The organism is Thalassotalea profundi (assembly GCF_014653195.1).
GTDB classification, from domain to species: domain Bacteria; phylum Pseudomonadota; class Gammaproteobacteria; order Enterobacterales; family Alteromonadaceae; genus Thalassotalea_B; species Thalassotalea_B profundi.
The window spans coordinates 1-57,671 of record NZ_BNAH01000004.1; the positions used below are offsets into that span (position 1 = coordinate 1).

The 57,671-nt window shown below is 35.6% G+C and carries 51 protein-coding genes (1 of these 51 running past the window's edge); 22 read left to right on the forward strand and 29 right to left on the reverse strand.

Annotated features, from left to right (window positions below; translation table 11 throughout):
• Positions 1-698: 698 nt before the first annotated feature.
• Positions 699-1,433 carry a PEP-CTERM sorting domain-containing protein gene (locus IE155_RS17925; protein WP_229817069.1) on the reverse strand — a complete coding sequence of 245 codons (735 nt, stop codon included), beginning with the start codon at positions 1,431-1,433 and terminating at the stop codon, positions 699-701.
• Between the two features lie 489 nt (positions 1,434-1,922).
• Here IE155_RS17925 and fahA point away from each other — a divergent pair, with 489 nt between their 5' ends.
• On the forward strand, positions 1,923-3,236 hold the full coding sequence (fahA, locus tag IE155_RS05520) for a fumarylacetoacetase (protein ID WP_189377526.1): 1,314 nt from the start codon (positions 1,923-1,925) through the stop codon (positions 3,234-3,236).
• Positions 3,237-4,008: 772 nt separating this feature from the next.
• Complete coding sequence (locus IE155_RS05525) at positions 4,009-6,582, forward strand: TonB-dependent receptor plug domain-containing protein (RefSeq protein ID WP_189377527.1); 2,574 nt, start codon at positions 4,009-4,011, stop codon at positions 6,580-6,582.
• An 82-nt stretch (positions 6,583-6,664) separates the two neighbouring features.
• Here IE155_RS05525 and IE155_RS05530 read toward each other — a convergent pair whose 3' ends face one another.
• Positions 6,665-7,912 carry a multifunctional CCA addition/repair protein gene (locus IE155_RS05530; RefSeq protein WP_189377154.1) on the reverse strand — a complete coding sequence of 416 codons (1,248 nt, stop codon included), beginning with the start codon at positions 7,910-7,912 and terminating at the stop codon, positions 6,665-6,667.
• Positions 7,913-8,054: 142 nt separating this feature from the next.
• On the opposite strand from IE155_RS05530, the gene IE155_RS05535 reads away from it, so the two are divergent.
• The gene (locus IE155_RS05535) at positions 8,055-9,629 is read left to right on the forward strand and encodes an AAA family ATPase (RefSeq protein ID WP_189377156.1); all 1,575 of its coding nucleotides are present in this window, start codon (positions 8,055-8,057) and stop codon (positions 9,627-9,629) included.
• A gap of 17 nt (positions 9,630-9,646) precedes the next feature.
• On the opposite strand, the gene IE155_RS05540 is transcribed toward IE155_RS05535, so the two are convergent.
• The 9 genes from IE155_RS05540 to IE155_RS05580 form a co-directional block, all read right to left on the reverse strand.
• Positions 9,647-10,879: a cyclic di-GMP phosphodiesterase gene (locus IE155_RS05540; RefSeq protein WP_189377157.1), complete on the reverse strand. Its 1,233-nt coding sequence runs from the start codon at positions 10,877-10,879 to the stop codon at positions 9,647-9,649.
• A gap of 125 nt (positions 10,880-11,004) precedes the next feature.
• The gene (leuD, locus tag IE155_RS05545; RefSeq protein WP_189377159.1) at positions 11,005-11,601 is read right to left on the reverse strand and encodes a 3-isopropylmalate dehydratase small subunit; all 597 of its coding nucleotides are present in this window, start codon (positions 11,599-11,601) and stop codon (positions 11,005-11,007) included.
• Between the two features lie 22 nt (positions 11,602-11,623).
• Positions 11,624-13,030 (reverse strand): 3-isopropylmalate dehydratase large subunit, encoded by a 1,407-nt coding sequence (gene leuC / locus IE155_RS05550; RefSeq protein WP_268245239.1) that lies wholly within the window; start codon positions 13,028-13,030, stop codon positions 11,624-11,626.
• 2 nt (positions 13,031-13,032) lie between these two features.
• Entirely contained in the window at positions 13,033-14,151 is a 1,119-nt protein-coding gene (gene leuB, locus IE155_RS05555; RefSeq protein ID WP_189377163.1) for a 3-isopropylmalate dehydrogenase, read from the reverse strand.
• A gap of 26 nt (positions 14,152-14,177) precedes the next feature.
• The gene (gene leuA, locus IE155_RS05560; protein WP_189377164.1) at positions 14,178-15,725 is read right to left on the reverse strand and encodes a 2-isopropylmalate synthase; all 1,548 of its coding nucleotides are present in this window, start codon (positions 15,723-15,725) and stop codon (positions 14,178-14,180) included.
• Positions 15,726-16,056: 331 nt separating this feature from the next.
• Complete coding sequence (locus tag IE155_RS05565) at positions 16,057-17,094, reverse strand: CDP-glycerol glycerophosphotransferase family protein (RefSeq protein WP_189377166.1); 1,038 nt, start codon at positions 17,092-17,094, stop codon at positions 16,057-16,059.
• 5 nt (positions 17,095-17,099) lie between these two features.
• Positions 17,100-17,492 carry an FAD synthase family protein gene (locus IE155_RS05570; protein ID WP_189377168.1) on the reverse strand — a complete coding sequence of 131 codons (393 nt, stop codon included), beginning with the start codon at positions 17,490-17,492 and terminating at the stop codon, positions 17,100-17,102.
• A gap of 31 nt (positions 17,493-17,523) precedes the next feature.
• Positions 17,524-18,963: a capsule assembly Wzi family protein gene (locus tag IE155_RS05575; RefSeq protein WP_189377170.1), complete on the reverse strand. Its 1,440-nt coding sequence runs from the start codon at positions 18,961-18,963 to the stop codon at positions 17,524-17,526.
• Between the two features lie 60 nt (positions 18,964-19,023).
• A complete protein-coding gene (locus IE155_RS05580) occupies positions 19,024-19,623 on the reverse strand; it encodes a TIGR04211 family SH3 domain-containing protein (RefSeq protein WP_189377172.1) in 600 nt (199 codons plus the stop codon).
• 175 nt (positions 19,624-19,798) lie between these two features.
• On the opposite strand from IE155_RS05580, the gene IE155_RS05585 reads away from it, so the two are divergent.
• Positions 19,799-21,295 (forward strand): CYTH and CHAD domain-containing protein, encoded by a 1,497-nt coding sequence (locus IE155_RS05585; protein ID WP_189377174.1) that lies wholly within the window; start codon positions 19,799-19,801, stop codon positions 21,293-21,295.
• Between the two features lie 92 nt (positions 21,296-21,387).
• Here the strand turns inward: IE155_RS05585 and IE155_RS05590 are convergent, their stop codons facing one another.
• The 8 genes from IE155_RS05590 to IE155_RS05625 all read right to left on the reverse strand — a co-directional run bounded on the left by IE155_RS05590 (position 21,388) and on the right by IE155_RS05625 (position 28,366).
• Entirely contained in the window at positions 21,388-22,224 is an 837-nt protein-coding gene (locus tag IE155_RS05590) for an alpha/beta hydrolase (protein WP_189377175.1), read from the reverse strand.
• An 81-nt stretch (positions 22,225-22,305) separates the two neighbouring features.
• Positions 22,306-22,629, reverse strand: a complete 324-nt coding sequence (locus tag IE155_RS05595) for a hypothetical protein (RefSeq protein WP_229817071.1) — start codon at positions 22,627-22,629, stop codon at positions 22,306-22,308.
• Between the two features lie 2 nt (positions 22,630-22,631).
• A complete protein-coding gene (locus IE155_RS05600; protein ID WP_189377177.1) occupies positions 22,632-23,270 on the reverse strand; it encodes a hypothetical protein in 639 nt (212 codons plus the stop codon).
• A 90-nt stretch (positions 23,271-23,360) separates the two neighbouring features.
• A complete protein-coding gene (locus IE155_RS05605) occupies positions 23,361-24,050 on the reverse strand; it encodes a PspA/IM30 family protein (RefSeq protein WP_189377179.1) in 690 nt (229 codons plus the stop codon).
• Positions 24,051-24,070: 20 nt separating this feature from the next.
• On the reverse strand, positions 24,071-24,484 hold the full coding sequence (locus IE155_RS05610) for a YjfI family protein (RefSeq protein WP_189377181.1): 414 nt from the start codon (positions 24,482-24,484) through the stop codon (positions 24,071-24,073).
• Between the two features lie 155 nt (positions 24,485-24,639).
• Positions 24,640-26,355 carry a polyamine aminopropyltransferase gene (locus IE155_RS05615; protein ID WP_268245240.1) on the reverse strand — a complete coding sequence of 572 codons (1,716 nt, stop codon included), beginning with the start codon at positions 26,353-26,355 and terminating at the stop codon, positions 24,640-24,642.
• A gap of 35 nt (positions 26,356-26,390) precedes the next feature.
• Positions 26,391-27,293 (reverse strand): DUF350 domain-containing protein, encoded by a 903-nt coding sequence (locus tag IE155_RS05620; protein WP_189377184.1) that lies wholly within the window; start codon positions 27,291-27,293, stop codon positions 26,391-26,393.
• A 23-nt stretch (positions 27,294-27,316) separates the two neighbouring features.
• Entirely contained in the window at positions 27,317-28,366 is a 1,050-nt protein-coding gene (locus IE155_RS05625; protein ID WP_229817073.1) for an HAD family hydrolase, read from the reverse strand.
• Between the two features lie 132 nt (positions 28,367-28,498).
• Between IE155_RS05625 and glnE the strand changes: the two genes are divergently transcribed.
• Entirely contained in the window at positions 28,499-31,372 is a 2,874-nt protein-coding gene (glnE, locus tag IE155_RS05630) for a bifunctional [glutamate--ammonia ligase]-adenylyl-L-tyrosine phosphorylase/[glutamate--ammonia-ligase] adenylyltransferase (protein ID WP_189377186.1), read from the forward strand.
• 67 nt (positions 31,373-31,439) lie between these two features.
• Here the strand turns inward: glnE and IE155_RS05635 are convergent, their stop codons facing one another.
• Together IE155_RS05635 and lpxL are read right to left on the reverse strand one after the other, a co-directional pair.
• A complete protein-coding gene (locus IE155_RS05635; RefSeq protein WP_189377188.1) occupies positions 31,440-32,120 on the reverse strand; it encodes a TcpQ domain-containing protein in 681 nt (226 codons plus the stop codon).
• Positions 32,121-32,183: 63 nt separating this feature from the next.
• Positions 32,184-33,122, reverse strand: coding sequence for an LpxL/LpxP family Kdo(2)-lipid IV(A) lauroyl/palmitoleoyl acyltransferase (lpxL, locus tag IE155_RS05640; protein WP_189377190.1), 939 nt, complete (start codon positions 33,120-33,122; stop codon positions 32,184-32,186).
• A gap of 69 nt (positions 33,123-33,191) precedes the next feature.
• Here lpxL and hldE point away from each other — a divergent pair, with 69 nt between their 5' ends.
• Positions 33,192-34,619 carry a bifunctional D-glycero-beta-D-manno-heptose-7-phosphate kinase/D-glycero-beta-D-manno-heptose 1-phosphate adenylyltransferase HldE gene (hldE, locus tag IE155_RS05645; protein ID WP_189377192.1) on the forward strand — a complete coding sequence of 476 codons (1,428 nt, stop codon included), beginning with the start codon at positions 33,192-33,194 and terminating at the stop codon, positions 34,617-34,619.
• 34 nt (positions 34,620-34,653) lie between these two features.
• Here the strand turns inward: hldE and tolC are convergent, their stop codons facing one another.
• A complete protein-coding gene (gene tolC / locus IE155_RS05650; protein ID WP_189377194.1) occupies positions 34,654-36,009 on the reverse strand; it encodes an outer membrane channel protein TolC in 1,356 nt (451 codons plus the stop codon).
• A gap of 337 nt (positions 36,010-36,346) precedes the next feature.
• Between tolC and IE155_RS05655 the strand changes: the two genes are divergently transcribed.
• The 6 genes from IE155_RS05655 (at position 36,347) to IE155_RS05680 (ending at position 41,745) form a co-directional block, all read left to right on the forward strand.
• Positions 36,347-36,967 carry an NUDIX domain-containing protein gene (locus tag IE155_RS05655; protein WP_189377195.1) on the forward strand — a complete coding sequence of 207 codons (621 nt, stop codon included), beginning with the start codon at positions 36,347-36,349 and terminating at the stop codon, positions 36,965-36,967.
• A 166-nt stretch (positions 36,968-37,133) separates the two neighbouring features.
• A complete protein-coding gene (locus IE155_RS05660) occupies positions 37,134-37,523 on the forward strand; it encodes a DUF1249 domain-containing protein (protein ID WP_229817074.1) in 390 nt (129 codons plus the stop codon).
• Positions 37,524-37,555: 32 nt separating this feature from the next.
• Entirely contained in the window at positions 37,556-38,317 is a 762-nt protein-coding gene (locus tag IE155_RS05665; protein ID WP_189377197.1) for a metallophosphoesterase, read from the forward strand.
• Positions 38,318-38,324: 7 nt separating this feature from the next.
• Positions 38,325-38,918 carry a YqiA/YcfP family alpha/beta fold hydrolase gene (locus IE155_RS05670; RefSeq protein ID WP_189377198.1) on the forward strand — a complete coding sequence of 198 codons (594 nt, stop codon included), beginning with the start codon at positions 38,325-38,327 and terminating at the stop codon, positions 38,916-38,918.
• A gap of 47 nt (positions 38,919-38,965) precedes the next feature.
• Complete coding sequence (parE, locus tag IE155_RS05675; protein ID WP_189377200.1) at positions 38,966-40,855, forward strand: DNA topoisomerase IV subunit B; 1,890 nt, start codon at positions 38,966-38,968, stop codon at positions 40,853-40,855.
• A 140-nt stretch (positions 40,856-40,995) separates the two neighbouring features.
• Entirely contained in the window at positions 40,996-41,745 is a 750-nt protein-coding gene (locus tag IE155_RS05680; protein WP_189377202.1) for a transporter substrate-binding domain-containing protein, read from the forward strand.
• 21 nt (positions 41,746-41,766) lie between these two features.
• Here IE155_RS05680 and IE155_RS18135 read toward each other — a convergent pair whose 3' ends face one another.
• From IE155_RS18135 to IE155_RS05700, 4 genes are all read right to left on the reverse strand, one after another.
• The gene (locus IE155_RS18135) at positions 41,767-42,066 is read right to left on the reverse strand and encodes an alpha-L-rhamnosidase C-terminal domain-containing protein (RefSeq protein WP_189377531.1); all 300 of its coding nucleotides are present in this window, start codon (positions 42,064-42,066) and stop codon (positions 41,767-41,769) included.
• Positions 42,048-42,380: an IS3 family transposase gene (locus tag IE155_RS05690; RefSeq protein WP_373295356.1), complete on the reverse strand. Its 333-nt coding sequence runs from the start codon at positions 42,378-42,380 to the stop codon at positions 42,048-42,050. Before IE155_RS05690 ends, IE155_RS18135 begins: the two co-directional genes overlap by 19 nt.
• Positions 42,376-42,696, reverse strand: coding sequence for a DDE-type integrase/transposase/recombinase (locus tag IE155_RS05695; protein ID WP_189377204.1), 321 nt, complete (start codon positions 42,694-42,696; stop codon positions 42,376-42,378). The genes IE155_RS05690 and IE155_RS05695 overlap by 5 nt, the downstream gene beginning before the upstream one ends.
• A gap of 294 nt (positions 42,697-42,990) precedes the next feature.
• A complete protein-coding gene (locus IE155_RS05700; RefSeq protein WP_189377207.1) occupies positions 42,991-43,194 on the reverse strand; it encodes a transposase in 204 nt (67 codons plus the stop codon).
• Between the two features lie 222 nt (positions 43,195-43,416).
• On the opposite strand from IE155_RS05700, the gene IE155_RS05705 reads away from it, so the two are divergent.
• The 7 genes from IE155_RS05705 to parC all read left to right on the forward strand — a co-directional run bounded on the left by IE155_RS05705 (position 43,417) and on the right by parC (position 53,245).
• Positions 43,417-43,608 (forward strand): YgaP family membrane protein, encoded by a 192-nt coding sequence (locus tag IE155_RS05705; RefSeq protein ID WP_189377209.1) that lies wholly within the window; start codon positions 43,417-43,419, stop codon positions 43,606-43,608.
• A gap of 252 nt (positions 43,609-43,860) precedes the next feature.
• Positions 43,861-46,293, forward strand: coding sequence for a collagenase (locus tag IE155_RS05710; protein ID WP_189377211.1), 2,433 nt, complete (start codon positions 43,861-43,863; stop codon positions 46,291-46,293).
• A gap of 10 nt (positions 46,294-46,303) precedes the next feature.
• Positions 46,304-46,885, forward strand: coding sequence for a PEP-CTERM sorting domain-containing protein (locus tag IE155_RS05715; RefSeq protein WP_189377532.1), 582 nt, complete (start codon positions 46,304-46,306; stop codon positions 46,883-46,885).
• A gap of 116 nt (positions 46,886-47,001) precedes the next feature.
• Positions 47,002-47,406 (forward strand): VOC family protein, encoded by a 405-nt coding sequence (locus IE155_RS05720; protein ID WP_189377212.1) that lies wholly within the window; start codon positions 47,002-47,004, stop codon positions 47,404-47,406.
• A 141-nt stretch (positions 47,407-47,547) separates the two neighbouring features.
• Positions 47,548-49,458: a tetratricopeptide repeat-containing diguanylate cyclase gene (locus IE155_RS05725; RefSeq protein ID WP_189377214.1), complete on the forward strand. Its 1,911-nt coding sequence runs from the start codon at positions 47,548-47,550 to the stop codon at positions 49,456-49,458.
• Positions 49,449-50,741: a diguanylate cyclase gene (locus IE155_RS05730; RefSeq protein WP_189377216.1), complete on the forward strand. Its 1,293-nt coding sequence runs from the start codon at positions 49,449-49,451 to the stop codon at positions 50,739-50,741. The genes IE155_RS05725 and IE155_RS05730 overlap by 10 nt, the downstream gene beginning before the upstream one ends.
• Before the next feature lie 206 nt (positions 50,742-50,947).
• Complete coding sequence (gene parC, locus IE155_RS05735; protein ID WP_189377217.1) at positions 50,948-53,245, forward strand: DNA topoisomerase IV subunit A; 2,298 nt, start codon at positions 50,948-50,950, stop codon at positions 53,243-53,245.
• Between the two features lie 107 nt (positions 53,246-53,352).
• On the opposite strand, the gene IE155_RS05740 is transcribed toward parC, so the two are convergent.
• The 3 genes from IE155_RS05740 to tal form a co-directional block, all read right to left on the reverse strand.
• Complete coding sequence (locus tag IE155_RS05740) at positions 53,353-53,841, reverse strand: DUF6942 family protein (RefSeq protein WP_189377218.1); 489 nt, start codon at positions 53,839-53,841, stop codon at positions 53,353-53,355.
• A gap of 94 nt (positions 53,842-53,935) precedes the next feature.
• Positions 53,936-54,109, reverse strand: coding sequence for a DUF3545 family protein (locus IE155_RS05745; protein WP_189377220.1), 174 nt, complete (start codon positions 54,107-54,109; stop codon positions 53,936-53,938).
• Between the two features lie 137 nt (positions 54,110-54,246).
• Positions 54,247-55,200: a transaldolase gene (gene tal, locus IE155_RS05750; protein ID WP_189377222.1), complete on the reverse strand. Its 954-nt coding sequence runs from the start codon at positions 55,198-55,200 to the stop codon at positions 54,247-54,249.
• A 270-nt stretch (positions 55,201-55,470) separates the two neighbouring features.
• On the opposite strand from tal, the gene yaaA reads away from it, so the two are divergent.
• From yaaA to hsdR, 3 genes are all read left to right on the forward strand, one after another.
• The gene (yaaA, locus tag IE155_RS05755) at positions 55,471-56,247 is read left to right on the forward strand and encodes a peroxide stress protein YaaA (RefSeq protein ID WP_189377223.1); all 777 of its coding nucleotides are present in this window, start codon (positions 55,471-55,473) and stop codon (positions 56,245-56,247) included.
• 115 nt (positions 56,248-56,362) lie between these two features.
• Entirely contained in the window at positions 56,363-56,665 is a 303-nt protein-coding gene (locus IE155_RS05760; protein ID WP_189377225.1) for a hypothetical protein, read from the forward strand.
• A gap of 969 nt (positions 56,666-57,634) precedes the next feature.
• On the forward strand, positions 57,635-57,671 hold the beginning of the coding sequence (gene hsdR / locus IE155_RS05765; protein WP_189377227.1) for an EcoAI/FtnUII family type I restriction enzme subunit R. It continues 2,405 nt past the right edge of the window; the window shows 37 of its 2,442 coding nt (coding positions 1-37); its start codon is at positions 57,635-57,637; its stop codon lies beyond the right edge, outside the window.

Consider the following 57,671-nt stretch of genomic DNA (forward strand, 5'->3'; position numbering starts at 1 on the left):
ATGGTAGTGTGGGAGTTCCCATGTGAGAGTAGGACATTGCTAGACTTCTAATTAAAGAAACCCGTAGCTAAGGCTACGGGTTTCTTGCTATATGTAAGAAAAAAATAATAGCTGGCCGTTCATAGGCATCCATGCCTTCACGACATTAGCGCATCCTTGTACGTCATGGTAGTGTGACTTATGTTGCAGAAAAGCCCATGTGAGAGCGTAGCGAGACATTGCTAGATTTCTATTATAAAAGCCCGTAGCTATGCTTCTGGTTTTTTGCCATAGACGATTGAATAATCGTGTATGGCCATTTTAAGAGAGCTAGCTGTTTACGCTTATGTTAAATCGTTTGAGCACATTTATGTGTCTATGGTATTTGTATATCCAATTCATTAGTATAAAATTACATGACTTCAATTTAGCTTGCTCAATACCAATGATGACAGGCCTATGTAAGTTTTTAATATAAAATTTAAGTTTTGTTGCTGTAGTTCATCTTGTATTTAGAGAAAGGTGATTTTAGTAATCTAAGGCTTAGAGTGCCTCTATATGCTAATCTTTTAAATGGAAGTTTATCTGTAATTAACTTTAGAAGGCATTCATAGTGATCATAATCAAAAAGTTAAGAAAACTCTAATTGTTAACACTAAATAAAAAAGCCTAGTACAAAAGTAATAGGCTTTTACTACTATTTTAAATCGGTGATGCTATTATTTGCTGAAACGACGAGCACCCAGTCCAGCAAGCGCTAAAGCAAATATTGCTAATGTTGATGGTTCTGGCACATTAACCGTACCATATGTAACGTTGTCATAGCGTACTTGATAACCACCATCTGCAGACATCGTATTATAGCCGTTAAGAATAATACTGCCTAAGTAAGTACTTGTTGATGCAGCAGTATGTACTAAATTACCATTAACGAGATATTGATAGGTGTTATTAACAAGCATAATTTCAAGTTTATTAAATGCATCCATTGTAAATTGTGAGCTTGGTGGTACTACCCAACCTATACCTGATTCCCATTTGGCAACACCTGTTGCGCCGTTAGGATCATTTTGAAATTCTAAAATAGGATATTCATCAGCACGGGTAGTATCTGCGTTATAAGCCACAGCCCAAAGTCCACCGAATCTACCTGTAGCTGTCCAGCTTGAGTCAATCCACATGTCAACTGACATATAATTTGACTCGCCAATATCTAGTTGCATACCTTGGGTATTATAGAAGTTATCATCATCAAGCTCCCCTGCAACTGTCATTACTAATTCGTCATTTATAATTTCAAAACCAGAAGGTGTTGTTCTATCTTTTGTCCAATCTGAAAGTGAACTGGTATTATCAAAAGTAAGGGTCATTAAGCCTGCATTTGCAACATTTGATAAGCTAGTAGCTGCGAATAATAGCGCGCATGCCGTTGATGCTAAATATTTAGATTTCATTAAAATTCCTTAATTAATGTAAGCGTAGTGTTTTTGTACATATATACTAAGCAAAGGTTGTACCAGATAAAAAAAGAGCATATTTTCAATGAGTTGGTTATTGTTGAAAACCTTTAAAAGTGAAAATTGTAAAAAATCATGACATTTTTATCTATGCTAATTGATTGATTTGTTTGTGTTTTTGTTTCCTTTTTGTGAGTTTTTTGTTAACTGTGGTGGTTTGATTAACTATGATTGGTGGGGAGTATTGTAAACAAGTAAGTGCAACAGATAGTTGACAAGGTTATCGCTATGTAAAAATTTACAAACGTAGCGTTTAGTATTGGCATTGATATAATGCCCTCAATGGATAACGCATATATAAATTACTGCATATCAATAGCAAAACCAAATAAGTACGTTTAACTAGTCATATTAACTAGTAAACGATTAGGAGATATTTTTTTAATGACATCTACGCAAACAACAACGCAAACATCACATTCGACAATGCATTTATTAAACGAGACGCATGAACCATCTCTTAAAAGCTGGGTTGTATCTGCCAATTCAGTAACGACAGATTTTCCTATACAAAATTTACCTTTTGCTATTTTTAAACAAAAAGAAGTTAACCAAGCTTTTCGTGGTGGTGTTGCTATAGGAGATCAAGTAATTGATCTAGAGGCATTGTACGAAAAAAATATATTTACTGATAGAGTACAGGAAGCACTTAAAGCATGTGCTAAAGATCAGCTTAATGATTTTATGGCAATGGGGAAAGTAGCGTGGTCATCATTAAGGTTAGCCTTATCAAAGGCCTTAAGAGAGGGGGCTAGTGAACAAAAAGTTATTTCTGAATGTCTCGTCCCACAAACTGATATTGATTATGCTTTACCTTGTAGAATAGGTGATTACACGGATTTTTATACTTCAATTCACCATGCCACTTCTGTTGGAAAGAAATTTCGTCCAGACAATCCATTATTGCCAAATTATAAATGGGTGCCAATAGGTTATCATGGTCGTTCCTCTTCAATTGAAGTATCGGGTCAAACCTTTAAACGCCCTAAGGGTCAAACTAAAGCTCCAACTGCAACAGAGCCATCATTTGGTCCTTGTAAACGTCTAGATTATGAATTAGAAGTGGGTATTTTTATTGGCAAGGGGAATACGTTAGGTGAACCTATTTCAATAGAAAATGCTGAAGATCATGTATTTGGCTTATGTATATTTAATGATTGGTCAGCACGTGATATTCAAGGATGGGAATATCAACCATTAGGTCCATTTTTATCAAAGAATTTTGCATCTACTGTATCTCCATGGATTGTTACTATGGAAGCTTTAGCACCTTATAGACAACCTTGGACTCGAGATGAACAAGATCCTCAACCTATGCCTTATTTAGAGTCAACGCAAAATAGAAATATTGGTGCGTTTAATATTCAATTACAAGCCTTGCTTGAAACAGCGCAAATGCGTAGCCAGGTTGAACCTGCTGTGCAACTTTCTCAGTCAAACTTTAATGATTCATATTGGACAGTGGCTCAAATGGTTGCACACCACACAGTTAATGGTTGTAATTTACAATCAGGCGATATGTTTGGTAGTGGAACTCAATCAGGGCCTACACCTGATCAAGCTGGCTCTATGCTTGAATTATCTAACGCAGGAAGTGAGCCTATCTCATTACCTAATGGTGAAACGCGCACGTTTTTAGAAGATGGAGATAATGTGATTATGAAAGGATGGTGCCAAAAAGAAGGAGCGGCTAGAATTGGTTTTGGTGAAGTTTCAGCAATAATACTGCCAGCTGAATAACATTATCTACAATCATATACGAAACAGCCTAGTAGCTACTGGGCTGTTTATTTTATCTTCGCAAATAATTGTGATATGGCACTTCTTTACATTGAATTACTTCAAGCTCATTTTTGACATATTCTAACTACTACAGATAAACAGGCAGAGGCAGCATTTTATTCATATAATTAACAGCCGCGTAGTTATATTTTAAATTTTGCTATTTATGGGATTACGCTATTAGCTAGTTATATTTAAGCTTAGTTGTCTGGGTGAATAAATATGTTATTTTTTTTACTTTTTATGCATGTGGCTGTTGTCACTTTTATTAATATTAATTTTCAACTCTTAATTGTATAAAGTATCCATTTGTAAGGTAGAATTAAACCTATTCTTTTCGTTTAAAAATTGTTCATATTACAAAATTTTTTTTCCATTATTTATTTACTAAATATCATATTATTTTAGTGAACACATGTTACTTATTCAGACAAAAATCACTTTATACTCAAACACAATACTCCTATAGAGGTATTGCTTTTTCTAATCTTTATTGAATTTAAAGTTTATTTTCAGTCGTAAATTTAAAAATTGATAATTATATTTATGAAGCTAAGCCGTTAAATAAGTGATTATTTAACGCTTGTAATGCTTAGTATGCTGTTCTATAACAATAGAAGCTTAAGTAACATTTACTGCATATTTTCATTTATGCATAAATAGTTAAGCATAATAAAAATTAACATAATAAAAATTACATAAATAAAATAAATTTAGATCTAGGAAGGAAATAAAATATCGTACTGGAACGCTAGCTTTATCTATCGGTTTAGCGTTAGGTACCATCGCACCCTCGTACGCAGCAGAAAATAATGCTGTGAAGAAAGAAAAAGATGTTGAACGTATTGCTGTTGTTGGCTCTCGTGCAGCTCCACGTTCAGTGGCAGAATCACCAGTGCCTATTGATATTGTTGGTGGTGATGAATTAGGGAAAAATGCATCAAGTGATATGCTTGATATGCTTCAAGGAGCTATTCCATCTTTTAATGTTCGTCAGCAACCTATTAGTGATGCGGCATCATTTATCCGACCCGTTAATTTACGTGGACTATCTTCAGATAGTACATTAATACTGCTTAATGGAAAGCGTCGTCATCGAGCATCGGTTATTGCGTTCCAAGGTGGAGGTGTTAATGATGGTGCACAAGGACCTGATATCTCTGTTATACCAAGTGTAGCGCTTAAACAAGTTGAAGTGTTACGTGATGGTGCAGCGGCGCAGTATGGGTCAGATGCTATTGCAAGGGTTATGAACTTTGTATTAAAAGATGATGCCGATGGTGGGTCATTATCAGTACGAAAAGGTCAATATTATGAAGGTGATGGAGATCAGACAATTGTAGACGGTAATATTGGTTTACCATTTACCAAAGATGGCTCTGTAAACTTAAGCTTTCAATTAAAAGAAGCTGATGCAACCAGTCGGAGTGTTCAGCGTCCGGACGCTCAAGCACTTATTGATGCAGGTAATACCTCAGTAGCAAGCCCAGCTATGACGTGGGGTAATCCAGAAATTAAAGACGATGTTACATTATTTGGTAATGTAAAATTAGATCTAGGTAATGATAAAGAATTTTATATGTTCGGTAATTATTCTGATCGCACTGGTATTGGTGGTTATTATTACCGAAACCCTCAAGACCGTGGTGGTGTGTATACTGATCCTAGCAATGGAGAATTACTTGTAGGTGCATTGGATGGTAATGCGGCAGCATGCCCTAATATCCCGATTACTTCGGCTAATGTCTTAACACAGGCTGATTATATAGCAAATGTTGCTAATAATGATAATTGTTTTGCATTCAATGAAATACTTCCAGGCGGCTATACGCCAGAGTTTACTGGAGTAATTAATGATACGTCGTTAGTGATGGGGACGAAAGGTGAGATAAAAGATGGCTTTTTAGAAGGTGCATTCTTTGATATTAGCGGCTCTGTTGGCCGTAATAAATCTACTTATAACTTGGTTAATACAGTAAACCCATCAATGGGCCCTAACCAACCTGCGGGATACGAATTTGAAGCGGGTAGTTATATTCAACTTGAAAAAGCCTTTAATTTAGATTTAACTAAAAGTGTTGAAGTTGGTTTAGACGATCCGATGAATGTTGCCGCTGGTCTCGAATGGCGTCAAGAAAGTTTTGAAATTATCTCTGGTGAAGAAGTGTCATGGAAAACAGGACCTTTACGTTCACAAGGATTTTCAGCAGGCTCTCATGGCTTTGCTGGCTTTTCACCAGAAGCACAAGGTGAGAATAAACGCCAAAGTGTTGCCGCTTATGTTGATGTTGAAGCCTATTTAACTGAAGATCTTTTACTAGGTGCTGCATTGCGTTATGAAGACTTTTCATCATTTGGTAATACAACTAACTATAAATTAACGGCTCAGTATAGCATTAATGATAATCTTTCGTTGCGGGGGTCGCATTCTACTGGCTTCCGAGCACCAACAGTAGGCCAAGCTAATGTTGTTAATACACAAACGTCATTGGTAAGCGGTGAATTAGTACAATCAGCAACATTTCCTCCTACCCACCCTGTTTCTATACAAAAAGGTGGTTCAGAACTTAATCCTGAAGAATCAGAAAGCTTCGCGGTAGGACTTGTTTACCAAGAAGGCGACTTCTTTATGACAGTTGATGCTTATACGATTGAAGTTACTGATCGTTTGGCGCAAACAGATAAAATAGATATTATTCAAGCCGATGTTGACGCATTACAAGGCAAATATCCCAACCCTGAGCTATTATTAGGTAATAAGATTACTTTCTTTGCTAATGACTTTGATACTACAACCCAAGGTGTTGATGTAGTTGCAAACTATTCAATGGCATTATTTGATGGGGATACTAAGTTTAGCTTAGCGTATAACTATAATTCAACTGAAGTTGATGATCCGGGTAGCTTTACAACAGGATATAAAGTAAGACGTTTAGAAGAAGGTATTCCTGAGCACCGTGCAACATTTACCATGGCACAAAGCTGGGATTCAATGAGTATGTTTCTACGCGCCAATTACTTTGGTGAATGGTTTGCAACACATGCGGATGAGCCAGATGAATTTAGTAGTTACGGTTGGTCTGAAACGGCTGGTTCTTCATTTACAATAGATGCAGAAGTTAGTTACTTCGTTAACGAGAGTTTGACTTTATCGGTTGGCGCTAACAATATCTTTGATACTGAAGCGCAAAAACTTCAAGGGAATGGTGGTGCTTATGGAGTAGTGAGTGGTGTTTACTACGAGAGTGGGCCATTTGATTACAATGGTGGTTACTACTACGTGAAAGCAACTTATAACTTTTAGTTATCTAAATTAACAAATTTAAGTTAAATAAAAAACCACGTCAATTGACGTGGTTTTTTATTTAGATTATTTATTTGTATCGCTATGCTTTTCTAAGTGATGAAATCAAGGTTAAGCGCGCTTGGTAAATAGCCTCTTTAATCTCAATCCCTTTCAACCCTTGCTCTAGATACGGTTTTGCAGTTATTTTGGTGCAAGCATTGTAAAGTTCAGTTAAATATTCTGCTTGTGGATAAGCTGTATCCTCGTTACCTAATCGACCGTTAAAGTCAGCCTGACAGCTTAATAGCACTTGTGGCAAAATGGTTGGGTCTCGCCAAACGTTTATTTTATCAAACACGCGCAAAATGGTTTTTGGGTTTAGTTCAAACGCCTTATGGCAATGTAAATGAAATTCACTCACCAATAAGGCTAATTTTTTATACTGATTAGGCACGCGGTATTTTTTACAAAACTGTTCTATTAATGGTAAGCCTGCTTTTTCGTGTCCGTGGTGGCTTGGCCATAAATGCCCTGGTGTTACCGACTTGCCTAAGTCATGACACAGTGCGGCAAAGCGTATAACGGGGTTTTCTGTTAGTAAAGTAGCTTGTTGTAGTACCATCATTGTATGAATACCGCTACAAATTTCTGGATGCCATTTAGCGGGATTTGGAATGCCCCATAAGGCATTTAGTTCAGGCCATAGCTTTTCAAGCGCGTTACACTTTCGTAATACTTCGATGAAAACTTCAGGATTTTTTTCGGTTAAACTGCGTTCTATTTCTTTCCAAACACGCTCGGCTGATAAAACTGTTAATTCTCCGCTTTGGCTAATTTTTGTCATTAATGCCATTGTTTCTTCAGCGACAGTAAAGCCTAAATAATGATAACGGCTAGCAAAACGTGCAACGCGTAAAACTCGAAGTGGATCTTCGGTAAATGCGGGTGAAACATGTCGAAGCACGCGATCATCAAGATCATTCAGGCCATTATATGGATCGGTAATATTTCCTTGACCATCCATTGCCATGGCATTAATCGTTAAATCACGTCTTGCTAAGTCTTGTTCGAGGGTGACCTCAGGTGATGCATTACACACAAAGCCAGTATAGCCTTGGCCTTGTTTTTTTTCAGTGCGGGCTAAGGCATATTCTTCCTTGGTTTGTGGGTGTAAAAATACGGGGAAGTCTTTACCTACTTGTGTAAAACCAAGTGATAACATTTGCCCTGGCGTGGAACCAACAACAACAAAATCTTTTTCTAAAATAGGGCGCTTCAATAATTGGTCACGCACTGCGCCACCAACTAAATAGAAATTGAGCGTTTCGTTTATGAGTTGATTGTTCATTAAGGCTTACATCAGTTATTATTTTTTATTATGCTAGTTTATCATAACCACATAAACCTGCTATACGGGCTTTGACTTCTCTGGCATTACAAGGTACTTTCAATGCGTTATTTATGTCATCAAGAGCCTGTTCTATAACATTATGTACACTCAATATTTTGATTTAAAAGAAGCGCCTTTTACCATTGCGCCTAATCCTGCTTATTTATTTATGAGTGATCGTCATCGCGAGGCGTTAGCGCATTTAACTTATGGTTTAGGTGATACTGGCGGTTTTGTTTTATTAACGGGTGAAGTTGGCACTGGAAAAACAACTATTTGTCGCAGTGTCATGGAGCAACTTCCTGAAAATACACAAGCTGTTTTTATCTTAAATCCCACGTTATCTTGCTTGGAGTTATTAGCCAATATTTGTGACGGCTTAAAGATTAGATATAAAAAAGCGGGAGCAACACTTAATTATTTTACTGACAAGATACAGACTAAATTAAGTAAGAATCATCAAGATAATATTAATACTTTGCTTGTGATAGATGAAGCACAGCACTTGCAAGCAGAAGTGCTTGAACAGCTTAGATTATTGACCAATTTAGAAACTAATACAAAAAAGTTGTTGCAAGTCATTTTAATTGGTCAACCTGAATTGCAGCAGCTTTTGCAACGCAGAGATCTTAGGCAGTTAGCTCAACGGATCACGGCTCGCTATCATTTGTTGCCGTTAACCAAAGTAGAATTAAAGCAGTACATTCAACATCGCTTATCCGTAGCACAATGCACGAGAGCTTTATTTAGCGATGCGGCTATCTCTTGTATACATCAAATTTCTAAAGGGATCCCTCGGGTCGTTAATTTACTTTGTGAACGTTCGCTAATTATTGCTTATGGAAGTAATAATACGAAAGTAAGTAGAAAAATTGTCAAAAAAGCAGCTATAGAAGCATTAGGAGAAGAAGCTAAGCTTACTAGTTTTTGGTGGAGAACTCCGATGAAAATGGCCTACTTAAGCTGCATAATTGCAAGCACATTGATCGCGGGTTATTGGTTAGGTAATTCTTCCACTTCTCTCATCAGTAATAACAACTTATTAGGTGAGAAAATCTCACATGACCAGGCTATTCAATTACCACAGACTATCGCTGATACGTTGACAACGGCTGAAGGGTATAAACTTTCTGATAATAAAGCAGCAAACGTATTGGAAAATGGTGATGATTCGATAGAAGAAAAACCAGCTAATACATTTAACGAAAAAAAATTAATTCAGCCTAGTACGCTAGTCAAAAATGAGGATAAAAAGTTATCAGACGATAACATTGCTCCCTCAGGAGACTCTATTGATGTGCAAATAACTGACAATGAGCCTTTTAAATTAAAGCCAGATCCAAATGTTTCTGATGATGTGTTAGCACGATTTCAGTCGGCTATAGAGGCTACTGAAGAGCAGCCAATGGAAGATATTAATCCTGTTACATCACTAGATGACGTTATGCCATTGTCGCAAATGCCACTTTGGTTACAACAAGAGTTACCTAAGTTACAATTTGAAATGCACTTATACGCTACAGATGGTTTAGGCTGGGTAAGGGTAAACGGTAAAGACAAATATCAAGGAGATACCATTGCACAAGGGGTGGTATTAACTGATATTTTACCTCAGCATGTGATATTAACCTTTAGAGGGGAACAATTTTCTATGACAGCACTATCTTCTTGGTAGTAAGTTAAATTTTATACCTAGCTAAGAAAAGCTGTCTTGAAAAAGCCTAAAAGGTTAATGTTAAATTCCTCCGGTTTTATACAACAATCAATTTGATCTTTATACTTAGACTCACTTAAGTCCATCTCTTGTATAGGTATTGCTTGGTTAAGGCGGGTATTATAAAAAACTTTTACAAAAGGATGTAATGGTCGCCTTGGATTTAATTTACTGATTAAGCCTAATTTACCGCTATTAAGTTTCACCAGTGTGCCTACTGGATATACACCAATGCAATGAATAAACTTTTCAACTAACTCATCATCAAATAAATGTGGTGATTGTTTTACCAACGCTTTAAAGGCAGTAATTGGAGGAATGCTTTCTTTATAAGGACGTCCTGAGGTCATTGTGTCATAGGTATCTACAATCGCCATCATACGTCCGAATATTGATATTTCATTTTTTTGTAAACCAGCAGGAAACCCGGAACCATCTAAACGTTCATGATGTTCTTTGATCATTCTTGCGGCAATATGAGAAATACTTGGTGAATCATCTAATAACTTAATACCAAGTAATACATGACTTTGCCAAATTTTATCTTCTTTACTATTTAATTCCCTATGTTTATTCAATATTTCTTTAGGTAAAAGTACTTTGCCAATATCGTGTAGAAATGCACCTAATGTCACTTCTTGGATAACACGTTTATCAAACCCAAGTTTCTTAGAAAAAATAGACATTAAAATAGCTACATTCAGTGAATGCTCGAGTAAATAAGAACCTTTGGTTTGTAAGCGTGATAAGCAACTTAGGGCGTCTTGGTTTCTAAATATTGATTCTACAATATTATCTGTGGTTGACTGTATTTTTGATATTTGTATTACTTGCCCTAGCTTAACTTTTTCTAATAGTTGTGCTTGTAGTACTTTTGCATCCTCATATAGGGTATTGGCTTTTTTTATTTCATTATAAAAAGGCGCTTTCTTTATGGTTTTTTCGGGAGTGGGCTTTTTAGGTTTTGTAACAGTTATATTAGGAAAAACCCTGTCTATGGTTTCTACTTTTTTTTGTTTTTCGGGATCAACAATAACAAATTTAACTTTTGAGTTAATGAGTTGCTCTAAACTTTGCTTTGTTGAAATATAGCCTTCAGATTTCACTTCTTTATTATTACGATCAACGATTGATGTAACATACATACCGAGAACAAGTTCAGTTAATGGTATTTTCTGGTAGTGACTTTTGTTTAAAGTGCTTTCAGGCATAGTTTATTTTTAGGCAAAGCTTAATTATCTGTGTCTAATGAGTAAATAATACTTGATTCTAAAGAACAAGCGAAGTCACTTAATAAATTATTTTAACTACTAAGTGACTTATCAATTATTTTGAATTATTGCCAAGCTGGCATTTTAGCTTCGAATTCTTCAATTTTATCTAACTTATTTAAAGTCCAGCCAACACTATCAACACCTTGTTCTAAACAATATTGATGGAAGTCATCCAGTTTAAAATTATAACTTAAATTTTCAGATGTCACTTTATTATTGATTAAGTCTACGGTTAATCTCAATTTTCCATTTGAAGAATGTTTAAATAATTCATTAACCTCGTTGTCTGTTAATCTAATTGGCACAACACCAATGTTAATGCAGTTAGCGTAAAATATATCTGCAAAGCTAGGTGCAATAATTGCTTTAAATCCGAACTCTTGTAATGCCCAAGGTGCATGCTCTCGGCTTGAACCGCAACCAAAGTTTTCACGGGTAAGCAATATGCTTGCTCCTTTAAAAGTGGGAGAGTTTAAAATAAATTCTGGATTTTCTTGTTTACCGTCATTATCTAAATAACGAGAATCGTGAAATAAGTGCTGACCAAAACCAACACGTTCAGTTTTCTGTAAAAACTGCTTTGGGATAATTTGATCGGTATCAACATTAGCAATATCTAATGGCACGACTAAACCTTGGTGCGTGGTAAATTTTTCCATGAGTGTTCCTTAAGTGTTAATGTTAGGCGTTGATATCAACAAAATGTCCAGCTATCGCAGTTGCTACAGCCATTTCTGGACTCACTAAATGAGTACGACTACCTCGACCTTGGCGACCTTCAAAATTTCGGTTACTGGTTGATGCACAGCGATCACCGGGTAAAAGTCGATCATCATTCATACCTAAGCACATTGAGCAACCGGGTAAGCGCCATTCAAAGCCTGCAGCCGTAAATATATAAGCCAACCCTTCTGCTTCTGCCTGCTCTTTTACACGGTATGAGCCAGGAACAACAATGGCCGTTACACCCTCAGAGACTTTTTTTCCTTTAGCTATTTCAGCAGCAGCGCGTAAATCTTCAATTCTTGAATTGGTACATGAACCAATAAAGACATTATTAACTTTAATATCGGTAATTTTTGTGCCTGCAGTTAACCCCATATAAGCTAATGCTTTAATGCAAGACTCTTTTTCTACGGGATCGGTAAAATCATCAGGTGAAGGAACAGTTGAGTCAATAGCTGTAACCTGACCAGGCGTAGTTCCCCATGTTACTTGCGCTTTTATATCCTTTGCATCAAGCGTTAATACATGGTCAAATTGTGCGCCATCATCAGTTTTTAAGTTTTTCCAATCAGCAACAGCTTGCTTCCAAACATCACCTTTAGGGCTATATTCCTTGTCTTGTAAGTAGTCAAATGTGGTTTGATCTGGGGCTATTAAACCGGCTTTAGCACCAAACTCAACACTCATATTACATACTGTCATGCGTTCTTCCATGGATAAGGCGGTAATAGCATCACCACAATACTCAACGACATAACCTGTGGCTCCAGCGCTACCTGTTTTTCCGATTATAGCTAGGATAATATCTTTAGCGCTAATACCTTTACCAACTTTACCGTTAACCTCAATTTTCATGGTTTTTGCTTTGGTTTGACGTAAAGTTTGTGTAGCAAATACATGCTCAACTTCGGATGTACCAATACCAAATGCTAATGCTCCAAATGCGCCATGAGTAGCTGTATGTGAATCACCACATACAATGATAGTTCCAGGTAAGGTTAAACCAAGTTCAGGGCCCATTACATGTACAATACCTTGGTTTTTATGCCCCATACCAAAAAGGGTAATACCAAACTCTTTACAGTTTTTTTCTAATGTTCTTAATTGGTTAGCGGCACCCTCACCAGCGGCGTTTATTTCAATAGAACGAGTAGAAATATTATGATCCATCGTGGCTATCGTACGTTCAGGATGTCGTAACTTACGACCATGATATTTTAAGTTTGCAAATGCCTGCGGCGAAGTAACTTCATGAATTAAATGACGGTCTACATAAAGTAAGGGGGTTTCACCGGCTTTTTCTTCTACTAAATGTTGTTGCCATAATTTTTCATACATTGTTTTAGCTGATGTAGTTGCCACGATTACTCTGCTCCTATACTTTTTTCTTGGATACATTTATTTTCAATTATTTGACAAATATAGTCACCTACTTCACTGGTAGTTTTGGCATTTTGTCTTTGATTTGAAGGCAATAAGTCTGCGGTTAACACACCATTATCTAATGCGCTTGTTACAGCATCTTCAATTGATTGCGCAGCTTCATCTTGATTTAAGCTGTAACGTAACATTAATGCAGCAGATAAAATTTGAGCAATTGGGTTAGCAATACCTTTTCCTGCAATATCAGGAGCACTTCCGCCTGCGGGTTCATACATTCCAAAACCATCGGAATTTAAGCTGGCAGAAGGTAGTAACCCCATTGAGCCTGTGATCATGGCGCAAATATCAGACAAAATATCGCCAAATAAATTAGGGCATAACATTACATCAAATTGATTAGGGTCACGTACTAATTGCATTGCTGCATTATCAACGTAAAGGTGTTCGAAGCTAACTTCTGGATATTCGACAGCAACTTCTTCAACCACTTGTCTCCATAATTGACTAGTCGCTAATACGTTAGCTTTATCTACAGAAGTTACTTTGTTATTTCGCTTTTGTGCGGCTTGGAAAGCTAAATGAGCGATTCGTTTAACTTCACGACGAGAATAAAACATCGAATCGAAACCAGTTTCTTCGTCACCTTCACCTTTTCTTCCTTTGGGTTCTCCAAAGTAAATGTCACCAGTTAATTCTCTAATGACTAAAACGTCAAACCCTTTCTCTGAAATGTCATTACGTAGGGTTGATAAAGATGATAGAGCTGGTTGTAAAGTGGCGGGACGCATATTACAAAATAAATCGAAATGACCACGTAAACCGAGTAGAGCACAACGTTCTGGTTGCTGTGTTGGTGGTAAATTTGCCCACTTAGGGCCACCAACAGAACCAAATAAAATAGCGTCAGCTTGCTGGCAACCTTTCATTGTTTCTTCGGGTAGAGCATTACCATGAAGATCAATAGCCGCCCCCCCAACATCATAATCTTGAGTATTAATGTCGATTTTAAACTTTTTAGCAATGGTATTTAATACCTTTTTGGCCTCAATCATTACTTCTGGGCCGATACCGTCACCTGCTAATACTGCGATGTTTGACATGTTTTTAAACCTTTAATCTATTTTTATTAGTTATTAGCTGCACGTGCTTCTTTAATTTCTGCGATCGTTTGAGCGCGACGTATGCTATTTAGGGTATGAATAAGCGCAAGTCCAGATGCTTCAATGACATCAGTTGTTAACCCGTAGCCATGAAAATTTCTTCCTTGCCAAGTGACGACAATATCGGCTTTCCCTAAACCATCTTCACCAGAACCTTTATTGGATATTTTGTAATCGGTAACTTCAAAATCTATATCAACGGCAGTTTTAATTGCTCGGTATAATGCATCTACCGGACCGTTACCTGTTGCTGACGTTATTTGACTTTCCTCACCAGATCTCAGCTTAATACTCGCGGTAGCAAAATCTCCGCCGGCTTGGACATTCAAAGTTTCTAGATGGTAGTGATCTTGACAGTCTTGTTGTTGAATATTGAACAATAAGGCTTCTAGATCATCATCAAATACCTGTCCTTTTTTATCAGCAAGGGCTAGAAAGTCAGTGTAAAGTTGTTCAAGCTGATAGTCCGACTCTTGATAACCTAAACTTTCCATTCGGTGTTTAATAACATGACGTCCACTACGAGATGTTAAATTCAGTTTAGTTTTTGCAATGCCGACACTTTCTGGCGTCATAATTTCATAAGTGTTACTGGCTTTTAACATACCGTCTTGATGAATACCTGATGAATGGCTAAAGGCATTACCTCCGACAATCGCTTTATTTAATTGCACTGGCATATTACAAAGCTGACTCACTAACTTGGAAGTTTTAGCGATTTCTTGATGATTAATATTAGTGTGTACACCTAAAAACTCTTGGCGAGTTTTCATTATCATGGCCACTTCTTCTAAAGAACAATTTCCTGCGCGCTCACCTATACCATTAATGGTACATTCAATTTGTCTTGCCCCTGCTTGAACGGCTGACATAGAGTTCGCTACAGCTAAACCTAAATCGTTATGACAATGTACAGAGATAATTGCTTGGTCGATGTTCGGAACACGATTAAATAAATTGGTAATAATACCGCCAAATTCATTAGGTAATGTATAGCCAACAGTATCTGGAATATTAATAGTGGTTGCGCCTGCTTTGATCGCGTTTTCAACCATTCGGCACAAGTTATCAATAGGGGTTCTGCCAGCATCTTCACATGAAAACTCAACATCATTAGTAAATTGACGAGCATATTTAATTGCATGAATAGCCATGGCTTCTACATCAGAAAAATCTTTACGTAATTTTTGTTGAACATGCACGTCTGATGTTGAAATAAAGGTATGAATTCTAAATTGATCAGCAACGGATAAAGAATCCGCACAAGCTTTAATATCAGCCTCAACGGCACGAGCTAAACCACAAATGATTGAATTTTTTACTGTTTTAGCTATTTGTTGAACCGAGTCGAAATCTCCTGGTGAAGAAACTGGAAAACCGGCTTCAATAATATCAACTCCAAGCCGTTCTATTGCTTGTGCAATTTGAAGTTTTTCATGTACTGATAAACTAGCGGTTAATGCTTGCTCGCCGTCACGTAATGTAGTGTCAAAAATAATGACCTGATTGTCCATGTGTTTGTCCTTCAATTAAAGCGCTAATAATGTACATGCATAAAAAAACCCGCGATTATTAGCGCGGGTTTTAGTTATTCTGTTAAATTTACAAAAATAAAAATTATCCGCGTACCTTTGATACGAGGAGGAGGTTGTTAATACGAATGTTGCTAGTTAGTGTATTCATTAACGCTGTTTACTTTTGTTTTTTGTAATTTTATTACATCGATGTACTATTAATAGCGTACATCGCGTATTTATGTCAATTAAAAAATAAATACTATTTAAATCTAAATCATGTGCCTAGGTTATAAGTATTAGAAATGTTTCAGTTTATCTTGATGAAAGTTTATAATTTCCAATAATTTAGTTTTATTCTCGCTTTTAATGTTCTAACAAAATTATACGGTAAAGCTTTCGTTGCTCTCTTACCGTTAGTTAATATATGCTCAACAGCGTTAATAATTCTAACTGATGATTTACCGTCTTTATACGGGTGCAAACTCTGTGCATATTGTTCAATCGCGTTGAGTAGATCTGGAGTAGGAGCCAGTGCTGCATTTAATGCTTGCTTAAGCTCTTCTGGTGTAGATATATCAATCAAATAACTTCCTGGCTCCGAATTATTTAGTGTAACGACAGGCTTACCTAGTAACGAGAATTCACCAATGACAGATGACGTATCAGAAAGCATTACATCAGCACTTTGTAGTACTTGATTGATGTCTTCATCGTTAACTATTATGCAATTATTAGCGGTCAAATGTTGATACTTTTTAACCCATGATAAGTCCATTTTAGGGTGAAATTTTATTAACCAATTATAATCACCTTCTGTAATGAGCTTTTTAATTTCATTAAAAAGCTCAGGTGCTGAAGTCAGAGCAGGGGAGAAGGTAGGAGCAAATAACACTATAGGTTTAGAATTATTAAAAAAATTAAATTTATGTGTATTAAACAGATTGTCTAGTTTTGGCCAGCCTGTTTCTACCACATCAAAAAAGTTATGATTTTTTGCCAGTTGAGAGAATTTATTTGTAGTTGCCGCACCATGTGTACAATAAAGATCAAAGCAATCACGAATAACGAAATGGCCTTTCTTTTTCCATTCTAAACCATGAAATACCTGAACTTTTAAACCAGGGATAAATTTAGGAATGACATTGCCAGGCACAAAGCAAGCATGTGGTGCGTAATTAATTGCTTCATTAACATCAAAAGTATAGTCTTCGTCTTCTGTAAAGCGCGTACAGTTAACATCAGCACCTACAACTAACCATTTAATAGTATTGCCATTTTCAAGAATCGCGTCTTGTAGTGGCCTTAATATTTCAAAAGCATAATTTTGTTCGATATAAAATAAATATCGTTTATTATTGCAAGACATAACAACTACCTTTCAGTTTTTACTATTTCAATTATTTCTGTTGTTGATACTGAAGGGGTACGTGGTAAGTAAATGACTTTACAAATGTCATTGAGGTGATCAAATTTCCCTTGCCAATCATCTCCCATAACTAAAATATCCGCATTATAATACTTAATGTATTCACGTTTGAGCTCTAAAGACTCCTCCACAAAAACTTCATCTACGCACCTTAATGAACGAATAATATGCATGCGATCAGTTTCAGTATATATAGGAAATCTTTGCTTTTTAGACATATTTAAATTATCTGAAGAAACACCAACAATTAAGTGAGTACCATGTAACTTTGCTCGTTCTAAAATATTAACGTGTCCTACATGAAAAACATCGTAAGTGCCAAACGTGATCACTCTCATTTTATCTCCTTACTTTACACATTAAATTTTTTTACCAAGTGTAGTTGATGGCTACTCGAGAAAAGTTATCACCAAGAGTATCTTGACCTGCCCCAATGGTAAAACCAATAAAGCCGGCTTTGTAGGCATGTTTATAATTGAATTCTATCTCTTTGTGTCTATGTTGCTGTAGAGGATCGTCAGTTCGAATTTTGATTGTTTTAACTTGAATTTCAAGGTGGCTAATACCATTGATATCCCAATTTAACTTAGCGCTAGCAAGCGAGGCTCCACTGATATCTTTATTATTTTTTTCATTTGCCCACCAATGTCCCATTACATTACCACTATTACGAAAAGCATTATCGTAAATATGATGTACATACCAATGAGTATCATAATTCGCAGTTTCAACATATAAAGAGGTAGATTGGGTTAAATAAGGCAAAAATAGGGCGAAATTTAAGGAAACATTACCTAATTGAGTATTTTTATGACCTTTAGTATCTTCACCAGCAAGCTCGAACATAAAGCTTATTGGCATTTGATAGAGAGAAAAATCAAACTTGTTGGTAATAGAGGCTATTTGATTGCCAACTTCTTGGTTACTATCGGCACACCCTGTCTCCCCTGAACCACAATTATCTGAGTTCACAGGATCAATAATCGCTTGCCAAATATCATTACCACTAATTGAGCGCTGGCCTCCCGCAAACATTAAAATTCTATTTGCCCCAATAGTCCACCAACTAAAAGGCTGTGCACTTAAATGCATTGTTAAAAAACCTGGCTTACCAGACGTTCTCTTACCTTGGTATAAAATGCCATCCATGGTTTTAAACTTACCGAAAGATAATTCATATTTAAAATTAAAATCAGTAATGGGCGTAATATTACTGACAGTTATCGAAGGCATTGACTCTGCATTTGTTGATATTAAAGGGGCTGACATAATAGTTGGCGAATACCAATGTTCACGATACCCAATATCAACCTGTGCATATTCATAACCGAATGAAACATAACTATGGTGAGGGTTAAAGCCTTCGCCTTCTATATAACTTCCACCAGCATTAAAAATTAAATAACTATTGGCTTGGTAAAAATTAGCAAAACTAACCTGGAATAAGCTGTCGGAGTTTGTACCTCGCTTATTGGCAATTAATTTTTCTTTTTCAAATCCTTTGCTTAATGTTGCAGCAAAGTGGGTATTTGCAGTACTTTTTTTATAACGTTTTATATACGCCGTTAAACGTCGAAATAATAAGGGGTGTGAATCTTCAATTAACGGGAGCGCTTTAACGATAGTCACTATAGGATAGGGTTTTATTACATTAGGAATTTTAGCAATAGAAACTAAACGAGCTATTTCAAGCTCGATAAGCGGATCAATATTAAGGGGTAAATAAGGGCTAACACCATTTGTTACCCCTTTATTAGAAAATACTACAGACGTCACTAATATAGTGATAATTATGAATTTTTTAAGCACAATATTTCAATGGAAGTTCAAAAGAACATTATACGATAGTACTTAAAGACTTTAAAGTCACTAGCCCCAATTATCCATTGAAGACTTCTTACGTCCACTAATCTTAGGGATGATTAACCCCAATAGAAGGCCAATAACAAGAACGATAGCACCATTGAAGAACCATTCTTTTTTTAATTCAGTGTCTTGGTTCTTGATTTTCAACTTAGTATTTTCAAGCTCTTGATTAATTTGATTTACTTTTAACTCAAAGTTTTTAGTTTCTATGTTTAAGCGTTCAATTTCATTATGGGCTTGTGTTAGTTGAGAAGAGAGTCCATCGTTATTCTCAATATTAGAAGCAAGTTGAGCTTTTAAACGTTTTACTTCGTTACGCACGCCTGGCGTAGTGTTGATGTATCTATTTTCGACCCAAGTTTCGCGATTTTTACTATCAAGAATTTGTGTATAGTCATTTTCAGTTCTGCCGGTAAGCTTAACTTCTTCGCCCGCATTAATACTGCCTAAAATTCGGTAGTTATTTCCAGGACCAGCATGCATGTAAATAAAAAGATCGTCAGAAATATAGGCAGACGTTAAATTGTCTGTTGTTTCTTCTGCTAGTAATAAAGGACTAAAAAGGATAAAAGCACTAGCAAATAAACATTTTATTATTTTCATAACTTACCAAATTCTCTATGGATATTTTTACTAAAAATAGTAGGGTTTTGTGGCGACGGAATCAAGCTAAGTTTTCGCTAAATCAGGTATTTTTTCAACAATCTTATATAAAATGTGTTGCGAGTGCTCAATAGCTTTTGTATGGTGTGTTTTTGTTAGTCAAATTTAGGTTTATATGAACACTGAGATAGAGCTTAAATATCTCGTATTATCACAAGATGTAGAAGCAACAATCACATCATTACTTAATGCTAAAAAATTAACTTTCGAAAAAAATGAAAAATTATTGTCAAATTGTTATTTTGACACGCCAGATTTAGCGTTGAGAAAAAAAGATTATGGTTTGCGGGTTAGAGGTTGTAATGGTCATATTGAGCAAACAATAAAAACCGCAGGTAGTGTTGTTGGTGGGTTGCATCAACGACCTGAATACAATATTGAAATACAAAACTCATTTCCTGATTTGTCGTTATTTCCTACCAATATCTGGTCACAAGAAGACAATGTTACTCAATTACAGGAACAGCTTATTGCACTGTTTGATACTGATTTTACCCGTATAACGTGGTTGGTTGAATTTCAAAATAGTAAAGTTGAGTTTGCATTTGATTGTGGGACGATTAGCTCTGATGGACAAGAACTTGAAATCTCTGAAATTGAGTTGGAGTTAGTCTCAGGGTCAGTTGAGCATTTATTTGCTCTAGCGCGTGTAATTTTTAGTGGCTTGCTGCTACGACCTGGAATTAAAAGTAAAGCGGCTCGTGGGTATTCACTTTGGCATAAAAAAAACCAGTTGGATGAAAATACTAATTTACAAATAGATAGTAGCGGTAAAGATTTGAAGGAGAATTTCACCCAAGGAATTTCGCATTGTTTACAACAACTTCATTTAGCGATAGAACATTACATTGAGCAACCTAGTTATGAGCACTTAGAGCCCGTTATTGATGTTTTAGTGATGTTACGCCACGGCTTTTGGTTGTTTGATTTACGACTTAATGAGAAAGGGCACGAAATCAGAGAGCAATTAAGTTTATTCATTCAGTTATTTGATTGGCTTGATAGTGCGATATACCTGAGAGAGTTGATGAATAAAACGGGGAACTATCGTAAAAAATTAGATCTTAGCGAGCAATTAATTGAACAATTACGTATTGAAAAACAACGTTTCCCTGAGCAATCTCATGTGATTGAATTAATACATAGTGAGCGATTTAATACAATACAATTAACTTTACTTGAACTAATTTGTTCAAAAGCAGAGGATGTTTTCACACCGCTTACTACAGAGGTAGATTATCGTCAGTATGCAAAAGAAAAACTTTCAGCCAGTTTGAATGATTTATTGTCCGTGTTACCGGAAAAAAATCTCACTATTGAACAATACTTAGCGTTAAGAAAGTTGGTAAAAAGAAGCTTACTAACAGGGGGCTGGTTCGGGTTATTATTTGACGCTCAACTACGAGACCAATTTCGTATGCCTTGGTTAGATATACAGCAAGGGTTAGGGGAACTGCGTAGTTTATGGATTATCCATCAACAACTTGAACGATTAGAAGATGCACCTAAAAAATTAATTTCTTGGCACCAAAGTAAACTAGATAATTTACTATTAGCACTAGAACATAGTCGCCAAAGTGCTACAACACAACAACCTTATTGGCTGGAATAGCTTGTAATATGGCTTAATAAGGCATAGATAAGTTAAGTGTAAATGCTGTCTTAAGCCTTTTTAAGCCAAAATTAAATATGTTTGCTGTTATATTAACTTTTAGTTTTTTTAAATATCTTTTCAAAGGCATCATATATAGCTAAGTGTAATGTGTCACCATGACTTAATTTTTCAAAGTAATTAAAAAATATCTTGGTACTCGTAGGTGAACTTTTATTCACTTTTTGATACAAGCTTTCAGCAACTCGCTCCATAACGTCTCCTTCTTTACCTACTCCTATGTATACAGATTGTGGCGCCTTTAAATATTTTGGCGTTACTTTTAATAATGATTCATCATTCCACCATAAACTAGGGCTGATAATTATGTAATGATCGAATAAGTAAGGTGTTTTAAAGAGTATTTCAGTTGCTAATAAACCACCTAAAGATTGACCTATAAGTGTTTTGGTTTTGTTGGTTCTATAATTGCTATCGATTAGAGGTTGTAATTCATTAGCTATAAACTGAATAAAATAAGCTGAACCGCCACTTGTAGGTAATTCTTTTAAATCAATCGAGTTGGTGCTTTTAAAGGTAAAGTCTCGCTTTCTATCAATATTAGCAATACCCACTACAATGGTTTCAGGGATATTATTTATCCATGAGAATGAATTAAACTGAACTAAACCAGCGATATGGATAAAGTCTTCTTCTATAGAGCCATCAAGAAGATAGATGACGGGATATTGTTTAGTTGAGTTTTTTTTATAACTTTCGGGAAGGTAAATATTTAACACTCTTTTTTCGTTTAAAATAGTCGAGTGAAATTCAACTTTTTCACCTATCGATAACTCAGAGCTGGTGAAATTATTCGTATTGGTTATGGTGAGTGCGTTAGCATTTGTTAATAAGCAACACAGTAGATAAAAGGCGAGTATGAGTCTCATTACTTTCCTTGCTAAGAGATAACAGTAGTCGCTGATAATACGGTTTGAATATTAATAACTCAAATTTCTCAGTAAATAATATTATTCTTTATTTGTCACGTAGCTAATTAGATCATCCATTAATTTACGTTTTATTTCCAGCTGCTGCTCGGCATCAAGCTGATATTTTTCAGCAAGCACTTGGTAATCATCAAGAGATAAACTAACCGTTAACCTTGGTCTTTTAGGCCTCTTATTGGTGTCTAGCCCTAAAATGTCTCTAATTTTATCTGACGGGCTTAAGCCGTCCTCAAGTGCTTCTTTACGAATTTCTAGTTGTATTTTTTCATCCATATCAAAGGCAACTTGTGTTGCTTTAGCTGCTTTAACAGAAGATTGCCATTTTTCGGGGATTTTTCTACTCACAATTAACTTCCTGGGTACATATCAATAATGTCTGACGTTGGACGGTACATTGTGAGAAATACATCAGTATCGCCATCTAGCCATACTTCTAGCTCAACTCCATAATACTCATCTTGATCTAATAATTGGTAAAACTCAAATTGTTCGCCAGCATCTTCATCTTCGAACTGAGAAAGTTTTTCCTGACGGTGGTCTTTACGATGAAAGTAACCTACTTGGCAAAAAGCTCTTTGATGATAATATTCACCCGTCCAGCCATTTGTTACATCCGTATCATTTAAACGTTGTAATGTTGTATTGCCAGGCTCATCAAAAATAGTTGAGAATTCGTCTAAATCAAATAATGATTCGACATCAGCATGGGCTATTTTAATTGAAAACTTAAGGTAGGTTTTATCATCAACATCAAGAGATAAATAAAGTTCACTATTATTATTACCTGATAATACCCATTCGGTTTGCGTTTTGTGTTCAAATTCATAGCTATTAACTGCAGTGACTTGAAATTGTTGAGCACGTAAACTTTCAGGCAAAGCAAAGCTGTCGGTTAATGCTATGATGTCATTAACCATCAAGTCTTTAGCATTTTTGATTGTGCGTGGCGCTTGTTCTTTTTTGAAAATACTTTTGAGAAAACTCATCGTTTTTCACCATAAAATCGCTTGCTGAACATTAAAAGCTCAAACAAGCGATATTGTTATTATCTAGAGAAAATGTGTGGAACCATAAAGCTATTTTTGTTTAGCTTTTAATCGCTCAAGTACTGAGTTGGCGCTATTGTCACTCGAGCCAATACCCGCTTCTTTCAATTGAGCTGCTAACGAATTATCTGAGTTTTCAGATTCAAGTACTTCAGCAGCTTTCATTTTGTCATCAAATTGTTGCTGTTTAGCTTTAATTCGCTCTAGTGAGTCTTTCGCACTTAACAATTTTGAGTTACTTGATGAAAAGTTATCAGTGATAGCAGAAGTCGCTTTTTGTACACTTTCTGTTGTTTTCACCATAGATAACTGACGTTTGTATTCTTGAACTTGGCGTTCACTTTTCTTTACTAACTCTTTTAATCGATTAGCACTACCTTCGAAACTGTCTAACGCTTGTTGTTGGCTAGATAATTCAGTTTCTAATGTCGATATTTTTTCAGCTACGGCTAAAGCTAATGCTTCATCGCCTTTTTCTAAAGCTTGTACTGCGTAACCTTCATGTTCTGTTACATCTCGCTTAATGCGATCAACTTCTCTGCTAGCAGCCATTTGTTGTGCCATTACGCCGGTTAAATCACGTTTTGCTTTTGTTAAGTGATTTTCAGCATCACGAATTTCTTGTTCAAAAATACGCGTAGCGTTTGCATCTACAATAGATTCGCCAACTTCACTTGCACCACCTCGGATAGCGGTCATAATTTTTTTAAAAATGCTCATAATATTCTCCTAAGTGGAAATTAAATTAAGTAATCGCTCATGTCATCAATAATATCAATAGCATTGTTATTGAGAACGGCGAGTTCATGTTCGATATCGCTAAAAGTCGAGTTGATGGAAAGTGCACCAAAAAGTACGTATTTATCACCAATTTTTGAAAATGATGATAATGGCATTGGAATGTTCATTTCTAACATACTTTCATGCAAGTCATGTAAGCTCTCAGGCTTAACTTCATCACGACCCCATAAATAGGTAATACATAGTATTTGGTCATCAGTAACGGATACAAATATCGGTAACTCTTCACGGCCAATAACCGTGATCTGCAGAACATCAACTTCACCTGAAATTGGTTGGCAGTCGAATACCATCCCTGTTTCTGAATTATCAGCAAGTGCGTTTAAATGGTTAGCAATTTTATGAATATTCATATTATTCTTCTTCCTCGTTATTTTTAACACTAATTAATCATTACAGGTGTTTACTGATGACGATAATTAATGTGTTTCGACATATTATGTCGATGTGGATAATTTATCATCTGGACATAATATGTCAAGCTGTAATTTGAAATTTTTTATTTATTTTATTCTTGCAGGTGGGATTCATTTAAACCTTGTTGATCCCTCCATGCTTTTTGATGCAATTGATAAATTACATGACTACCTAGATAATTAACAGGAATTGACTCTTTTAACTTAAAAAATTGATGAGGAAATTCAAAAGCACCGTAAAGCATTGGCAAAGTTAGCCATTGTGGTTCAACTAGAAACTCATCTAATTTTTTTAAGCGACTCAGAGGGCTAGCTCCGTATTTACTGGCAATAGTCCAACCCCATTCACCAAAGCTTGGCACGTTTGCATGATACTGCTGAACGTGTGCAAATTCAGCTGCAGCAACAGTTTTACCTATGGCTATAAATGCCTCTTTAGCATGATATGGACTTGCAGATTGAATGGCAATTACACCATCTCCTGCTAGTAGCTGTTTTAAGCGAGCATAAAAATTAACAGAGTAAAGTTTATTAAGATCAGGGTGGCTAGGGTCGGGTAAGTCTACAATAATCGTGTCGAAGGTTTGTTTAGATGACAGCATTTCGTCTATAGCAAGAAAAGCATCTTGATATATTGGTGTAACTCTTGGATCAGAAAAACTTTTTTGGGTCAGTTTATCTATTTGATAAGCTAATGTTTGTGGAAGTTTTTCAAAAGGTTTTTGAAATAGTTCAATAAGTTCTTTATCTAAGTCTATTAGCGTAACTTTTTCAGGTGACCAAGCCAGTACATCACGAAGTGCTAAACCATCACCACCACCAATAATTAACACATTATCCTGACGAGCCGAAGCGGCGAGGGCAGGGGTAACTAAGTAGCTGTGATAAACATGTTCGTCAGCAGATGAAAATTGCAAACGTCCATTAATATAGAAATTGATGATAGGATCATGTTCAGCACCAATTTTACGTTCAGTAAATGTTAGTTGTTGATAATGGGTTTTATCAGTAAAAACCACATTATCCATATATAACAAATTACTCATGTTATTTAGCCATTGATTGCCATTTTGATATATAAAAAATATCAATGCGAGTAAGAGTAAATGAAGGGCTAATAATACTTTTTTCCACTTTAGCCTTTGCCAGTAAAATAGCATAAAAGCTAAACCTGCTGCTAAATTCAACGCCGCTGTTAATGCACTTGCTTTGCTAATATCAATTGACAATAAAAAAATCACCCAAATACCCGCGCCAATGCCTGCGCCAATATAATCAGCACCATAAATGGTACCTAAGTTATTCTTAAGATGTTTTTTATGAATATGCTCTCTTATTTGTGCAATAAGTGGGATCTCCATGCCAATAAAAAAGCCTAAGAGAAAACCAAAAAAGTAAGGGCTATTAAGCGTTAAAAAACTAATTTGTTTTAAATATCCACCACGAGGAGTTATATCTGGTGGTAAATAAAACATGTCTGCTAATAGTTGAGGAAACGTTTGGCTAATAGCGATGAGTCCGCCAATGATTAAAATTGAACTACAACCTAAAAAGGCGATGATTAATTCTAACCAAACAAAGCCATTGAATGCACAACGCACTTTTCGTGCTGCAAAAGCGCCAAGCCCCATTGCTACAATCATTAAGCCAATCATGGAGTAAATAGCACTTTCCATGACGCCTAAAACACGACCTGCATAATGAGATAATAAATATTCGTAGATAAGACCACAGCCGGCTAAGACGGCCATGGTTATTATTAATAGTATATCGTGTTTAAATAAACGCGATGAAATTGGTAGTTTCAAGGTCGTAGAGCAATATTATTTTATAGTTCTATCGTTTAAGCCATCAAGCCTGTGAGAATTAAGGCGATAGAAATACTAATAGCCATTTCTACACTAGCAACACCAATATTACTTTGATGATCTACTTCTTCAACAAGGTTGATACCCCATAAAATAAGGTATTTAGCTATCGTGGTTAAAAGTGAGACTAGTATTGTCATTACAATACTGAAAATTAGCCATGCAAGAAGGCTTGTCCATAACGTTTCTGGATTGTAAGTAAGAAAATAACTCGCAGCAGTTACAGCTAGTGCTGTACTGATAACTTGGCCAGCATAGCGAATTCCTAATGCAACATGTCCATTTTCTAACGCTTCTTGTAAACTATCATTTTGATTGTTTTTAGCATATTGATATTCTTTTATGCGTGTCACTAGCACTAACATAGCTTGAGAAACAATAAAGCCACTGATTATAGCGATAAAGGTGCCAATATCTAAACCATGAACCCACAGTAAAACGGCACGAATTATAATAGCAGTTGCTATGGTACTTGCCGCATCTACTAGGCCAATACTTATATTTCTAGCTTTAATTTGTTCATTTTTGTTTAAATGATTTAGTGCCACACGATCATGGATGACACGACCAATTTTAATTAAAATAAGTCCTAAAACACCATAGGTTAGCATACCAATGGCTTCCATTGTGTAGCTTTCGGCATTTTCGCCTGTTATTGCCCCTGTTAATACAATGCCTAATGCGGCTACACTTCCTGCAACGCTAATACCAAAAGCAAAGTTATCTTCTTTTGATAACTCATCCGTTGAGTTTACCTGTGCCGAAATACCTGAAACAACTTTCATGGCACCAAGTAAGGCAATCGCGATAGAAATATCAATAGTGAGATAAATAATTAAGTCTAAATTTAACCCTGTGATTTCAAATAATGTATTCATATTAATTCCTTGACTGCCTCTCGCTATTTGCCACGTCTAAAGCTACGAGAAGTGGTACTTTTACTGTTTCTAAAATTGCCGCCTTGAGCGTATGAAGATTTTTTAGCATAACTACTTTTTTTGGCGTAACTGCTTTTATTTGCGGTAGCTGAACTAAAACGTTTAGCGCTAGTTTGTGCTTGTTTACTTTGACCTGAAAGGCTAGAAGACCCTGTACGGTTTTTACTATAAGCACTATTAAATTTTTGACCTTTACTTTCAAAAGACTTACGAGTGCGGGTTTCTAATTGAGTCTGCTTTTGTAACTGTCCTGGAGAGCTGTAACGTGTGCGGCCATAGTCATGATAATAGCTGTAGTTACGTGAACTTCCCCATTGGCTATAAGAAACTCTACGTCTAGAATCAAGTAAGTTGTCCATCATGGCGTACATACCGTACCATTGCCAAAAAGACATACCATTACTACCAGTAGACCAGCTTCCATAGTTAGGATTTCCAATAAGCTGTTCACCTACGCCAAAGTCTTGTGCATTATTGGCTGCTAAACTTTGCGATTTCGATAATGAGTTTACTCTGGGCAACGTTCCGTTAGACATATCTGCTAATACATTTAAGGGATCACTTAATGCATCGGAATATAAAACGGGGTCGGCGGCTTGGTAAATATTAAGAATTTCTTCATAGCGAGCGTTTTTGCTTACAAAAAGTTCAGGACTGTTTTTAACAGTAGTAAGCCTTCCTATAATTGATTTATAAATAGGGCTTTCTGTCGTTGCTTCTTTACGAAATTCATTTACTAGTTCAGAAAAATCAGGTCTGAGTTCAATCACTTTGTCCGCGTATTGTTTTATTAAAGTGGCATTTCGTATTTGCCCACTGTTCAAAGCTTGTGCTAATTGCTGAACACGCTGTTCAGTGATAGGTAATTGCTTCTCAATTTGCTCAGCAACAGGATCTGAACACCCCAATAGTGCAAATAAAAAGCTAAATAATATTATTTTTGAATAGTGCATTTCTGCCATAGTTCCCTCAAAAATGCTATGGTTATCATTTATTAATAACATCGACGACATAATATGTCCAACATAAATTAAAAGATATTTAAAATAATTAATTATTTCACTTTGTTTAATTTAGATGTATTAATGCGTTCTAACAAAATTTTAACGTACTGTATCACATTGCACAATTAAGTTGAGGCTTAAATGAAACCACTTGCTCGTAAAAACTTTCTTCCTATTTTAATTGAGCAGCAGAATAAGCGTTGGGTAGAATTTACAGACCAACATGGTGAACAATACGCTAAGCAACTTAGTTTTTTCTCTGAGCAACAATTATCTGATTTTCAACGAGCGTTAGCGTTAAGTGACTTTATTTTTAATAGTGCGGTGCAAGCTCCCGAGTTAGTGATTGACTTATTTCGTCAAGAGCACCTCGATTGTTCACCTGATTACGTAGCACAATTATCATTACTTTTAGAAAATTGCGCAACAGAAGAGCAACTACATCGGGTGCTAAGACGTTTTCGGTTACAACAAATGGTTGCTATTGCAGTTAACGACTTCTTATGTGATGCGCCACTTGATACGTCATTAAAATGCTTATCGAGCTTAGCTGATGCACTGATTCTTTCTGCGTTAAATTGGCTCTCGCAATTTTGCTATAAGCAGTGGGGGGTGCCTAAAAATCAGGATGATGAAACTATGCCTTTACTTGTTTACGGCATGGGTAAGTTAGGAGGCAACGAACTTAATTTTTCTTCGGATATTGATCTTATTTTTGCTTACCCTGAATCAGGGAAAACCAAAGGAGCAAGAAGGGAACTAGATAATCAGCAGTTTTTTATTCGTCTTGCTCAAAAGTTGATTAGCGCATTGAATCAGCAAACAGTTGATGGTTTTGTTTATCGAGTTGATATGCGTTTGCGACCATTTGGAGATAGTGGTCCGTTAGTACTCACTTTTAGTGCTATGGAAGATTATTATCAAGAACAAGGGCGTGACTGGGAGCGTTACGCAATGCTTAAAGCGCGATTGATTGGCGAAGGGAAATATCATCATCAATTATCGAGTTTATTGCGCCCATTTGTTTATCGACGCTATATTGATTTCAGTGTGATCGATAGCTTAAGACGAATGAAAGGTATGATCGCTCAAGAAGTTCGTCGTAAACAACTTTCTAATAATATAAAACTAGGCGCTGGTGGTATACGAGAAGTTGAGTTTATTGTTCAAGTATTTCAATTAATCCGCGGAGGGCGTATTAAAGAATTACAAGAGCGTAATTTACTGACTGTTTTACCCTTATTAGTGCAACATGGAGAAATTACTGAGCAGAGTAAAGTAGTACTCGAAAATACTTATCGTTTTTTACGCCGAGTTGAAAATATTATTCAAGCGCTTGCGGACCAACAAACACAGACTTTACCGGACAATCCACTAGATCAAGCAAGAATTTTGTACGTTTTAGGTGATGAAAAATTTCCTTCCTGGCAGGCGTTTTTGGCGTATTTATCAGAGTTAATGCAAGGAGTTCATCAGGAATTTAACGTACTTATTGGCGAAGAAAGTCCACATCACCAAACAGAAGATCAACATTGGATAACGTTATGGGATGGACAATGGGATGATGAAGACTCTGTAGAGTGGATTACTCAATCTCAACCTGATTGGCCTGCGACAAAGATATGGCAGCTACTGAAAGACTTTTATGAAGAAAGTAAAAAAAGAAGTATTGGTACAAGAGGCCGCCAAGTTATTGATAAATTAATTCCATTAATGTTGTCATACCTAGTTGATTTAAAAGCCGATGAAACAGCCCTTGAACGTATATTATTAATTATTGAGAAAGTATCAACTCGTACGGCTTATTTAGAATTGCTATATGAAAACGAAGGTGCACTAAAGCATCTAGTTAAATTGTGCCAAATAAGTCAGTGGGTTGCAGAACATATTATTAAGTATCCAATCTTATTGGATGAGCTTATTGACCCCACATTGCTTAATTCACCTCCAGCATTAACTAGTTATGCACAGCATTTACGAGAAGGTTTGTTGCGTGTTCCTGAAGAAGATTTGGAAGCTCAGATGGAGTTTTTACGTCAGTTTAAGCAAGCTCAGCAATTACGTATTGCGGTCGCTGATATTGTTGGTGTGTTACCGATAACAAAAGTGAGCGATCATCTTACGGCGTTAGCACAAGCAATAGTAGGTGAAGTGATTAATATGGCATGGCAGCAAATTTCGATACGTTACGGTGTACCTAGTTCTGTTGCTGTCTTAGATCATAAGGCTTTTGCTGTTATAGGGTATGGTAAAATGGGGGGAATTGAGCTCGGTTATGGTTCTGATTTAGATCTGGTTTTTATACATAATTGTCCGATAGATGATACTACCAATGGCAGTAAACAAGTATTGGCTGGAGAATTTTATTCTAAATTGGCTCAACGGATCACTCATATTTTTAATACGCGTATGAACAGCGGTATCTTGTATGAATTAGATATGCGCTTAAGGCCTTCGGGGAATTCTGGTGTTTTAGTGATACATGTTGATAGTTTTGAACAATATCAAATTGAAGAAGCATGGACATGGGAACATCAAGCATTAGTTAGGACTCGTGCTATTTATGGGCATCAAGCACTTATCGAGCAATTTGAACGTATTCGAAAAAATACTCTCTCTAAAAATCGAAACGTAGAAGAATTAAAAAAGTCAGTGATTGAAATGCGAGATAAAATGCAAAATCATTTAGATAAATCAACATTAACTGAAAGTGATATTAAGCAAAGTAAAGGTGGGTTAGTCGATATTGAGTTTTTAGCTCAATATTTAGTGTTGGCGCATTATAATCAATTTACTGACTCATATTTACCCTCTGATAATATTCGAATCTTTCAAATGCTTTTACATTGGCAAGTGATCACGGACGAAGAATGCCAACAATTAATCAATCACTATTGTGAATTACGTGATTTTGGCCACCATTGTGTATTAAAAAATAAAGCAAACTTAATGCCTTTGAAAGAATTTACGAATCATGCGCAGGTGGTGATGAGTATTTTTAATAAATATTTATAATTAGTTTAGTAATGTTTCTTTAAAACTCGTTTCATTACTTTTGACTAATTATAAAGCTATTAAATGCCTATCGCTTTGATCCATCAAGCAGTATGCATTCCTCATCAAGGTATTCATACGATTTTTCGGTAATGATTAGTGTACGATGTTGATTGCAAAAGTAGGCTTTGATACCTTCTTCGAAATGGCCTTGAATTGCTTGGCTTATTTGGTAAGTCATTTGTACGATATCTTTATTTATTCTGAAGGGATCTTTGACTAAAAAGTCTTTATCAAGCCACCAAATTACCTCTAATCCACTTTCTTGTGCATATTCGGAAAGTTTTTGATTAAGTGTAAATCCAACACGAAAAGCGGCATTTTTATTATTACTACGCCAATTGCTTCTTAATGGACGTGTGACCATTTTTTTGGCAATTAAAATGTCAACTAAATCACCTTTAGGTTCCGGTAAATATACAACGTTATTCTTGACTCTAGGTCCTGATTCTTCATCTGTACCTCTTAAATTTGCATAAAATCGAGACAAGCCCTCAGCTGCTGCATTTTTTTGTTTTTTTATGATCTCAGGTTCTTCGGCCTCATTATGTAATGATTCATCAGCTTGAGCCTTATCAGCAAGCACTTCTTCCGTTGTAAGTGTTTCTGTTGCAACCTCAGTAAATAATACCTCTTTATTAGCAAAGAGATAGTATGCTAATACGACTAATATTAATGCTAAACCTACAGAGCGGATCCAAAACATCATAAACTTAATATCTATATAAACGTAATTAATTGTTACCTAAGTGTATACCATACTTAAAAAAGCTTATTTATACAATGATGGGTCAGTTTCGTTAGGTCTAGTTTTAAAGCGTCGATGTAACCACATATATTGTGCTGGATTTTGTAAAATAGCCTTTTCCAATTCTTGATTAATTCTTGTGACGTCAGCGTAGTCATCTTCGGTTGGAAAATTATCAAGTTGAGGGTTAATTGTTAACGTATAGCCACTACCATCTTCATTTCTAGTTGGGATCAGCATATGTGAAACGGTGTTTTTTTGTCTAGCAAATATTAATGTACCTGTGGTGGTTGCCGTTTTTTCTACTGCAAAAAAAGGCACGAATAAACTTCTATTTCTACCGTAATCTTGGTCTGGTAAATAAACACAAGATTCACCTTCATGTAATGCGCGTATTAGACCTTTTACATCGCGTTTACCAAGCATATATTTATTAGAGCGGCCACGGCCTCTGTATTGAAAATACTCCATTAATTGGTTGTTATGAGGGCGATAAAAAACGACCATTGGATGTTTTGTACCTATGCTTCTGCAGCTTATTTCTGCACTTAGATTATGCATGGCTAGCATTAAAATACCTTTGCCTTGCTGTTGAGCTTTTTCAATATGTTCAAGACCAATGACTTTACATTTACGTTTTACTCTCCAGTCAGGCCACCACCAACCCATTCCTGTTTCAAATAAAGCGATCCCTGTATTCTCAAAGTTTTTCACCAGTAACTGATGGCGTTCTTGCTCTGTGAGGTGAGGAAAACATAATGCTAAATTTGTTTGAGCGACACGTTTTCTACTCGAGCCTAACTTTAATAATAACCGGCCTAGTCCTTTGCCCATTAGAAGCTGAAGCTTATACGGTAGCCAAGATATGCTATACAAGATAAAGACACCAATCCAAGTGAGCCAATATTTAGGTAACAGGAAAGAAAATTTAAAATTTGGTTGAAGAACGCTATTTTTACTCACGGTATGATTTTAACTCGTTGAATTTCATGTGGTACACTATAACGTATTATATCTGTTATGGAACTGATGATGAAAGTAGATATTCCCACTTTTAATCAAGCTAGCGTTTTAGTCGTTGGCGATATTATGTTAGATCGATACTGGTACGGGCCTACTCAACGTATTTCTCCTGAAGCGCCAGTGCCTGTAGTTAAAATTTCTCAGGATGAAGATCGTCCTGGAGGTGCCGCAAATGTTGCTTTAAATATTGCATCTTTAGGAGGGAAAGTCACTTTAGTGGGTATTACTGGTGAAGATGAGGCTGCAAATACTTTATCTGCTAATTTAAATGGTATGAATATAAAATGTCGTTTTGATCGTCATAATAGTATTCCAACAATCACTAAACTGCGTGTTTTGAGTAGAAATCAACAATTAATCCGTTTAGATTTCGAAGAGTCACTATCACAAATAAATAAGACGACGTTATTTTCAAATGTAAGTGAAGAAATTGCCCAGCATGACGTGTTGTTACTGTCTGATTATGCCAAGGGCACCTTATCTGAAGTGCAAACATTGATTAACTTAGCTAAACAATTAAATATTCCTGTGATTGTTGATCCGAAAGGACACGACTTTACACGTTATCGAGGGGCAGATCTACTTACGCCAAACTTATCTGAATTTGAAGCTATTGTTGGGCATTGTTCATCAGAAGCTGAAATTGTTAAAAAAGGTCAACTATTATTAGCTGATTTGGATTTACAAGCCTTATTAATTACTCGTAGCGAACAGGGAATGACATTGATTCGTCGTGATCATGAAGAATTTCACCTTCCTACTCAAGCAAAAGAAGTGTATGACGTAACTGGTGCAGGCGATACGGTTATTGGGACACTGGCTCTTTCCATTGCAGCTAAAGCTGATTATCCACAAGCAAGTGCATTAGCAAATATTGCAGCAGGTATTGTTGTTGGCAAGCTTGGAACATCAACAGTAAGTGAAGCTGAGCTCTATCATCAAGTTGCTAGCGCCCAAGAATGTGGCTTTGGTGTAGTAAGCGAAGGACAACTTAAAATTGCCGTAGATCTCGCTAAAGCTCGTGGTGAAAAAATAGTAATGACAAATGGCTGTTTTGATATTTTACATGCCGGTCATGTGTCTTATTTAACGCATGCTGCAGAATTAGGCACCCGTTTAATTGTCGCTGTAAACGATGACCCATCAGTTAAGCGCCTCAAAGGTTCAGGTCGACCCGTAAATTCAGTAGAACGTAGAATGGCTGTGTTATCAGGGTTAGGTGTGGTCGATTGGGTTGTGCCATTTAGTGAAGACACGCCACAACGCTTGATTGCTAATATATTACCGAATACTCTTGTTAAAGGTGGTGACTATACTGTAGATGAAATTGCAGGAGGTCTTGAAGTTATTGCTGCTGGCGGAGAAGTTAAAGTATTAAACTTTGAAGAGGGTATTTCTACAACGGAAATAATTAATACAATTCGTTTAGAAGATTAAAGGCTAAGACCTAGGTCCTAGCCTTTAATAATGTTTAACTTTCAGATAAGCCTTGATTTATATCTTTAAGATCTTGTTCTGAAATTGTGCCCGCAGCACGTTTTAATTGTAAAATAGATTGCACATAATTATAACGTGTTGACGATAAATTACGCTTTGCATTATATAGATTACGTGTGCTATCTAGCACATCTACAATAGTACGTGTACCTACTTCAAACCCAGCTTCTGTTGCTTTTAATGCACTTTCGGCACTGATTACCGCTTGACTTAAGGCTTTAATACCAGAAACAGCTGCAATTACTGTGTTATAGGAGTTACGCGCATTACGAACCACGGTACGATGAGTTTGAGATAAATCTTGGCTAGCGGCTACATAGTTGTGTTGTTGTTGACGAACAGCACTTGAAATTGCACCACCAGAATAAATTGGTACAGTTAAAGTAATACCTATTGAGTGCGTATCAAGTCTTGGATTGTCGAATGTACCTGAAACTGTCGTTATTTCACTGTCTCCAGCAGAATATCGGCCAGATAAATCAATTGTTGGATAATGGCCTGAACGGGCAATATTGATATTTTCTTTAGCAACATCAACCCATATCTTTTGTGCGATAAGATCTAAGTTCTTCGCTTCTGCCATTTGTTGCCATTCGTTAGCGCTGTCAGGGATAGGACGAGATGCACTGAATTTTTCAGTATTTAACGCATTTAAATCTCGAGGGTATACATTGGTAATTACCCGTAAAGCTTCTTCGCTATTGTATACATTGTTCTCTGCTCTTATTTCAGCTGTTACTGCATTATCATATTGAGCTTGTGCTTCATGAACATCAGTTACAGCTGTTAAACCTACAGAGTAACGTTGTTTAGTCTGTTCTAACTGGCGTTCTATTGCTGTTTTTTCTGCTTTAGCAAATTCTAAGTCGTCTTTCGCACTTAACACGTCAAAGTAGGCTTGTGTAACACGAATAATTAAATCTTGTTTAGCTACTTGATAGCCAATATCGTAAGTGTGAGCAACTTTTTTTGCATTATCTAAGCGTAACCAAGAGTCATGATGATAAAGTTGCATATTTAACGTTGCACCATAATCTGATGATTCAGACTCCGTAGTAACAATACTGCCCACAGGTGCGTAAATACCATTTGAGATAGATTCAGATTCACCTTTTCCTATGCTAGCTGAAGCGCTGATTGAAGGTAATAATACTGAGCGTGCTTGAGTTATATCTTCTTGTGAGGCTAAAAATTGAGCTTGGGCTTTTAGCACTACAGGGTCATTTTGTTTAGCTTGTTCGTAAACCGAAAGTAAATCTTCAGCATATGAAATAGCACTGCTTGTTGCGCAAGCAATACCTATGATGATCGAAGTAATGGTTTTTTTCATGTCAGAGAAATTCCTTTAATGTCTTCTTAATATTTTGTGCTTTTGGTATTAATTAATTATTAAACTTGTTAAAAGCAAATAACTTGCCAATACGCTATTTAGTTAACTTTTTCGGTGTAAGTTATATGTATGATGATAAATAAAAAATTGTTTAAATCACATTACTTACAATATATATGCTGGCTTTAGCCTAATTATTTTAGCGTGCTACTTTAGCAGTACTGATAAATAAGCTAAATATAATCTGTAAAATTGAGCCTATTCTAGTGTAACAAAATATTTTATGCTAATGCTTTATATAGTGAATTTTCCTGTAAATTAATGGATTTGACTAAAAATGAATGAAAACTCACAAATAATGTTGCGTTATTCTGCAGGCGATATTGAGCTAAAGTCTAAACAAACGGTATACCATGGTTTTTTTAAGCTTGAACAATATCAGGTGCGTCATCGTTTATTTAACGGTGGAATGAGCGAGTTAGTTTCACGCGAAATATTCGAGCGTGGTGATGCTGTTGTACTGATGCCTTATGATCCAAATACTGACAGTATTGTTATGATAGAGCAATTTAGACCCGGAGCGATACGAAATAATGACACTCCGTGGTTATTAGAGTTTGTCGCAGGTATGTTTTCCGCAAATGAAAGCCCAATAGATGTTGCTATAAGAGAAGCTAAAGAAGAAGCTAATCTAGATCTTACTGAAAATGACATATCACCCATTATGAATTATTTATCTAGCCCTGGTGGTATGTCAGAACAAATTCATTTACTTATAGGAATTGTAGATAGCAAGGGGGTTGGTGGCGTTTATGGATTAGCTCAAGAACACGAAGATATATTAGTCCATGTGATTAAACGTGAAGAAGCAATGAGGTTATTACTAATAGGTAAAATAACTAATGCGTCTACGATAATTGGGTTACAATGGTTGCAATTAAATTATAAAAACCTGTAAACACTTTAAAAAAGAAAAGCCAATAAATTACGAGTCAGAGGATAAACAAAGCGTAAGTAACTAATAAAATATTGGTTATTAATTTTTGTTTAAAAAAGAAATGATGAAACAAGCGAGTTATCGACCTAATCTTCCTAATTTAATGAACCTATGTGAGGTAAATTATATGATGATATTGCGCTTGTTAGCGGATAAAGAACATGTTGGAGAGGAACGCGATTTCTTAATTTCCGATTTTTTAAGGTATAGAATAAAAGTTGATGAGGTCACTCGTTATACATCGCTTATTACGATGACTCAAAATACGACAGTATTATCGGACACTTTACCGGATATACTAAAGCCTAAAATGGTAGTGCGTTTGTATCACGATGCAAAAATGGCAGAGGTGATCAGTAATCAAGATATATCGAAAGTAAAACCTCGGTATGACTATCCGAATAAAAAAATGCACCTACCTGATGAAAAACAACAAATAAACTTATTTTTAAAAGAATGGTTACAGTTAAGTTTACAATTAGGACGAAGCAGTGTAACTCATCATTTATATAACTAATTCAGTCGTTAAGATAAGAGAATAATGAACTAATGCATGTTGACTTAAGTTTCGCTCAATTTACAGATTGTCATTTATTAGCCGATAAACAAGCATGCCACCATGGCGCTCCTGTCTATCAAAACTTGGTTGGCGTTTTAAAAGAGATTAAGCAAAACCCTCAAGTAAATTTTGCTGTCTTTACTGGTGATTTGACTCAAGATCACAGCGATGAATCTTATCAAAATTTTGTCGAAGCGATAGCGGAAAGCCAAATAACTATTCCTGTATATTGGTTAGCAGGGAATCATGACGATAGAGTGCTATTAAATAACTTCTTAAGCGAGGCTCCATTTAATAATGCAAAACAAATTGAAGCCAAGTATTGGCAAGTATTATTACTCGATAGTAAGAGTGAGACTCCTGCTGGAGAATTAACGAAAGAGCAGTTTAATGCATTGCATCAGACAATTAACCCTAAAAAATTTCAAATGCTTATGATGCATCACCATGCTGTTGATGTGGGCTATTTTATTGATCATCATGGTTTAAATAATCAAAATGACTTTTGGCAACATATTAATTTATACCCTTCAATTAAAGCCATTGCGTGTGGACATGTGCATAACGCATTAATGAAAAAGCATAAAAACAGTGTTTACCAAGTACCTGTGATCACATGCCCCGCTACGTCTATTCAGTTTGATCAAACAGCAAGTTCTGTTGTTAGTGCAGGTTTACCCGCTGGTTATCGTATTCATCAATTGTGTTCAACCGGCGAAGTGCGTTCGGTTTACCACTTTTTAGCGAATTAATACTTGTATGAAAAATGAAGTAATAGAAAAACATAAAAAGAATATTCTCTATATTCATGGCTTTAATTCGTCGCCACAATCACTTAAAGCTCAACAAACAAAGCAATATTTAAGTGAATACTTCCCTGATATTAACTTTTATTGCCCGCAAATTAAGTCGTCGCCAACAGCGGCGATTGCTCAGCTGACACAAATTTTAAAAAGCAACAGTGGCACATGGTCAATAATGGGCTCATCACTTGGTGGATACTTTTCAACGTACCTTAGTGAAAAATACCAATACCCAGCCGTTATTATCAATCCAGCAGTTAGGCCATTTGAATTATTAAATGATTACCTTGGTGAACAAACTAACCCCTATACCAATGAAGTATATACAGTAACAGAGCAATATATTGATGACTTGAAAGCACTTGAACAGCAAGAAATCACAAAAAAACACTATTTGGTGATGGTACAAACAGGTGATGAAGTGTTAGATTATCAACAAGCAGTAAATAAATATCAACAGTGTCAATTAATTGTACAACAAGGTGGCGATCACAGCTTTGTAAATTATTCAGAGCTACTACCGAAAATAGCACAATTTTTTAAACTGTAATATCAATCATTCTGGCCTACATGGCCTAATTATTATTAGAAAGAGTTATGAGCGAACAATATAATTCAGAATCTATTGAAGTACTTAGTGGTTTAGACCCTGTCCGACACCGCCCCGGCATGTATACAGATACAACTCGTCCAAATCATTTGGGGCAAGAGGTTATTGATAACTCCGTCGATGAAGCCTTAGCAGGGCATGCACAAAATATCACCGTTATTTTAGACAAAGATCAATCATTAGAAGTTATTGATGATGGCCGTGGTATGCCGATTGATATTCATAAAGAAGAAGGCGTTTCAGGTGTTGAGCTTATTTTCTGTAAACTTCATGCTGGCGGAAAATTTTCTAATAAAAATTACCAATTTTCAGGTGGTTTACACGGGGTAGGTATTTCTGTAGTTAATGCCTTATCTATGCGGGTAGATGTAGCGGTAAGACGCGATAGTAAAGTGTATGAAATGGCATTTGAGCATGGAGAAAAGGTCGAAGAACTTCGTGAAACAGGTACTGTTGGTAGAAGGAACACAGGTACTCGCGTAAAGTTTTGGCCTGATCCTAAATATTTTGACTCGGCTAAGTTTTCAGCTCGTCGGTTAATTCATTTATTAAAAGCTAAAGCGGTATTGTGCCCAGGCTTAACTATCAAATTTCATGATAAAAATGAAGACCAAAAATACCAGTGGTTTTATGAGGACGGCCTCTGTGACTATTTAAAAGAATCAGTTAAAAGCTATGTAAGTTTACCAGAACAACCTTTTGTTGGCGCCTTTAGTTCTCAAAGTGAAGCGGTAGATTGGGCAGTAACTTGGTTGCCAGAAGGTGGCGAGTCTGTTGGTGAAAGCTATGTAAACTTAATTCCAACCATTCAAGGTGGAACCCATGTTAATGGATTGCGCCAAGGCTTGTTAGAGTCAATGCGTGAATTTTGTGAATTTCGTAATTTAATTCCACGAGGCGTAAAATTAACGCCTGATGATATTTGGGATAAATGCTCCTATATTCTTTCAGTAAAAATGGAAGACCCTCAATTTGCTGGTCAAACGAAAGAACGCTTATCATCACGTCAATGTGCCGCGTTTGTTATGGGTGTAGTTAAAGATGCTTTCAGTTTATGGTTAAATGAACATACTGAAATAGCTGAATCATTAGCAGAGTTTTGTATTTCAAATGCACAACGACGCTTACGAGCCAGTAAAAAAATAATTCGTAAGAAAGTAACACAAGGACCAGCTTTACCAGGCAAGCTAACTGATTGTGGTAGCCAAGATATCGCACGTACCGAATTGTTTTTAGTGGAAGGTGACTCTGCAGGCGGGAGTGCCAAACAAGCCAGAGATCGAGAATTCCAAGCAATCATGCCCTTACGTGGTAAAATACTCAACACTTGGGAAGTTGATTCAGGGCAAATATTAGCCTCGCAAGAAGTACATAATATTTCGATAGCATTAGGTATTGATCCTGAGTCGGAAGACTTATCAGAATTACGCTACGGTAAAATTTGTATTCTAGCGGATGCTGACTCTGATGGGTTACATATTGCTACCTTGTTGTGTGCTTTATTTACTCAACATTTTCTCCCTTTAGTGCAAGCAGGGCATGTTTATGTTGCAATGCCTCCACTTTATCGAATTGATGTCGGTAAAGAAGTATTTTATGCGCTTGATGAAGCAGAAAAAGATGGTATTTTAGATCGTATTGAAGCAGAGAAAAAGCGAGGAAAAGTTAATGTTCAGCGCTTCAAGGGCTTAGGTGAAATGAACCCGCTACAATTACGCGAAACTACTATGGATCCAAATACTCGTCGTTTAGTACAACTCACCGTAGATGAGCATTCAGAAACCATGGAGTTAATGGATATGTTATTGTCAAAAAAACGGGCAGGCGACCGTAAAGATTGGCTACAAGCGAAAGGTGATATGGTTGAATTGATATGATTTATGTAAATTCAAACACATATAAAATACATAGCGTATTAAATTTGTAATATTTACCGTTTATGCTAATTTTTTATATAGTTTTTAGTGTTTTAAAGTAACAACTATACTTTAAAACAGTTTGAAGTTGAGGATACCATTTGTATATTGCCTCGTTGAAAATATTATTGTTAGTGTTGTCTTTATTATGTTCAAAGGCTATTCATGCCAAAGAAAATGTTGAATTTTATATTTATATCGACAAACCTCCTTTTATTATCAATAAAGAAAAAGAGATCGGTTTAAGCTACGACTTCTTTAATGCGCTAAATGAGTATTCTGACAAATTTAATTACGTTTTAAAGTATGTGCCTAAGCTAAGAGCTATTACTTTCTCTAAATCACAAAGTGGCGTCTTATGGACAACACCATTCTGGGTTGGAGATGAGAATTTAGTTAAATTTGACTGGATAAGCAATTTAATGTCAGATCGCGAACTCTATATTACTAATGACTCTGAATTAACCTATGAGGGAATTGAATCTTTATATGGTAAAGAACTTGTAGGTGTTAGAGGCTTTACTTATTTTAATTTAGAGGCTGCATTCAATGATAAAAAAATCACTCGAGTTGATGTTCATAATGAAACAATTATTCCGTTAATGCTACTGAATAATCGAGCCGATGTAGGCGTTATTGGATTACATGCATATAACTATTTAAAAAATACAATGCCTGAAGTTAAAAATAAGCTCTACATTTTAGAAGGTTACCAAAAAGAGTTTTTTCGAAGTATCCTTATTGATAAGTCAAAACCTGAACTGAAAGTCGACATTGAAAATTGGTTTAAATCAGAAGAAGGTAAAGCTAAATGGCTCGAAATAAAGGCTAAGTGGTTAGTTAATTTTTAGTTAGCCATTCTTTGAATTAAACTACTTTATCACTAACGTGTTATCACCTGGTATTAAGCTAATTTCTTGTTGATGTTTGGTTAAGCTTTGATCATTAAAGTTAATGATTTTTTTTCTCGAATCAGATACTACAAATGTCACTTTTATATTGGCGGGAATGGTTATTTCAAATTTTTGTATGTTATTTTCATCAAGTCTATAACGACCTTTAAATGATCCTCTCAGCGTTGGGAACTCTATTTCACTGTTTCGTAAATCAGCTAATTGCGGTGTGTAACGGTCAACCCAATTTAGAGACTTGTTTAGGCACTTTTTAGTAATCTCATTTCATATTCTACTGGTGAAATATTTCCTAATTTATAATGCCTCCTTTCTTGGTTATAAAACGGCTCAATATAATCGATTATATCGCCCATAGCTTCTCGCCTAGTTTGATAACGACGATAATTAACACGCTCTGATTTCAAACTACGGAAGAACCTCTCTGTAACAGTATTATCCAAACAGTTTCCTCGACGACTCATACTGGAAGTTAGACCATGTTCTTTCAATGCTTTTTGAAATGACTCACTCGTATACTGCACACCCTGATCTGAGTGAAATATTACATTATCATTCGGTTGTCGCTTATTAATTAATTGCTAACCGTAAAGCCCTTGTCGTTAGTTCACTATTCGGTTTGTCTGAAAACGCCCAGCTGATCACTTTACGTGAGCATAAATCCATAATGACCGCTAAATACAACCAGCCCTGTTGTGTGCGAATATAGGTAATGTCACCTGACCATAAAGTGTTTATATGCTCAGGATTAAATTGTCTATTTAAGTAATTTGGCGCAATAACCGATGCTTTAGCACCTGATGGGTAACGATGTTGTTTAGGTCGTTTAGCTACAAGCTTTAACCGTTGCATTGAAGTTCTGACTTTATGAATACCTAAGTGAAACCCCATTTATTGTAGCTCTGTTAACATTCTACGCTTGCCATAAGTGGCATCCATATCAACGTGAATTTGCTTTATCGCTGCTTCAAACTTTATTCGCTCAGCATCAATTATCTTAGGTTTGGCGCTATAATAAAACGTACTTGATGCGATAGACAGGCATCGACAAATCTGTTGAACATTACTTCCAACCTTTTTCAGTTTTACAGCTATTTGCTGCCGTTGTTCATTTGCATAGCGAAAAAGACGCTTTTTTAATAGTTGATTATCACTTTTTAGCTGTTTTACTTACTTTTCAAGTTCTTAGATACATATTTGCTCTGGTGTTAAGGCGCTAGGTTTAGGTGTTATACCGCGTTGCTTTTTTCTATATTGACTGACCCAACGTTGAATTGATAATAATCCAACATCCATCGCTGCGGCTGCATCTTTATGTTTATAACCATGTACAATAACTAATTCTGCACATTCACGTTTGTATTCTGATGATAATGTTTTCTTTGGCATTTTGACCTCGTTATTTAAAGTAATAATACCTCTAACGAAGTCTCTAATTAAATTATACCGTTACAAATAAAACTAAAGAAAATTCATTAAATACTCCTTTAAATTCATAAGGTAAATTTATACTAGGTTACCTTATATTAGGGTGACTTAATTTAGGTGTTGATAAATTAGCTTTTTCTAATATAATAAGAGTTGAAATATAAACGTTATTAAAGGTGAGTTATGACAATAAATGAAGCTTTACGCATGATTGCAGGTGCAATGATTTTAATCTCTCTTTATCTTGCTGTTACCTATAGTCAACAATGGCTTTGGTTTACTGCATTTATAGGTGTTAATTTATTACAAAGCGCGTTTACTAAATGGTGCTTAATGATGACTATTTTGAAAAAAATAGGTCTTAAAAACGGATAGTTAATTAAATACCCGTCAAAATTCCTCAAGGGAAACTTTCTTGTTTCCCTTTATATCAATTACTTTTCTTCAATTTAATTCTTAATTTTTTAACGTAAATAATAACTTATAATTCATTTTAATTATTTTTGAATATATTGTATACATTATATTCAGGTTGAGGTATTGTTTAACTGCTTAGATGTTAATCACTTGTAATAAAAAAATTAAAACACGTGAATTCTAGCAAATAATAAAAATAGAGAGAATCGTATGAACTTTAAAAATATAATCATTACCGCTGGGGCTATTGTTAGTAGCGCTTATGCGGGTAATGTTGTTGCTTCAACAGAAAAACCTAACAATATAACGTCGTTAAAACAGTCAGCAAGTTTTGAACATAGAACCAGTCATTTAAGTAAACAACCCAATGCGCCGAGACTAGTGTCTCCTGTGCAATATCAGCGCTTACAAAGCTTAATGACTCATGATGACCATGCACATAAGCCCTTACTAAACTTAAAAAAAATAAATAATAAGCCCTCTAAAGCGATTAAATCGTCTGATAGGATAAATTTCTCGTATTCATCTTCTAATGTTACTACTTCTGGTTGTAGCTCAGTTAGTGATTTAAATGGCTTAACAGGTGATGAATTAACAACAGCGTTAAAAAATGGCTCGTTATATGATTGTTTATATGGCTTATACAATAATGCATTAGCAGGAAGCGAGCTATTTTCGGATGCTAATTTACTTACGGTAGTTACTGAAATAAATACTGTGCTAGCAAACTATAATGCAAATGACGCAGGGCAAGCTAACGAATTAGAAAAGTTAGTGACTTATTTAAGAGCTATGCATTGGGTTGAGTCAGGCACTGGACGAACGTTCCAAAGTAATTATCAAACGGCATTAAATAATGCTTTTGCTGCGTACTTTGGTGGCGAGCATTTTACTACATTCAATGGTGATGCTACTCGTAATTTTATGATCAAATATGAGATGTTGGTTCTATTAACGAGTTCAAAAATAGATCGCCAGCCTTATTTACTGCGCTTTACAGAAGCGTTATTAGGTTATGCCAACACAGTAGCACGCGATGATAATTGGGGTGTTTATTATCAAGAACAATCAGTTACCTTATTATTAACACATTTATTTAATGCCAATGTGTCAGAAGAACAAGACTTCATCAACACCATAACAGCTAACCCGGCGATTTTGACTAATTTGATGAATTTCGTCAGTACTAATGGTACGTGGTTAATCGGCCATACTCGTGAGTATCAATGGTCAGATACAGTAAGTGAGCTAGGTCGATTATTAAAGCTTGGCGGTAATATTGCTGATACGGTTCGTCCAGCAATACAAACTATCTTATCAACATATTCTTACGAAGGCGCAGGAAGTTCAGGCTGGATCAACGCACAAAACATGGTGAAAAATTATGATAGTGCAAATTGTGCTTTATATGGTGAAGCCTGTAGCTTTGAACTTGAAAGCTATATTTTATCCGGTGAATATGAGTGTAGCTCAACGGTAAAATTACGTTATCAAGGTACATTGTCAAATGAAAACCTTACAGATACTTGTAATACTTTGAGTGCCGGCCAAAACAAATTCCATCAAGTGTTTGGTACATCACCTCAACAACCGGTTGCAGATGATTATAACGATACCTTGGAAGTTGTGCTTTTTAGTTCTTCAACACAGTATGAAAGCTATGCAGGGCAGTTTTTTGGTATTAACACTGATAATGGTGGTATGTACTTGGAAGGAGACCCTGAGGTAGAAGGTAATCAAGCTCGATTCATTGCATTTCAAGCGACATGGTTAAGTGACTTTGTTATTTGGAATTTAGAGCATGAACAATATCATTATCTAGATGGTCGATATAATAAATGGGGCGATTTCTCTGATTCACCTGCAAATTCTGTTTGGTGGGCGGAAGGACTAGCTGAATATCTATCGCAACCTAATGATAACGCCAGTGCACTAGCACAAGCGCCCAATAAAACGTATTTGTTAAGCGAATTGTTTCAAACAACTTATGCCAATGGTGATTCAACACGTGTTTACACATGGGGTTACTTAGCAAATCGTTTCATGATGGAAAACCATCGAGATGTTATTGATAACGAATTATTACCCACTTTTAGAGCTGCTAAATATCTTCCGGTGACTTTACCTGAAGAAAATAATGAAGGGTGTACCTTTGATTGGGGATGGCAAGCTAAACCTACCGCAGAAGAAAATAATTGGTTGTGGTTATACGATGATAGCCCTGAAAGTGGCTTTAATGGAACTGGTTATTGGGTCTGGACTTGTGGACAACCTAATACAGGCGAACAACCCAATCCTGAACCGGAGCCAACACCTGAATTACCAGAGTATACCCCGTACCAAGATATTCTGGCTAATTGGGGCACAAGTTTTGATGAAGAATTTAATCAGTGGTTAGACTGTATTGTTGCGGGCAATGGTGTATGTGACTCTCAATCAGTATATAAAGTTGAAGATATCGACCAAAATGGTGCAGTTGATCTACGTGATATTAATGCTTTTCAAAATATGCTTAGAAACAATCCATCATTAGGACTTGAATACGACTTTAATCAGGATCAAGCGGTAGATCGTCGTGATGTTCGCCCGATGATGAATTTATGTGACTTACCTCGTTGTGCAATAGCACCCGTGAATCAATAGGAATAAAATTATGTTAAAGAAAATATTATGCAGTGCGCTATTTATTAGCCAAGTGTTATTAAGCCACAATAGTTTTGCTGGATTAATTGAATTAGAAGTTGATCAAAGCAGTTATCAAGTTAATGATACGGTTACAGCGAAAATTATTGTAAGTGATTTTAGCCATTTATTATCAGCAGCTTATACTGAATTAGTCTTTGATGATAATGCGATATCACTAATAGATTGGCAATTTAGTAACGTGTTTGATGATGGGTTAGGATCATACCAATATGCTGATGATAGCGGTATTGGTACATTATTTTTAGAAGATTATGCAGATATTTTTGCAGATATTGCAACTTTAACCGCTCAGCAAGGAACAAGCTTTGTATTTGCTACTGTGCAATTTAAACTACTATCAGAAGGCTTATTCCAGTTAGGGTTTAACAGCGATAATTCAGGCTTATTATCAATAGATAATGACTTTGTGCAAACGTCTTACGCGGGAGCTATTATTAATGTTGGCCCTGTAACTAGTGTTCCTGAACCTTCAACACTTATATTAATGTTTTTAGGTGCGATAGGCCTTGTAACTTTACGAAAAAATTAAGTTTATTGTTATTTAAGCACATTAATAACGTATATTAAGCACTCATATTATATGAGTGCTTTTTTTTCTTTTTTCGAATAGGATTAGGGGTAATAACGACTTAAATTAAGAACAAAATGATTGAACATCGAGAACTTCGCTCTATTTGTCATATGTCTATTGGTACTAATCAATTAATAAAAGCGGGTAAATTTTATAAGGCATTGCTCCCTGTTTTAGGGATTGAGCTTGTATGTGAATATGAACATGCTATGGCCTTTGGAAAAAAATATCCTGAATTTTGGCTACAAATCCCTTACGACAAAAAAATAGCAACTCCTGGTAATGGTGTACATATTGGCTTTATGGCTAGTACTAAAAAGCAAGTAGATGACTTTTATAAAGTAGGGTTATCATTAGGAGCTAAATGTAATGGTAAACCTGGTTTAAGGCCCGAATACGGAGATCCTTATTATGGTTGTTTTTTGATTGATCTTGATGGAAATAAAATAGAAGCGAGTTTTTGGGATAGCAAAAAGTAGTTAAATAAACAGTGATTTATTCCTAAAACTTTATTATATTGGCTAGTTAATTATGCCGTTTATAGATTGTGTTAAGTCAACATAACCCTATTAAAGTCTACTCAAATCTTTAAAACTAACGATCTGAAAGAGGAAATAAGTTTGTTTGCTTGTCATGTAACAATAACACGCACTATTAACACGTTTCTTCTATGTTTGTTATTGTTAACCTCTTGTAAAACTTTTGCACTAAACTCGTTAACCAATGAGGGGTTCGAACGATTCGTCAATCAAATAAATATACTCAAAGATAACAATTCTAAAGAAGCTTATCTTTATTTACAAAAACATCTAGAAGAGGCCGAAAGCCTTGCTCTTGAAAATCGTTTAGTTTTTTATAAATATTTAGCTGAAAGCTATTCAGAACAAGCCCAATATCAGCAAAGTAAAGCGATTACAGATAAAGCGCTGCAATTGGCTAAGAATCTATCGAGTCCAAGTATTGTAATTGCTGAATTATATTATAGCAGGGGCTTTGCTGTTGAAAGCTTAGGTGAGTTTGATAATGCAATTACTAATTATCAAAATGGTTTAGAAATAGCCGAATCACTCAGTGATGAAAAAAATATAGCTACGGGATTAATTAATCTAGGCGCTATATACTATCTCACACAGAAATTTGAGCGTTCTTTGATTATGTTTAATCAAGCCTTAAATATGGCTATTCCCCTAAAAGACAATGAATTGCTTGGTTATATTTATAGCGAGCTTGGTATTTTATATGGCTTAATGTATGAAGAAGATAAAGCGATGGAGTTTTATCAAAAGTCCTATGAATACTTTCAAAAAGCAGGTAAAAATTTCTATGCGTACAATAGTCTGAGAAATATTGCGATTAATCACTCTCGTCGCGGACGTTTTGAAGAATCAATAAAAATCAATAAAGAAATCGTAGAGCATGCTAAAGAAATTGGGAATATTGAGATAATAGCTTCAGCATATACTGGGCTTGCGTGGGGGTATCTCAAAAAAGAAGATAGTAACCCTGAAGCGGCTTACGAATATATGAAAATATCCGAAGAATACGTGAGTCAAGCTGAGCAACATCAATTAGCGCTATCTTTTGGGCTTGATAAAGCCTTCCTCTTATATGATATGGAAAAGTATGATGAGGTGCTTGAAACTCTAGAAGAAATTGAACCTCTTTTACAAAGTGAGAATGCTAAACTCGATAAAAATAACCAGCTTAATAAACTGTTTTTAAAGGCTGATATTTATTATCGAAAAAAGCGATTTAAAGAAGCTTATCAATTACAAAGTGATTATCTCGAACTTGCGTTTGAAATAAGAGATAGTTCAAATTATGAAGTCGTTGAAGATTTGCGCATGCGTTACGAAAGTGAACAAGCAGATTTACAAAAAAAAATATTGGATCAGCAAAAGTCTTTACAAACTGTACGTTTAAAAGATTCTGAATATCAAGAAAGTAATAGAAATATACTGTTAGCGTTATGCGCTATTGCCGTTCTTATTATTAGTTGGTTTTTGTTAAAAATATTACGAGCACAGCAACGGTTAGTTACTTTGAGCCAAACAGATGGTTTAACAGGTGTTGTTAATCGTAGAAGATTAATGGAATTAAGTGACTTTTTCTTTTATCAAGCAAAACAAACAAAGATCACCTTTAGTGTATTAATGATTGATGTTGATGATTTTAAAATGATTAATGATAACTACGGCCACAAAGTAGGGGATAAAGTGCTAAAACGTATTGCTGAAATTGGTAGTAGTGCAATGCGTTCGTCAGATGAATTTGGGCGTTTTGGTGGCGAAGAATTTATCGCATTATTGCCTGAAACTGACCTAGAACAAGCTAAAGTTATTGCAGAGCGTCTATGTCAAAGTGTAAATAATCATTCGTGGGAAAGTATTGTTAACAGCCCTGTTTCTATTAGTATTGGTGTTGCGTGTGTTGATTTGAGTATGCACAAAAATGCTGATGACTTAATTAAAAGTGCTGATGTATTGCTATATAAAGCAAAAAGTCAGGGGAAAAACCAAGTATGCTTTTAACATTAAGGTTGATTCTATCGAAGTTATTTATGGGAATATCCGCTTGTAAACATGTGGGTATACGTTTGCCAATATGTATTGCCTTGGTATTGACCTGTTTGAGTGCCCAAGCTCTTCAACAAGCAGAAAATACTATAACCCATGATATAGATCAGACCATTCTCGATAGTAATGTTGAACTTGAAGTTCGACAATCGATATTGACATTAATTGATAAAATGGAAAGTAATGATGTTATATCAAATGATTCAATAAGAGCTATTGAAAATGAACCTCAACCACTAAATGCTGCGGAATATTATTTAATTTATCGTGTTTCAGCCTACATTTCATATCAAAACGGTAATATACAAAAAGCGATTAATTGGGCTAATAAGGCGATTGGATATCAAGAGCAAATGCTAAAAAGCCAATTAGAAACGCCTTTGTTTTTTGACATTTACCTGACTTTATCTCAATACCATAATGAGTTAGAACAATATCAACAGGCTTATGATAATAAAGAAATCTATATGAGCCGTTATAGTGCATCACGCAGTAAATTGAGGGATGATCGCATAGCTGCCTTGAACGAAAAATATGAGACAGAAATTAAGCAAAATGAAAATTTATTATTAGAAAGTCAAAATGAATTAAAGCGTTTGCAAATAAAAGAAGCAGAGAATGAAAAAAATGTTCAGCTGCGTAATTTTATTATTTTAATCTTAATTGCTATTGTTTTCTTGGGGTTACTTTTACGTCAAATTAGTGTACGTAAAAAACTTAAAATATTAGCTAAAACAGATGCTTTGACAGGATTGTTTAATCGACGTAGCTTATTTCGAAAAGGTAACCAATTAGTGACAGAAGCGGTTAAAGAGGGAAGAAGTGTTAGTACTATTTTATTAGATATTGATTTCTTTAAATCAATAAACGATAACTTTGGACATGATGTTGGTGACAAAGTAATTAGAATGGTAGCAGATATAGGCTGTGAAACTATTCGCTCTCGTGATTATTTTGCTCGGTTAGGCGGAGAAGAGTTCGCGGCAATATTACCTGATGCAACAATAGAAGAATCTAAAGCTTTCGCTGAACGACTGAGAGAAAAAGTAGAGCAACTCGACTTAAGCCCACTTAATATTAATCATAAGGTTACAGTTAGTGTTGGTGTGGCGAATTTAGAGCAGGTGTCTCCTGTATTTGATAATTTGTTACATGCTGCGGACGAAGCTATGTACAATGCAAAAGAACAAGGTCGTAATCGAGTGTGTTGTTATCAACCGAATAACGACGTAGCTTAAACTTCATTAATTATGGTTGCAGGAGATATCAAGCGTTGAATATATGTGCGATAAATGTTTTTTATCTACTTTTCGGTTTTTTCCCAAAGAATTATCAGATAAGCTTGTAACAAACAAAATCATATTAGCGTAAATCAGCCTGAATCCAGAGAGGATTGTGGCATTAATAAACTTAAACATACTTTAAGTTAAGGTAGGAAAATTTCATGTCTGACGTGCTTGAATATAGTCTTGATGGTGTTGAGCAACGCCCATTAAGGCAGTTTACCGAAGAAGCTTATTTAAATTATTCCATGTATGTCATTATGGACCGTGCTTTACCTCATATTGGTGACGGTTTAAAACCAGTTCAACGTCGTATTGTTTATGCGATGTCTGAGTTAGGACTTTCAGCATTAGCGAAATACAAAAAATCAGCAAGAACGGTGGGGGATGTTCTCGGTAAGTTTCACCCTCATGGTGATTATGCATGTTATGAAGCTATGGTATTAATGGCTCAACCGTTCTCTTACCGATACCCATTAGTGGATGGTCAAGGTAACTGGGGCGCACCTGACGATCCTAAATCATTTGCGGCGATGCGCTATACTGAAGCTCGATTATCTCGTTTTAGTGAAGTATTACTTTCTGAGTTAGGTCAAGGTACGGTTGATTGGATACCTAACTTTGATGGGACCATGAAAGAGCCTAAAACTCTACCTGCAAAACTACCCCATATACTACTTAATGGTATTACTGGAATTGCTGTGGGTATGGCAACAGATATTCCACCTCATAATGTCAGGGAAGTTGCTAATGCTTGTATTCATTTAATTGAGTCACCCAAAGCAGAGATGGCTGAGTTACTAGAATTTGTTAAAGGCCCTGACTATCCAACAGATGCTGAAATAATCACACCTAAAGCTGAAGTTGAAAAAATATATCAAACAGGACGTGGCAGCATAAAAATGCGTGCTGTATATGAAATAGAGCACGGTGAAGTAGTTATAACATCATTACCTCATCAAGCATCAGGCGGTAAAATTCTTGAGCAAATAGCCGCTCAAATGACCGCTAAAAAGCTACCCATGGTTGTTGATTTACGTGATGAATCTGATCATGAAAACCCGACTCGTTTAGTCATTGTACCTCGTTCAAATCGTGTTGATATTGAACAGCTAATGCAGCATTTGTTCGCGACATCTGATCTAGAGAAAAGCTATCGCGTCAATATGAATATGATTGGTTTAAATAATAAACCCGCGGTTAAAGATTTACGCAGTATTTTATTAGAATGGTTGGAGTTTAGACGTGAAACCGTTCGTCGACGTTTACAATACCGTTTAGACAAAGTGCTGGCTAGGCTACATATCCTTGATGGTTTATTGGTTGCTTATTTAAATATCGATGAAGTGATTGAAATTATCAGAACGTTTGACGACCCTAAAGCTGAATTAATGTCACGCTTTGAGTTGTCGGAGCGACAAGCTGAATCCATTTTAGAAATTAAGCTGCGTCAATTAGCAAAACTTGAAGAAATAAAAATACGTGCAGAGCAAGATGAATTAAATAAAGAGCGTGATTATTTAGAAAAAACGCTTGGCTCTAAAGCGAGAATGAATACCTTAATTAAAAAAGAAATAATTGAAGCGGCTGAAAAATATGGCGATGAGCGCCGTTCTATTCTAGTCGAACGTACAGAGGCTAAAGCGTTATCAGAAAAAGACTTAGTACCTAGCGAACCTGTAACCGTTGTAGTTTCTGAAAAAGGGTGGGCTCGTTGTGCTAAAGGGCATGATATAGAGCCTGAATCATTAAGTTATAAAGCGGGTGACGAGTATTTATGCTCTGCAAAAGGTCGTAGTAATCGCCCTGTAGTGTTTATTGACTCAACGGGACGAGCTTATACTACAGATGCTCATAGCCTTCCAACAGCGCGTAGTCAAGGGGAGCCATTAACTGGACGTTTTAGTTTAGCCAGTGGAGCTAACTTTGAGCATACTATCATGGCAGAAGATGATTATATTTATTTGCTAAGTAGTGACGCAGGTTATGGCTTCGTTGGACAATTTTCAGAAATGGTAAGCCGTAATAAGAACGGTAAAGCATTAATAAGCTTACCAGCGAATGCTAAAGTTATGTTGCCAATGCGTATTAAGAATATTGATACAGCACTAGTATTGTCGATTACAACGGAAGGAAGAATGTTAGTGTTTCCAGTTAAGGACTTACCAGTACTTAGTAAAGGTAAAGGTAATAAAATTATTAATATTTCATCGGCCAGAGCTAAAGCTAGAGAAGAGTATGTAACATTACTTGAAGTAATTGATCCTGAAGATGCTGTTACGCTTCATGCTGGTAAGCGTAAACTTACTCTAAAAGCTAGTGATATAGAACACTATCGTGGAGAAAGAGGCCGTAGAGGTAATAAATTACCACGAGGTTTACAACGTGTTGATCGCTTAGAAATTGAGTCACCAGCTACTAATGAGCCTGATGGCGTCACAGATACTCCTATTGAATAAGGGAACATTTGTAGCGAATTAATTCTGAATCATTAATAAAACAACCGCTTAATAGCGGTTGTTTTATTTTAGTCGTATAATTTTTCTTGAATAAGCCATTACAATTGCTAACTCAATTGTTTAATAAGCGTTGCAAGTTGAGTAATTTTTTGATTATTTAACTGTCGATAATCAAAATATGGACAAATGATAATATTGAGGGATTTATTTATAGCAAAGTAGGGCGTTAACCAATCACACTTTTCTGCTACTCCTAGCTTTGCAGCATAGCCTTTTCCCATAATTATTGTTAACTCGTTAGGTTTTTGTTGTAGTAATGGGGCAGAAAAAACCAAACATTGATCACTGCTTTTTTGAAGTAATGACAAATCTCGTAATTGTTGCCAGCTTTCATATGATTGGGGAGAAAGTTCAAATATTAACTTTGCATAAACATTAAATATTTTACGCCAATGGTTACCCGTTTCCTTTGCTATAGTGGCTATATCATTTTTCTCTAGTGGTAAACAGTAATTGAGTGACTGATAGGGTTCAAGTGGTGGTTGGTTTTCAATATAAACTTTAATTTTAGCGTTACTGTTACCTAAAGCTATCATTTTTGTCCTAGTTGGCAATAAAAAACCCAGCATATACTGGGTTTTTAAGTATTAATAATTGTATTTTTAGTTAACTTTTTCTGTTTTTGTTAGCTTAAAAATCCTCTAGCATATAATCTAGTGAATCTTCGTAGGCTTTAAGTTCCCTTTCTAGTTGAAACTTTTCCTTCAGTTGTTCTATCTCACGCCACTTACGTTTTTTATTGTTAGTTGAACCTGTTTTGGCTGGTGTTCCCAAAGAGTTCAATAATTCATCTATTTTATCCATGGTATGCTCCTTTGTTTACAACTGCTTCTTTTAAATATCATATTACTGAGCAAAATAGAACAATTTTATGAACATTTTTTGACAAAAAGATTAAAAAATGTTGGAGCACATCATGGTTAAAATTAATATTTAGGGAATTACAATAATTCTCCTAATTGCTGTTCAAGCTTAACTTGATCTATAGCAAAGTTTCGAATGCCTTCTGCAAGTTTTTCAGTTGCCATAGCGTCTTCATTCATTGCCCATCTAAAGTCTGCTTCATCAAGTTTAGGAGTAGCTGCTAACTCTGACTGTTCCGGTGTTAGTTTACGTACAACCTCCTCATTACTGCTGGCTAATTCATCAAGTAATTGAGGACTTATTGTTAGTCTGTCACAACCTGCGAGCTCTAGAATTTCTTCTTTATTACGGAAACTAGCCCCCATAACCACTGTATTATAGTTTTTCGCTTTATAGTAATTATAAATTTTACTAACTGACACTACACCAGGGTCTTCGGCTGCTGGGTAGCTGTCTCTGCCGGTATCTTTTTTATACCAATCAAGAATACGACCGACAAACGGTGAAATTAAATATACGCCAGCCTCAGCGCATGCTTGGGCTTGTGCAAAGCTAAATAGTAGGGTTAGGTTACAATTAATCCCTTCTTTTTCTAATTGTTCAGCGGCCTTTATGCCTTCCCAAGTAGAAGCTAGTTTAATTAAAATGCGATCATTACTGATGCCTGCTTCGTGGTACATTGCGATTAGCTTATGAGCTTTGGCAACAGATGCTTGAGTATTAAAAGATAAGCGTGCGTCAACTTCCGTAGAAATTCTGCCGGGTACGGTTTTTAAAATTTCCAAGCCTATTAAAACTGATAGCTTGTCAGCAGCATCAACCACTTGTTGATCAGGATTATTTGATTGTGCTTTTGCCCAGTCAACGGCTTGGCTTAATAGTGCTTGATAACCTGATAAAGAAGCTGCTTTTAAAAGTAATGAAGGGTTTGTTGTAGCATCTTCAGGGTGGAATTTTGCGATTGCTTCGATATCGCCAGTATCAGCAACTACTGTTGTCATTTTTTTTAGTTGTTCAAGTTGATTAGCCATAAATTTGCCTTGTATCTTGGTAATATGAAAATGTTAATGAATAAATATGACAAGGTAAATAATGCCGATATTTGATCTAAGTATTAGGTAATACTAACTGAGACGTTAGTCGTCTTATATAGTATAAATCTATTTGTATCAAAATAAATGATTTAAGCAAGTACTAGTATTACTTTTAATTAGCTTGAATTATTTTTTTATATAACAATCTAAAATAAAATAACCCTATGTTATAGTATATTTTTTAATTATTAAGCCTCGGAAAAGAAAATGCTGCTTGTTGTTTCTCCTGCAAAAAACCTAGATTATGAATCCCCACTTGCTACTGATAAATATTCACAGCCTGAATTATTAGATGAAAGCCAAATACTGATAGATAGGTGTGTGCAATTATCACCTGCTGATATTAGTTCATTAATGGGAGTAAGTGACAAGTTAGCGGGATTAAATGCTGCACGCTTCGGAGAATGGTCTCAGCCTTTTACCCCAGATAATGCGAGAGCTGCTGTTTTAGCTTTTAATGGCGATGTTTATACAGGACTAGATGCTAAAACATTAAGTGATGATGATTTTGATTTTGCTCAACAACATATGCGAATTTTGTCAGGGCTATATGGTTTATTAAAACCTTTAGATTTAATGCAAGCTTATCGTTTAGAAATGGGGTCTAAATTAAATAACGTGCGTGGTACGAATTTGTATCAATTTTGGGGCAATATTATCACAGACAAGTTGAATCAAGCCTTAATTGATCAAGGCGATAAGGTGTTAGTGAATTTAGCTTCTAATGAATACTTTAAAGCGGTAAAGAAAAAAGAGTTGAACGCTGAAGTAATTACTCCCGCATTTAAAGATTGGAAAAACGGTCAGTATAAAATGATCAGCTTCTTTGCTAAAAAAGCGAGAGGCTTAATGGCGCGTTATATTATTGAAAATAAATTAACGGATATAGAACAATTAAAAAGTTTTGATAGTGCTGGCTATCAATACAACGCTGATTTAAGCGAAGGGAATAATTGGGTATTTACGCGTAGGGAAGAGAATTAATTTTTTGATCTAATACCTATATATGAGATTTTATTTACCATTGATTGGCGATATGTAGGCATAGGATATTTAGCGTTTTTATATTTTTACAATAAGTTTCAGGTGATTAAAATATATGGATCAACAGTCCTATTTAACTCAATTGGATATGCTATTTACGCAATACTTTAAGTCGATATTAACAAAAACGCCTGATAATGAACTTAAATATCGTATTCAGGGGTTTATTCAAGCGGGCGAAACCTTATCGATCATAAGTAGAAATCAATCGACTCAAATCATGGAAGATGCTCACCTTCAAGTTTTTGGCGAAAGCATTGATGAACGAAAGAGTAAAAAAAGGGCATTTAAAGAAGCACTCAAAGCTAGAGATGAGAGCTATTTTGAAATGCCTGCTTACGAAAGACTAAATGATTAACGGGAAACCTTAATACTTCGCTGATTGAAGATTTACTCATAATTTCAATGAGTAGCGATTTATTAAGTTTATTATTGAAGTGTTAACACTATAGATGTAGCTATACATAATGGGGAAGTGCCATACGTCAGTTGTTCGCTAATTCACAATGTTTAATGTCTTTTACTTTATAGGTTGCATTATTTTGAAGACAAAAAAACCGCAATAAAGCGGTTTTAATCATAAATTAAAAGCAATTTATGGCCAAATCTAAAAGTTACTAGGTATAACGATTAAACTAAAACGGTCTTTATTTTGCGGGGGAGGCAGTCGAACAGGGGAGTTAAGTTTTTGATATTAAGTTGTTTGTTTTGGTTTGTTTTTTATCGTTGTTACTACTGGTGTTACTAAAATAAAAAGTCACTTTTCAAAATTTTCTTTATGAAAGTTTGATAAATACTAGCTCTACTTATTTCAATAAAGCATAACTTTTTACTTTTGTAAGATATGCTCAGACAGATAAGTAGCTAGATTGCGATGCCCTAATACAACACCTTTTTCTAAATAAAATGATTACGGTTTAGAAAGTAAGATAGCTATTCATCATATTATGCAGGAATGCTCTATATATTACATATAAAGCTTGAGATTTTTGAATGTTCATTATTCAAATGGAATGCGAGAATTGAAGTTATAGATTTAACAAGCAAGTCTTTTTTAATTATGAAAATTAAATATTTTATTTTTTGCACATAATATCTTTAAATTCTGCGCACTACGCAATTTCTGCGCACTGCGCAATTTTAAAAACCTCTTAATTATTAATGTATTAACTTGTTTTTTATACGTTTATCTTAATGTGTGCGCAATTTTAAAACGTTATTAAAACTAGAAACATCAACATCTTACTCATAACTCAATTGACAAATAGAAGTAAAAACTGCACTTTATACTTCATCAGGGACAATGCCGTACTAACAAGACTAAATTATGGATAAAAAGAAACTTTCTGAAACCGATATCATCA

Excerpts from the sequence above, each read along its gene's own strand:
- IE155_RS05670 (WP_189377198.1), top strand. The coding sequence starts at position 38,325 with ATGAAAAATGAAGTAATAGAAAAACATAAAAAGAATATTCTCTATATT.
- IE155_RS05760 (WP_189377225.1), top strand. The coding sequence starts at position 56,363 with ATGGATCAACAGTCCTATTTAACTCAATTGGATATGCTATTTACGCAA.
- IE155_RS05585 (WP_189377174.1), top strand. The coding sequence starts at position 19,799 with ATGAACACTGAGATAGAGCTTAAATATCTCGTATTATCACAAGATGTA.
- IE155_RS05535 (WP_189377156.1), top strand. The coding sequence starts at position 8,055 with ATGTACACTCAATATTTTGATTTAAAAGAAGCGCCTTTTACCATTGCG.
- tal (WP_189377222.1), bottom strand. The coding sequence starts at position 55,200 with ATGGCTAATCAACTTGAACAACTAAAAAAAATGACAACAGTAGTTGCT.
- parE (WP_189377200.1), top strand. The coding sequence starts at position 38,966 with ATGAGCGAACAATATAATTCAGAATCTATTGAAGTACTTAGTGGTTTA.
- IE155_RS05600 (WP_189377177.1), bottom strand. The coding sequence starts at position 23,270 with ATGAGTTTTCTCAAAAGTATTTTCAAAAAAGAACAAGCGCCACGCACA.
- IE155_RS05580 (WP_189377172.1), bottom strand. The coding sequence starts at position 19,623 with ATGAAAATAATAAAATGTTTATTTGCTAGTGCTTTTATCCTTTTTAGT.
- yaaA (WP_189377223.1), top strand. The coding sequence starts at position 55,471 with ATGCTGCTTGTTGTTTCTCCTGCAAAAAACCTAGATTATGAATCCCCA.
- IE155_RS05710 (WP_189377211.1), top strand. The coding sequence starts at position 43,861 with ATGAACTTTAAAAATATAATCATTACCGCTGGGGCTATTGTTAGTAGC.
- IE155_RS05540 (WP_189377157.1), bottom strand. The coding sequence starts at position 10,879 with ATGCCTGAAAGCACTTTAAACAAAAGTCACTACCAGAAAATACCATTA.
- IE155_RS05720 (WP_189377212.1), top strand. The coding sequence starts at position 47,002 with ATGATTGAACATCGAGAACTTCGCTCTATTTGTCATATGTCTATTGGT.
- fahA (WP_189377526.1), top strand. The coding sequence starts at position 1,923 with ATGCATTTATTAAACGAGACGCATGAACCATCTCTTAAAAGCTGGGTT.
- IE155_RS05570 (WP_189377168.1), bottom strand. The coding sequence starts at position 17,492 with ATGAGAGTGATCACGTTTGGCACTTACGATGTTTTTCATGTAGGACAC.
- tolC (WP_189377194.1), bottom strand. The coding sequence starts at position 36,009 with ATGAAAAAAACCATTACTTCGATCATCATAGGTATTGCTTGCGCAACA.
- leuA (WP_189377164.1), bottom strand. The coding sequence starts at position 15,725 with ATGGACAATCAGGTCATTATTTTTGACACTACATTACGTGACGGCGAG.
- IE155_RS05660 (WP_229817074.1), top strand. The coding sequence starts at position 37,134 with ATGATGATATTGCGCTTGTTAGCGGATAAAGAACATGTTGGAGAGGAA.
- leuB (WP_189377163.1), bottom strand. The coding sequence starts at position 14,151 with ATGTCAAACATCGCAGTATTAGCAGGTGACGGTATCGGCCCAGAAGTA.
- IE155_RS05745 (WP_189377220.1), bottom strand. The coding sequence starts at position 54,109 with ATGGATAAAATAGATGAATTATTGAACTCTTTGGGAACACCAGCCAAA.
- IE155_RS05610 (WP_189377181.1), bottom strand. The coding sequence starts at position 24,484 with ATGAATATTCATAAAATTGCTAACCATTTAAACGCACTTGCTGATAAT.
- leuD (WP_189377159.1), bottom strand. The coding sequence starts at position 11,601 with ATGGAAAAATTTACCACGCACCAAGGTTTAGTCGTGCCATTAGATATT.
- IE155_RS05655 (WP_189377195.1), top strand. The coding sequence starts at position 36,347 with ATGAATGAAAACTCACAAATAATGTTGCGTTATTCTGCAGGCGATATT.
- IE155_RS05730 (WP_189377216.1), top strand. The coding sequence starts at position 49,449 with ATGCTTTTAACATTAAGGTTGATTCTATCGAAGTTATTTATGGGAATA.
- IE155_RS05740 (WP_189377218.1), bottom strand. The coding sequence starts at position 53,841 with ATGATAGCTTTAGGTAACAGTAACGCTAAAATTAAAGTTTATATTGAA.
- IE155_RS05705 (WP_189377209.1), top strand. The coding sequence starts at position 43,417 with ATGACAATAAATGAAGCTTTACGCATGATTGCAGGTGCAATGATTTTA.
- IE155_RS05620 (WP_189377184.1), bottom strand. The coding sequence starts at position 27,293 with ATGAATACATTATTTGAAATCACAGGGTTAAATTTAGACTTAATTATT.
- IE155_RS05665 (WP_189377197.1), top strand. The coding sequence starts at position 37,556 with ATGCATGTTGACTTAAGTTTCGCTCAATTTACAGATTGTCATTTATTA.
- IE155_RS05695 (WP_189377204.1), bottom strand. The coding sequence starts at position 42,696 with ATGGGGTTTCACTTAGGTATTCATAAAGTCAGAACTTCAATGCAACGG.
- IE155_RS05605 (WP_189377179.1), bottom strand. The coding sequence starts at position 24,050 with ATGAGCATTTTTAAAAAAATTATGACCGCTATCCGAGGTGGTGCAAGT.
- glnE (WP_189377186.1), top strand. The coding sequence starts at position 28,499 with ATGAAACCACTTGCTCGTAAAAACTTTCTTCCTATTTTAATTGAGCAG.
- IE155_RS05715 (WP_189377532.1), top strand. The coding sequence starts at position 46,304 with ATGTTAAAGAAAATATTATGCAGTGCGCTATTTATTAGCCAAGTGTTA.
- IE155_RS05530 (WP_189377154.1), bottom strand. The coding sequence starts at position 7,912 with ATGAACAATCAACTCATAAACGAAACGCTCAATTTCTATTTAGTTGGT.
- IE155_RS05565 (WP_189377166.1), bottom strand. The coding sequence starts at position 17,094 with ATGTCTTGCAATAATAAACGATATTTATTTTATATCGAACAAAATTAT.
- hldE (WP_189377192.1), top strand. The coding sequence starts at position 33,192 with ATGAAAGTAGATATTCCCACTTTTAATCAAGCTAGCGTTTTAGTCGTT.
- IE155_RS05635 (WP_189377188.1), bottom strand. The coding sequence starts at position 32,120 with ATGATGTTTTGGATCCGCTCTGTAGGTTTAGCATTAATATTAGTCGTA.
- IE155_RS17925 (WP_229817069.1), bottom strand. The coding sequence starts at position 1,433 with ATGAAATCTAAATATTTAGCATCAACGGCATGCGCGCTATTATTCGCA.
- parC (WP_189377217.1), top strand. The coding sequence starts at position 50,948 with ATGTCTGACGTGCTTGAATATAGTCTTGATGGTGTTGAGCAACGCCCA.
- IE155_RS05700 (WP_189377207.1), bottom strand. The coding sequence starts at position 43,194 with ATGCCAAAGAAAACATTATCATCAGAATACAAACGTGAATGTGCAGAA.
- IE155_RS05625 (WP_229817073.1), bottom strand. The coding sequence starts at position 28,366 with ATGTCGTCGATGTTATTAATAAATGATAACCATAGCATTTTTGAGGGA.
- IE155_RS05590 (WP_189377175.1), bottom strand. The coding sequence starts at position 22,224 with ATGAGACTCATACTCGCCTTTTATCTACTGTGTTGCTTATTAACAAAT.